This is a genomic window from Serratia sp. Res13-Sevr-LER1-36-b, assembly GCF_015673035.1.
GTDB classification, from domain to species: domain Bacteria; phylum Pseudomonadota; class Gammaproteobacteria; order Enterobacterales; family Enterobacteriaceae; genus Chania; species Chania fonticola_C.
Map to the genome: position 1 here is coordinate 1 of NZ_JADACK010000022.1, position 41,459 is coordinate 41,459.

General features: G+C 54.5%; 36 protein-coding genes and 1 riboswitch. Of the genes, 12 read left to right on the top strand and 24 right to left on the bottom strand.

Features of this window, described 5'->3' with window-relative positions; all coding sequences use genetic code 11:
* From IMQ33_RS17450 to nudF, 8 genes are all read right to left on the bottom strand, one after another.
* Positions 1-1,513, bottom strand: a 1,513-nt coding sequence (locus IMQ33_RS17450) for a ShlB/FhaC/HecB family hemolysin secretion/activation protein (protein WP_196067763.1), incomplete at its 3' end; no start/stop codon positions are given.
* Between the two features lie 132 nt (positions 1,514-1,645).
* Positions 1,646-3,784 carry a filamentous hemagglutinin N-terminal domain-containing protein gene (locus IMQ33_RS17455; protein WP_196062663.1) on the bottom strand — a complete coding sequence of 713 codons (2,139 nt, stop codon included), beginning with the start codon at positions 3,782-3,784 and terminating at the stop codon, positions 1,646-1,648.
* A gap of 480 nt (positions 3,785-4,264) precedes the next feature.
* Positions 4,265-5,164 (bottom strand): LysR family transcriptional regulator, encoded by a 900-nt coding sequence (locus IMQ33_RS17460; RefSeq protein ID WP_196061530.1) that lies wholly within the window; start codon positions 5,162-5,164, stop codon positions 4,265-4,267.
* 92 nt (positions 5,165-5,256) lie between these two features.
* Positions 5,257-7,152: a DNA topoisomerase IV subunit B gene (gene parE / locus IMQ33_RS17465; RefSeq protein WP_021179517.1), complete on the bottom strand. Its 1,896-nt coding sequence runs from the start codon at positions 7,150-7,152 to the stop codon at positions 5,257-5,259.
* A gap of 89 nt (positions 7,153-7,241) precedes the next feature.
* Positions 7,242-7,817: an esterase YqiA gene (gene yqiA / locus IMQ33_RS17470; protein WP_196061531.1), complete on the bottom strand. Its 576-nt coding sequence runs from the start codon at positions 7,815-7,817 to the stop codon at positions 7,242-7,244.
* Positions 7,817-8,644, bottom strand: coding sequence for a 3',5'-cyclic-AMP phosphodiesterase (gene cpdA, locus IMQ33_RS17475; protein ID WP_021806859.1), 828 nt, complete (start codon positions 8,642-8,644; stop codon positions 7,817-7,819). The genes yqiA and cpdA overlap by 1 nt, the downstream gene beginning before the upstream one ends.
* 27 nt (positions 8,645-8,671) lie before the next feature.
* A complete protein-coding gene (locus IMQ33_RS17480; RefSeq protein WP_021179514.1) occupies positions 8,672-9,097 on the bottom strand; it encodes a DUF1249 family protein in 426 nt (141 codons plus the stop codon).
* Positions 9,098-9,730: an ADP-ribose diphosphatase gene (gene nudF / locus IMQ33_RS17485; RefSeq protein WP_021179513.1), complete on the bottom strand. Its 633-nt coding sequence runs from the start codon at positions 9,728-9,730 to the stop codon at positions 9,098-9,100.
* A gap of 283 nt (positions 9,731-10,013) precedes the next feature.
* On the opposite strand from nudF, the gene tolC reads away from it, so the two are divergent.
* Together tolC and dhaR are read left to right on the top strand one after the other, a co-directional pair.
* Positions 10,014-11,423: an outer membrane channel protein TolC gene (tolC, locus tag IMQ33_RS17490; protein ID WP_098929769.1), complete on the top strand. Its 1,410-nt coding sequence runs from the start codon at positions 10,014-10,016 to the stop codon at positions 11,421-11,423.
* A 161-nt stretch (positions 11,424-11,584) separates the two neighbouring features.
* Complete coding sequence (dhaR, locus tag IMQ33_RS17495) at positions 11,585-13,534, top strand: dihydroxyacetone kinase operon transcriptional regulator DhaR (protein WP_196061532.1); 1,950 nt, start codon at positions 11,585-11,587, stop codon at positions 13,532-13,534.
* Here the strand turns inward: dhaR and dhaM are convergent.
* The 4 genes from dhaM to IMQ33_RS17515 are packed head-to-tail and all read right to left on the bottom strand — an operon-like array spanning position 13,531 to position 17,824.
* The gene (gene dhaM, locus IMQ33_RS17500) at positions 13,531-14,961 is read right to left on the bottom strand and encodes a dihydroxyacetone kinase phosphoryl donor subunit DhaM (RefSeq protein ID WP_065684674.1); all 1,431 of its coding nucleotides are present in this window, start codon (positions 14,959-14,961) and stop codon (positions 13,531-13,533) included. The two genes, dhaR and dhaM, sit on opposite strands and share 4 nt — an antisense overlap.
* Positions 14,958-15,596: a dihydroxyacetone kinase subunit DhaL gene (gene dhaL / locus IMQ33_RS17505; RefSeq protein ID WP_098929767.1), complete on the bottom strand. Its 639-nt coding sequence runs from the start codon at positions 15,594-15,596 to the stop codon at positions 14,958-14,960. Before dhaL ends, dhaM begins: the two co-directional genes overlap by 4 nt.
* A gap of 9 nt (positions 15,597-15,605) precedes the next feature.
* The gene (gene dhaK / locus IMQ33_RS17510) at positions 15,606-16,673 is read right to left on the bottom strand and encodes a dihydroxyacetone kinase subunit DhaK (protein WP_098929766.1); all 1,068 of its coding nucleotides are present in this window, start codon (positions 16,671-16,673) and stop codon (positions 15,606-15,608) included.
* 50 nt (positions 16,674-16,723) lie between these two features.
* Positions 16,724-17,824 carry a glycerol dehydrogenase gene (locus IMQ33_RS17515; RefSeq protein WP_065684677.1) on the bottom strand — a complete coding sequence of 367 codons (1,101 nt, stop codon included), beginning with the start codon at positions 17,822-17,824 and terminating at the stop codon, positions 16,724-16,726.
* A gap of 339 nt (positions 17,825-18,163) precedes the next feature.
* Between IMQ33_RS17515 and IMQ33_RS17520 the strand changes: the two genes are divergently transcribed.
* Positions 18,164-18,823, top strand: coding sequence for a DUF1190 family protein (locus IMQ33_RS17520; RefSeq protein ID WP_024483036.1), 660 nt, complete (start codon positions 18,164-18,166; stop codon positions 18,821-18,823).
* Positions 18,824-18,826: 3 nt separating this feature from the next.
* Positions 18,827-19,987, top strand: a complete 1,161-nt coding sequence (locus IMQ33_RS17525) for a glutathionylspermidine synthase family protein (protein ID WP_024483037.1) — start codon at positions 18,827-18,829, stop codon at positions 19,985-19,987.
* A gap of 95 nt (positions 19,988-20,082) precedes the next feature.
* Here IMQ33_RS17525 and ygiD read toward each other — a convergent pair whose 3' ends face one another.
* Complete coding sequence (gene ygiD, locus IMQ33_RS17530; protein WP_196061533.1) at positions 20,083-20,877, bottom strand: 4,5-DOPA dioxygenase extradiol; 795 nt, start codon at positions 20,875-20,877, stop codon at positions 20,083-20,085.
* 207 nt (positions 20,878-21,084) lie between these two features.
* On the opposite strand from ygiD, the gene zupT reads away from it, so the two are divergent.
* A complete protein-coding gene (gene zupT / locus IMQ33_RS17535) occupies positions 21,085-21,852 on the top strand; it encodes a zinc transporter ZupT (protein ID WP_065684684.1) in 768 nt (255 codons plus the stop codon).
* A 58-nt stretch (positions 21,853-21,910) separates the two neighbouring features.
* Here zupT and ribB read toward each other — a convergent pair whose 3' ends face one another.
* A complete protein-coding gene (gene ribB, locus IMQ33_RS17540) occupies positions 21,911-22,564 on the bottom strand; it encodes a 3,4-dihydroxy-2-butanone-4-phosphate synthase (RefSeq protein ID WP_021179502.1) in 654 nt (217 codons plus the stop codon).
* A gap of 111 nt (positions 22,565-22,675) precedes the next feature.
* A riboswitch (FMN riboswitch) is annotated at positions 22,676-22,837 on the bottom strand.
* A gap of 147 nt (positions 22,838-22,984) precedes the next feature.
* Between ribB and IMQ33_RS17545 the strand changes: the two genes are divergently transcribed.
* Positions 22,985-23,260 (top strand): accessory factor UbiK family protein, encoded by a 276-nt coding sequence (locus tag IMQ33_RS17545; RefSeq protein ID WP_024528278.1) that lies wholly within the window; start codon positions 22,985-22,987, stop codon positions 23,258-23,260.
* A gap of 29 nt (positions 23,261-23,289) precedes the next feature.
* On the opposite strand, the gene yjeH is transcribed toward IMQ33_RS17545, so the two are convergent.
* From yjeH to IMQ33_RS17565, 4 genes are all read right to left on the bottom strand, one after another.
* Entirely contained in the window at positions 23,290-24,543 is a 1,254-nt protein-coding gene (gene yjeH, locus IMQ33_RS17550; protein WP_098929756.1) for an L-methionine/branched-chain amino acid transporter, read from the bottom strand.
* Between the two features lie 100 nt (positions 24,544-24,643).
* Positions 24,644-26,074, bottom strand: coding sequence for a bifunctional D-glycero-beta-D-manno-heptose-7-phosphate kinase/D-glycero-beta-D-manno-heptose 1-phosphate adenylyltransferase HldE (hldE, locus tag IMQ33_RS17555; RefSeq protein ID WP_024528276.1), 1,431 nt, complete (start codon positions 26,072-26,074; stop codon positions 24,644-24,646).
* A gap of 220 nt (positions 26,075-26,294) precedes the next feature.
* Complete coding sequence (gene glnE, locus IMQ33_RS17560) at positions 26,295-29,132, bottom strand: bifunctional [glutamate--ammonia ligase]-adenylyl-L-tyrosine phosphorylase/[glutamate--ammonia-ligase] adenylyltransferase (RefSeq protein ID WP_196061534.1); 2,838 nt, start codon at positions 29,130-29,132, stop codon at positions 26,295-26,297.
* 47 nt (positions 29,133-29,179) lie between these two features.
* Positions 29,180-30,487, bottom strand: coding sequence for an inorganic triphosphatase (locus IMQ33_RS17565; RefSeq protein ID WP_196061535.1), 1,308 nt, complete (start codon positions 30,485-30,487; stop codon positions 29,180-29,182).
* Between the two features lie 278 nt (positions 30,488-30,765).
* On the opposite strand from IMQ33_RS17565, the gene IMQ33_RS17570 reads away from it, so the two are divergent.
* Both IMQ33_RS17570 and IMQ33_RS17575 read left to right on the top strand, forming a co-directional pair.
* Positions 30,766-31,383, top strand: coding sequence for a TIGR04211 family SH3 domain-containing protein (locus tag IMQ33_RS17570; RefSeq protein ID WP_021179496.1), 618 nt, complete (start codon positions 30,766-30,768; stop codon positions 31,381-31,383).
* Between the two features lie 108 nt (positions 31,384-31,491).
* Complete coding sequence (locus IMQ33_RS17575; protein ID WP_196061536.1) at positions 31,492-32,727, top strand: multifunctional CCA addition/repair protein; 1,236 nt, start codon at positions 31,492-31,494, stop codon at positions 32,725-32,727.
* Between the two features lie 28 nt (positions 32,728-32,755).
* Here the strand turns inward: IMQ33_RS17575 and lldD are convergent, their stop codons facing one another.
* The 3 genes from lldD to lldP are packed head-to-tail and all read right to left on the bottom strand — an operon-like array spanning position 32,756 to position 36,346.
* Positions 32,756-33,895 (bottom strand): FMN-dependent L-lactate dehydrogenase LldD, encoded by a 1,140-nt coding sequence (gene lldD / locus IMQ33_RS17580; protein WP_065684689.1) that lies wholly within the window; start codon positions 33,893-33,895, stop codon positions 32,756-32,758.
* A gap of 16 nt (positions 33,896-33,911) precedes the next feature.
* Positions 33,912-34,694: a transcriptional regulator LldR gene (gene lldR, locus IMQ33_RS17585; protein ID WP_065684690.1), complete on the bottom strand. Its 783-nt coding sequence runs from the start codon at positions 34,692-34,694 to the stop codon at positions 33,912-33,914.
* Entirely contained in the window at positions 34,691-36,346 is a 1,656-nt protein-coding gene (lldP, locus tag IMQ33_RS17590) for an L-lactate permease (protein ID WP_098929751.1), read from the bottom strand. Before lldP ends, lldR begins: the two co-directional genes overlap by 4 nt.
* A 314-nt stretch (positions 36,347-36,660) precedes the next feature.
* On the opposite strand from lldP, the gene IMQ33_RS17595 reads away from it, so the two are divergent.
* Complete coding sequence (locus tag IMQ33_RS17595; RefSeq protein WP_065684692.1) at positions 36,661-36,897, top strand: type II toxin-antitoxin system CcdA family antitoxin; 237 nt, start codon at positions 36,661-36,663, stop codon at positions 36,895-36,897.
* Between the two features lie 2 nt (positions 36,898-36,899).
* Positions 36,900-37,214 carry a CcdB family protein gene (locus IMQ33_RS17600; protein WP_021179490.1) on the top strand — a complete coding sequence of 105 codons (315 nt, stop codon included), beginning with the start codon at positions 36,900-36,902 and terminating at the stop codon, positions 37,212-37,214.
* Between the two features lie 105 nt (positions 37,215-37,319).
* On the opposite strand, the gene bacA is transcribed toward IMQ33_RS17600, so the two are convergent.
* Together bacA and folB are read right to left on the bottom strand one after the other, a co-directional pair.
* Entirely contained in the window at positions 37,320-38,147 is an 828-nt protein-coding gene (gene bacA / locus IMQ33_RS17605) for an undecaprenyl-diphosphate phosphatase (protein WP_065684693.1), read from the bottom strand.
* Positions 38,148-38,287: 140 nt separating this feature from the next.
* A complete protein-coding gene (gene folB, locus IMQ33_RS17610; RefSeq protein WP_024483059.1) occupies positions 38,288-38,647 on the bottom strand; it encodes a bifunctional dihydroneopterin aldolase/7,8-dihydroneopterin epimerase in 360 nt (119 codons plus the stop codon).
* 107 nt (positions 38,648-38,754) lie between these two features.
* On the opposite strand from folB, the gene plsY reads away from it, so the two are divergent.
* On the top strand, positions 38,755-39,393 hold the full coding sequence (gene plsY, locus IMQ33_RS17615) for a glycerol-3-phosphate 1-O-acyltransferase PlsY (RefSeq protein ID WP_196061537.1): 639 nt from the start codon (positions 38,755-38,757) through the stop codon (positions 39,391-39,393).
* 208 nt (positions 39,394-39,601) lie between these two features.
* Here the strand turns inward: plsY and IMQ33_RS17620 are convergent, their stop codons facing one another.
* The gene (locus IMQ33_RS17620; RefSeq protein WP_173408707.1) at positions 39,602-40,534 is read right to left on the bottom strand and encodes a winged helix-turn-helix domain-containing protein; all 933 of its coding nucleotides are present in this window, start codon (positions 40,532-40,534) and stop codon (positions 39,602-39,604) included.
* A gap of 724 nt (positions 40,535-41,258) precedes the next feature.
* Between IMQ33_RS17620 and IMQ33_RS26215 the strand changes: the two genes are divergently transcribed.
* The coding region (locus IMQ33_RS26215; RefSeq protein ID WP_230327532.1) for a hypothetical protein at positions 41,259-41,459 on the top strand (201 nt) is incomplete at its 3' end.

Here is a 41,459-nt window from a genome sequence, read left to right on the forward strand (position 1 = left end):
GATGGCCCTTGGTCAAGCTATTGCCAGTCACTTTGCCGTAATCAAGGCCGGTATAAAGCTGTTGCCTTAGTTTGGGCAGGTTCAGGTTGATATCATTACGCAAGAAATAACCCTTGTTAGCCGACAGATTGAATTCTCCGTCAAAGCCGCGCACCGTCCAGCGGTTGCCAATGCTGAACTGGTCCTGTGTCGCGAGCCGGTCCGGGCTGTATTGCAGCTGGTAGCGCGGTTGATAGCTCATCGATTGCCCAAACAGGCTAAAAGGGACCAATGCGCTTACATCCAGGCTGACAATACGGCTTTGCGAACTGGTGCCCGCCTGCTGTTGGGCACCCAGCCACGACGTGTTGCGCTGATACCCCACCATCGCGTCGATGATTGACTGGCCGACGTAACGCCGGTGATTCAGCCTGGCAATCAGGTTAGTGACATCGCGCTCCTGAATTTCAATTTCGGTATCGTTCAAATAGTAATGCGAATTGTTCTTCAGCAGTTGGATACTGCCAGTGATTTTCTGATTTTCATTACGATAGAGCAGGCGGTTCACTTTAAGGCTCAAGTTATTACTTTTACCCTGGTAGTGAAAATCGGTCCAGGTGCCGGAAATTCGCTGTAAATATTCGCTGTGGCTGGCATACATATCCACTGACCAGAAACCATAGGGTACGGAGTAATACAGCGAGCCATTCTTGGCATTACGCGACTTTTGAAAGTGCAAATCACGCCCGACGGACGCATAGAACAGATCGTTCATTGAGGTCGGGTTATCCAGATAGACCGCCACGCCACTTTGGTAGCGCCCGGTATACTTACTGCCAGAGTCATCAAACCACCCGCCGATGCGCCAGGACGAAGGCTGTGTACGCTGGATTTCAATGTCGGTTTCCCCGGCACGCTCTCCCGGCCGCAGGATCACGTTAGCGTCAGCCCCAGGAACGCGCTGGATATTCTCCAACCCTTGTTCAATGGCCCGCAGATCCAGAATATCGCCCTTATGCCCGGGGAAGGTGGCATGCAGATTGACGTATTTGTCGCTGTCATCGCTTAAAGAGACCTCGCCAATAGCCCCAGGCAAAACGACTAGCGTCAGCACGCCTTCGTTCAAATCCTGCCGAGGAATGACCACTCGCGTAGTGATGTAGCCGTGACCAATCAGCTTGTTTTGTATGGCGGTGGCTAACGCGCGAATACCTTCAATCCCCAGACAGCGATCTTCTGCCTGGGTGGTGAATTTGTGTAGCGGTAACCACTGAGGAATTCTACCGTCCTTTTCAAGGATCACCTGACGGATTTGAAAACAGTTGGGCTCATCGGGAAAAGCAATCTTTGAACTTTGTGGATCACTACCCGCAGCGCGGACCTCTTTACCCTGTGTTTCTAATTGTTGATAACGCGCTTTTTCCTGTTCCTGTTGATGGTTTACCTGTTGTTCTATCAGTTGAACATTCTCCGCCCCTTGAGCGCTAAAAATTACTAATGCCAATAATACGGAGCCGGAAAAACGAACGTGCATATTTCTATATCCTTATAGCGCGATTTATACCCGTCGTCTTTCAAGCCGCAACTTAAAATCCATAGGGTATATAACTCTGACAGGCGTCATAAAATCAGGCAGCCCCTGTAACCGAGGCTGCCGTTCTATTTACTACTTAACCGATTTGAGGGTGATTGGGCCTTCAATCGTCCCGCTATTGGTGAAAGCGCCTGGCGTGGCCAGTACTAAATGCAGGCCGGCAGGGCTATTAACAACCGCACCACGCTGGTTGTAGAAACTGCGGGTATTAACCATCGTCTGGCCATTGTTGGAAGTCAAAGTACCGTAGTTGTAGACGTAGCCTTTATCCGCGTTGATATTGACCCCTTGCTTACCGCTCAGGTTACCGTAATGGCTGTAGCTACCGGAAAGCATCAGGGTAGCCTGCGCGTCGGCGTCGATACTACCAACGCTGTTAGCGATCGAGTCGGCAGTGATGACAGTATCTTTAGCCGATTCAATCAAGCCATAGGTGTTATCCAGGCTTCTGGTCGTAATGACAATATTGCTATCGCTGTCAATCAGGCTGTAACTATTTTTCAACAGCGAAGAGGTATTGGTGACAATATCCCCCAGCGAAGCAATCTTGCCATAGCTGTTATTGATGGTGCTGGCGATCAAGGTCATACCACCCAAACCGCTGGACAACTCGGCATCATAGGCACCTTTGGTAAGGCCTGCGTTAGTGATGGTACCGCCATTGGTATTGATATCCAGGTAATTGTCTGCCAACAAGCGTCCGGCAGTGTTATTCAGGCTAGCGCTGTTAATGAACACGTTTTTGCTACCGCGAATCGCTCCTTTGGTGTTATTCAGAGTTTGTTTATTGGTGTTAATGGTTATATTATCTTGGGACTGCACCAGCCCGGAGCTATTGTTCAGAATACTGGTATTAAGCTTTAGATCTTTGCCTGCGTTAATCGTCCCGTTAAGGTTGGTCAACGTATATCCAGCCGTATTAATATCGACAGCGCCGTTGGCTGAGTTGATCATGCCACTGGTGTTATCAAGGGTGGAGGAGGACAACACTACGCCTTTTTTGCCGCTAATAACGCCACCGGAGTTGCTTAATGTCCGGACGTAGCCATAAGCGTAAGGGTCAAGGCGCGTATTGATAACACCAACGCCTTGAATATTGCCATACTTATTATCAATACCCGCACTGACAATATTAATATCACCCTGATCTTCACCATAGGTTAAAATATTGCCTCCACCATTGCTCAACTGGCTTTTTGCAATATCGATCTTGATATTACCCGCCGCTTTAATGGTACCGTTGGCCGAGTTATTTAACGCACGACCATAGGCATAGTAATAACCATTACCCGCATTTCTGCCACGGGTGGTATCGATATTGACGTCACGCGCGGCATCGATAGTCCCTTTATTCTCCAGGATACCATCAGTCGTGATGTTAACATCACTTACCGCAGCACCAATAGTGCCCGCGTTACGTACACCAATACCGCGATCGGTGCTCACCAAGGTAATTTTGTTGGCGTACATGCCGCCCAGCTTGGCAACATCTATCGCCAGCGTAGGGGCAACGCCAGAAGGCGTCAGTTCCCCAATCTGGGTGTTATCTGCATTCACGTTGTTACGCCCAGTAGTCACTTTTAGGTCTTTGGCGCGAATATCGGCGTTAATCTGTACAGCTCGGGAGATCACGTCGGTATAGTTGCTATCCCCGGTTTTCAGGCCATTGCCGTTAATAATGATGGTTCCTTTATCCACGGTATAGCCAAGCAGCGTGCCATTGGCAACCTGCGCTTTACCAGTGGTTAAGGTGGCACGTTCAGTGTTGATAAAACCACAGCCACTACAGGTGATCCCTGACGGGTTAGCCACGATGACCTGCGCCTTCTGACCAGTCACCTCAATCATACCGTTCAACTGACTTGCCTTGGTAGAGTTGACTTCGTTGAGGATGATGGATGCAGAGCCGCCAGCCAGATTAGCGTTCCCGGCGATATTACCGGCAAGTTGCGAGGTAGAATTAGCCACACTATTATTAAGGACAACACCACCTTTATCCACATCAAACTGCGTGTAAATATTGTGGGAAACTCCGCCGTTACCTGCCTTATTGATATTTATCACGGTGCTGCCATTAGATCCGACATTAACCGCTGGCCCACCTACGGCCGATGACGTGATTGTTGCTTGTGCTACACCACCCCAGGCTACAAGGCTAAAAAAACAAATAGGCTTGAGTTTGGCGATCAGTTGTGCTCTTTGTTTATTCATCAGAATAAATTCCTTTTTATTAATGGTTTGTTAGCCATGCAGAAACCGCACTTATAAAATAAATGCAGTTTATTTAAATGATATTAACTGATGGCTTGATTAACTATCCGTCATGCGGATTCAAGTACATTAGCATGTTAATTTTACGTTAATCAATGTTATTTTAATAATACGTTTAAGTTATGCTTTTATTGATAAAATGATAGTAAGTTGATTATCTTGCGATATTAAATATCGCAATTAATATAGGCTTTTCCTTATGCTCTATTTTAAATCAGTTATAATAATTAAATAACATCCATTTTTTTATTACTGTGCAGTATAAGAATAAAATCCGAATCTCATTTCTTTATCAGAATAATCGTTAAAAAGCTTGCTAATAGTAGAAAAAACAATAATTCAATACCCAATTAAAGTTGTTCGCAGAAGAGAGTAATAGGCGGGGATGAGGGTGTCAGATAACTACCCTCCCACACATTTCTACAGGCTCTGTGCATCGGTGATATGCGCGCTGACATAGTCCAGAAAACAGGTGATCCGTGCGGCCAACTGGGCATTGCGATAATACACCGCATTGATTGGCTGGCGGACATCCAACGTTTCGGCCGCCAGCAACTGAACCAGACGCCCTTCCCGCTGATCTTCCCGCGTCATAAAATCGGCCAATTGGGCAATCCCTTCCCCCCGTAGCGCCAATTGCCGCAGCGTTTCGCCGCTGGAGGCTGATAGCGTTGGGGTAATGGCAAAGCGCTCCGCCTGCCGATGGCGCAGCGGCCACAGATTAAGCGACTCGGGCTGCGTAAAACCTAGCAGGCTATGGTGGTTTAGCTCTTCGACACTCTGCGGTGCCCCAAAGCGGGCAATATAGTCCGGGCTGGCAAGGATGCGTAACCGGCTGGCCCCCAGCAAGCGCGCGTGGATGGTGGAGTCTCGCAATGCGCCAATACGAATGGCGACATCGGTGCGCTTCTCCAGCAGATCGATAATCAGGTTATCGGTGTTCAGCTCCAGCTCAATCTGTGGGAAACGTTGGCGGAAACCGGCGACCAGCGGCACGATCACATGCTCCATAAAGGGCGCGGCAGCGTTAACCCGCAGCCTGCCCGCCGGGTTCAGACGACGTAGCGCCATCTGCTCCTCGGCATGTTCCACCGAATTGATAATTTCCCGCGCATGGGCCAAAAAGCTCTGCCCCTCTTCGGTCAATTCCAGACGACGTGTGGTGCGGCGCAGTAACGTGGTATCGAGTTTTTTTTCCAGACGGCTCAGCGCCCGGCTGATGCCTGAGGTGGTTTGGCCAAGCTGCTCGGCGGCGGCGGTAATCGAACCGCTGTCGACCACGGAGGTATAAGCCAATAGTTCTTCGAGGGTGATTTTCATGCATTCCGCCCTGGGTTATCGGGCGCAGCACGCAGTGCGCCAGGGATGGCACAATGTAAAAACGTGGGGCCGCGGTTGCGGCCCCACAGGCATCAGACTGAAAGCTCGGCGGTATCGCCCTTGTCTTGCAGCCAGTTGCGGCGGTCTTCCGAGCGCTTCTTCGCCAACAGCATGTCCATAATGGCCATGGTCTGATCGGTATTCTCGTCATCGATGGTCAACTGCACCAGACGGCGAGTGTTGGGATCGAGCGTCGTTTCACGCAGTTGCAGCGGGTTCATCTCACCCAGCCCTTTAAAGCGCTGTACGTTCGGCTTGCCCTTCTTACGCTTCAACTGCTCCAGCACGCCGGCTTTCTCTTCCTCGTCGAGGGCGTAATAGACTTCTTTGCCCAGGTCGATACGGTATAGCGGTGGCATCGCAACGTGCACATGGCCACCCTTTACCAGCGAACGGAAGTGGCGCACGAACAGCGCACACAGCAGCGTGGCGATGTGCAGGCCATCGGAGTCCGCATCCGCCAGGATACAGATTTTGCCGTAGCGCAGTTGGCTGAGATCTTCGCTGTCGGGATCGATGCCGATCGCCACCGAGATATCATGGACTTCCTGCGAGGCCAACACTTCGTCTGAGGAAACTTCCCAGGTGTTGAGGATCTTGCCCTTCAGCGGCATGATCGCCTGATATTCGCGATCGCGCGCCTGCTTGGCCGAGCCGCCCGCCGAGTCCCCTTCCACCAGGAACAGTTCGGTCATGCTCAGATCCTGCGAGGTGCAGTCCGCCAGCTTGCCCGGTAACGCAGGCCCACTGGTCAGCTTCTTACGCACCACCTTCTTCGCCGCACGCAGGCGACGTTGAGCGCTGGAGATCGCCAGTTCGGCCAGTTGCTCGGCCGCCTGGACGTTCTGATTCAGCCACAGACTGAAGGCATCTTTCACCACGCCGGAAACAAACGCCGCGCACTGGCGAGAAGAGAGCCGCTCTTTAGTCTGGCCCGCGAATTGCGGATCCTGCATTTTCACCGACAGCACGTAGGCACAGCGATCCCAAATATCTTCCGCAGACAGCTTCACGCCGCGCGGCAGAATATTGCGGAATTCACAGAACTCGCGCATCGCATCCAGCAGCCCTTGGCGCAGGCCGTTGACGTGCGTGCCGCCCTGCATGGTGGGGATCAGGTTGACGTAGCTCTCCGTCAGCAGTTCCCCGCCCTCCGGTAGCCACAGCAACGCCCAGTCCACCGCTTCGGTATCACCGGCAAAATTGCCGACAAACGCCTTTTCCGGCAGGGTGATCAGGCCGTTCACCGCTTCCATCAGGTAGTCGGTCAGGCCGTCCTGATAGCACCAGCGCTGCTCGGTGTTGTTCAGCTTGTCAATAAAGTAGATTTCAACGCCGGGGCACAGCACCGCTTTGGCTTTAAGCAGGTGCGACAGGCGGGAAACCGAGAAGCGCGGGCTGTCGAAGAACTGCTCGTCAGGCCAGAAGTGAATGCTGGTGCCGGTGTTGCGCTTGCCGCAGCTACCGGTCACCGCCAAATCCTGCACCTTGTCGCCGTTCTCAAAAGCGATGCTATAGACGTTACCGTCGCGCTTGACGTTGACTTCCACCCGTTTGGACAGGGCGTTAACCACCGAAATCCCCACGCCGTGCAGGCCGCCGGAGAACTGGTAGTTCTTGTTGGAGAATTTACCGCCCGCGTGCAGACGACACATGATCAACTCAACCGCCGGTACGCCTTCTTCAGGGTGGATATCCACCGGCATGCCGCGGCCGTCGTCGATCACTTCCAGTGACTGATCGGCGTGCAGGATCACGTCGATACGCTTGGCATGGCCCGCCAACGCTTCATCGACGCTGTTATCTATCACCTCTTGACCGAGGTGGTTCGGACGCGTCGTGTCGGTATACATACCGGGACGACGGCGCACTGGTTCTAGACCGCTGAGTACTTCAATGGCATCAGCGTTATAGCTGGATTGAGTCATCGTTGATTATTTTTTCGTGGTTGAGGGAAGGTGCCGAAATCGCCCGCTGCCTGTTCAGTATATCTGTGATAGCTGAAGTTGCTGCGGCGTCATAGCCCTAAAAAATCCACAATCTGCGGGAAGTAGTGCTCGAAACCAACGAAAGCGTGGTTTCCGCCCGACTCCACCGTTTGCCGGCAGGCGGTGTAATAAGCCACTGCCTGACCGTAATCGAGAATTTCATCGCCCGTTTGCTGTAGCAACCAGATTAAATCCGGCGACTCCAAGGGATCGACCTGCATCACTTTCAGATCATAAACGTGGCGTGACTCTAACACATATCGCTGCCCGGTGTAGGGGTTCTCGTTGCTCCCCAGATAGTCGATCAGCAGCTCATACGGCTTCACCGCAGGGTTTACCACTACCGCTGGCAACGCAAAACACTGTGATAACCAGGTGGCATAATAACCGCCCAACGAGGAGCCTACGACGCCCATCGTCTGGCCTGCCCGCGCCATCACCATATCTTCCAGCATTTCCGCCGCCTCCGCCGGGTAGGGCGGCAACTGCGGTACCAGCATGTCGATATGGGGATGATTTTCCGCCAGCCAGGCTTTGAAAGCCGTGGCCTTGGCCGAAAGCGGCGAGCTGTTGAAACCGTGCAGGTAAAGTAAGGTTGAAGGCATCAGTAGCCGTCCGAATCCATGTCGGGGCGGAAGTCATCGTTTTCCAGCCGGAATACCTGGGTTTCCACCCGGCCATCCGGCAACAGGTCGAGATAGCGCCAACCTGGGGAAACGTCGTCGATCGTAAAATTGGTGCAGTGTGGCTTGAATTGCACGCAGGTGGACGGCGTGGCCAACAGCCGACGCCCGTGCCAACCCAGATCCAATTCCTGGTGGATATGCCCGCACAGCAAGGTATTCACTTTCGGATAGCGCCACAGCACGGCCGCCAGCGTATGCGGGTTACGCAAGCTGTGTTGATCAAGCCAGGTGCAGCCGGAAGGCAACGGATGGTGATGCAGTAACAGCAGCGTGTAGCGCTCTGGATGAGCCTCCAGACAACGTTCCATCCACTCGAGCTGGTATTCACTCAGCTCGCCGTGCGGCACGCCAAACACCTGGCTATCCAGCAATAGCACCTGCCAGTTGTCCCCCAGCAGCACCTGCTTTGAAGGTGAGATACCGGCTGCGGCCAGCGCATCTACCATCGCAGGCTGAAAATCGTGGTTCCCCGGCAGCCAGACACAGGGCGCGGGCAAACGGGTGATGCCATCGGCGAAGTGCCGGTATGCCGCCTGGGAATGATCCTGCGCCAGATCGCCGGTTGCCACGATCAGGTCGCACTCACGCTGCTGCGCGATCACCGCATCCAGCACCGCGTGATAGCTGGCATAGGTATTGATGCCGAGCAAGGTCTCACTCTTGCCAGCAAACAGGTGGGTATCTGTTATTTGTAAGATCCTGACCTTGGCCCCACTCGCCACGGGCAGTCTAAACAGGCTTTCCAAATGGTGTCCTTTGTTATCTCCGTCGACCTAACAAGCCGGAACCGCCATTGCTCCATGCGCTAAACAGTAGCGCAACCAATCAGCAAGAAACTGGTTAATTTGATGCTTTTCGTCACGTTGATGCAACTTTTTGTTCGGATAATCATAACGCGCTTTAAACCGATAGATCTGCTGACTGGAACACACTTCCGCAACCATCGCGTCATGGTACAGCCGCACCGTCATCGCAGGCAGGCTCCAGTAGCTGACCGCAGGCGCAGTCTGCTCGATCTGCACCAGCGTAGTGTAACGGGTAGATTCAACAATAGTCAGACGATAGTGGGCGCCATTCACCTGATAAGTGACGGTTTCATCGACTTCGTCGTTACGCGGCATCAAACGCCGCAATTGCGCGAAGTTGGTTTCACACAATCTCATCATTTCGGGGAAGTCAGGGGTATAGCGCTTTTGCATTTAGTTGGCCCATTCTGCTTTAAGCGATTCATGGTGCAACGCCAGCCACTGCAATGCAATCACTGATGCGGCATTATCAATCGCGCCTTCTTCAACCCAGCGGTAAGCCTGTTCGCGGCTGACCACGTGGACACGGATATCTTCATGCTCTTCGGGCAATCCGTGGATCCCTTCGGCCGTCAGGGCGTCAACCTCACCAACCATAATAGACAGACGTTCGCTGGTGCCACCAGGGCTGGCCAGATAGCTCAGCACCGGCTTGCAGCGCCCCACCACCACGCCAGCCTCTTCCAATGCTTCACGGCGGCATACGTCTTCAACGCTTTCTCCCGTTTCGATCATACCCGCAACCATTTCCAGCAGCCAGGGGGAAGCTGAGCTATCGATGGCCGGGATCCGCAGTTGTTCAACCAGCACCACTTCGTCCCTGATGGGATCATAGGGTAACAACACCGCCGCATGGCCGCGCTCAAAAACCTCGCGAGTGACCTCTCCGCTCATCTCACCGTTGAACAAACGATGGCGAAAGCGATATAAGTCGAGTGAAAAAAAACCACGGTATAGCGTCTCTCGTGCAATAATTTCTACATCGTTTTTGTCGAAAGTAACGGGTGAAGGTTGCGAGCGGTTCATCTACGGATTCTCCTGTATAATTATGCCGACAAAATAAAGGGATTTGATGACAGAAACGGCGGGATTATCTTCACCCGCTTTGTGTTAGATTGTGAACCATGATATCAGGTAGCGCCGATGCAAATAGCCCAGTGTCAGTAAACGTAGCGTACACCAAGGTAAAAGTTCTGTGAGATGGCACATTAAGCCACCCTCAGCGCTCGGCAGACTCTGCTAGAATTGGCAACTATTCGTCTATCGTCAGCGCTAACATAGCAATATTGCTGCACAACAAGGAATGCAAATGAAGAAACTGCTCCCCCTTCTTATTGGTCTGAGCCTCGCAGGCTTCAGCACCATGAGCCAGGCAGAGAACCTGTTGCAGGTTTACAAACAGGCCAGGGAAAGTAACCCGGATCTGCGTAAAACCGCTGCCGACCGTGATGCGGCGTTTGAAAAAATCAACGAAGCACGCAGCCCGTTGCTGCCGCAGCTTGGCTTATCTGCCGGTTATACCTATAACAACGGCTTCCGCGATGCTAGCAACTCCAACAGCAATGTTACCCAAGGCTCACTGGGGTTGACGCAGACCATCTTTGATATGTCCAAATGGCGCGCGTTGACGCTGCAGGAAAAGGCCGCCGGTATCACCGACGTCACTTTCCAGACGTCATCACAGAAATTAATCCTGGATACGGCCACCGCCTATTTCAACGTACTACAGGCGATCGATGCCCTGTCCTACACCCAGGCGAATAAACAAGCGGTCTACCGTACCTTGGATCAAACCACCCAGCGCTTTAACGTGGGCCTGGTTGCCATTACCGACGTGCAGAACGCCCGTGCCAACTACGATACCGTGCTGGCTAACGAAGTGACTGCCCGCAACAACCTGGATAACGCGGTCGAAGTGTTACGCCAGATCACCGGCACCTTCTACCCGGAACTGGCCTCGCTGGATACCAACAAGTTCAGCACCAAACGCCCGGATGCCGTCAACAGCCTGTTGAAGGAAGCGGAAAGCCGCAACCTGAGCCTGTTGTCTGCCCGCCTGAGCCAGGATCTGGCCCGTGAGCAGATCAAATCGGCACAAACCGGCTATATGCCGACCGTCGATCTGAACGCTTCCACCAGCGTTAGCAATAACAGGTACAGTGGTTCAGAGAACATTAATCAAAACAAAGATATCGGCCAGAACCAGGTCGGCATCAGCGTTAGCGTGCCACTGTACAACGGCGGCATAACCAACTCGCGGGTAGAACAGGCGCAGTACAACTTCGTCGGTGCCAGCGAGCAGTTGGAAAGCGCACACCGCAGCGTGGTGCAAACCGTGCGTTCCTCCTTCAACAACGTTTCTGCGTCCATCAGCAGCATCAGCGCTTATAAACAAGCGGTGGTTTCTGCCCAGAGCTCTCTGGATGCGACCGAAGCCGGTTACGAAGTGGGTACCCGTACCATCGTTGACGTGTTGGATGCGACAACCACGCTGTATAACGCCAAGCAGCAGCTTTCCAATGCGCGTTATTCTTACCTGATCAACCAGTTGAACATCAAATCCGCGCTCGGCACGCTGAACGAAAACGATCTGATGATGCTTAACGGAGCACTAGGCAAGCCAATCTCCACCGCGCCAGATGTGGTAGCGCCACCCACCGCGGCACAAGATGCTTATGTTGACGGTTCCAGCACCACCCGGCCAACGGCCAGCAGATAATCTGCGGCGGCTTTGAGCTACCGAATAACGGGGCCCGGTATTTACCGCGTCCCGTTTTTTTATCCAATAATCCCGCATCTGCCCATCGCCTCACAGCCTCTGTAAATGGGTTAATGTTATGATTAACTCCCTATTTGGGTTTACCTGCTGAACGGGATCTGATGGACAACGCTTCACTCTGGCAACGGTTGATCACCGAAGGCGCGTTACCGCCACAGCTGCGCCCCTCCCCGGCCATTTATGCCTCCTGGCTACGCTGCAGCCACCTGATGCAACCCGCCGTGTGGAAAGCCCCACATCGTGCTCTGGGCACCACCTTCGACTCGATCTGCCGGCGTAAGGATGATTTCATTACGCTTGGCCAGGCAGCGTTGGAGGATGCCTGGGAATATATGGAGCAGCGTCACTGCGTGTTGCTGATCCTCGACGAAAGCGGCTGTACGCTGTGGCAATGCGGCGACAAGACGACCGGCGAACAGCTGCTCGAACTGGGTTTTGCGCCTGGTGCTTATTGGGCAGAAGGCGACATCGGCACCAATGCCCCTTCTCTGGCCGCATCCGAGGGGCATCCGGTACAGATCCATAGCGATGAACACGTGCGCCAGGCGCTGCATGGCTGGTCATTCTGCGCCGCACCGGTGCATGACAATAGCGGCCGCCAGCGGGGTATGTTGGCTTTGGGTTGCCAGTTGGCCGATTGTAATGCAGGCGATCTTTCCCTGATCCTGGCGATCGCCCGGGAGATCGGCAATGCCCTGAACGCCGACGGCCTGCTGGCCGAATCCAACCGCCATCTCAATCAGCTCAACGGGCTACTGGACAGCGTAGACGACGGTGTCATGGCCTGGGATCACCGGGGTTATCTGCAATATATCAACCCGCGCGCCGCCGCTATGCTGAAGCTGCACGAACAGCAGAGCCAGGGCAAGCCGCTGGCACAGTTATTGACGCTACCGGCCTTGCTTAACCGCGCCATCAGCCAACGCCAGCCGTTACAGCATGTGGAAGTCACCTTTGAAAGCCAGGGCCAGTTTATCGCCGCGCTACTCACCCTCAAACCGATCCTGGACGGTGAGCACTGTAGCTTTATCGCCTTGCTGCATCCCTTGGAAAGGCTGCATCAGTACGTCAGCAGCCAGATCGGCCGGGTCAGCCACACCTTCGAACAGATGCCTTCAGGCACCCAGGAAATGCGCCGTCTGATCCGCTATGGTCAGCAGGCGGCGAAGGGCCATCACCCGATTTTGCTTTGCGGTGAAGAAGGGGTGGGGAAAGAACTGGTCAGCCAGGCCATCCACAATGCCAGTGAACGTGCCGTCGGGCCTTATATCGCCTTAAACTGCCAGTTGCTGCCCGAGGCGCAAGGGTTGAAGGAGCTGTTGGGCAGTGATGCCAATGAAGAAGAAGCGGGCCAACTCAGTAAGTTCGAACTGGCCAACGGCGGCACGCTGCATCTTGAACAGGTCGAATACCTGCCGCTGGCCATGCAGTCCGCCCTGTTGCAGGTGCTAAAAACCGGCGTGGTGATGCGTATGAATTCCAGCCGCGTGATCCCGGTGAACGTGCGGGTGATCGCCACCAGCGCCGCCAACCTGGCAGTGTTGGTGCAACAGAACCGCTTCCGCCGTCAGCTGTTTTATAGTCTGCAAGCCTTTGAGATCCAAATTCCGCCGTTACGCCAGCGCCTAAGTGACATCCCTTTGCTGGTTCAGCACCATCTGCGCGCCCTGGAGCAACACTTCCAATGTCGTTTCCGGGTGGACGACGACGTTATGACCCAACTTGGTCTGTACCTGTGGCCGGGTAACGATCTGGAACTGAAAGGGGTGATAGAGCGCGCCGCGATGATTTGCCACGGCCATCATATTCAACTGGCCGACCTACCCGCTCATTTGCTCAGCCATCAGCCGCTAGTGGAAAGCGACTCTCAACCGGCTATGCCACTGATGACGCTGGCGGAAATGGAGTTGCAGGCTATTATCCGCGTGGCCAACGTCAGCCACGGGCAGCTTAACGAAATGGCGCAGCTGCTGGGCATCAGCCGCACCACTTTGTGGCGTAAAGTCAAACAGTTGAATATCGATATCAGCCAGTTCAAGCAGCGGGGTTAATGGCTGAGCTGTAAGGTACCGCGCGCCGCGTCCAGCATCGCTTTCTGGCCGCTGCGGGTCTTGCTCATACATTCGCTCATGCCGACCACCATCGGTATCCCCATCGCTTTGGCCAGGATCGCGGTGTGTGACAAGGCGTTGCCGCCGCTCAGGCAAATCCCGAGAACCATGCGCCGATCGAGCATCACGACGTCGGAAGGCATCAGCTCATCCATCACCAGGATCGCTGGCTCATTGAGCACGATCGCCGGGATAGGCTGCCGTGACAGATGGCTCAGCGTACGGCGCAGCATGTCACGCACGTCCAGTTCCCGCGCCTGCAAATACTCATCATCCAGCGCCCGATAATCGGCGGCAATCTGCTCCAACTCCTGCCGCCACGCCAGTTCCGCGCTGCACTGCTGTTGGGCGATACGGGTAAAGGCAGCCTGTTGCAGATCGGGATCGTCTAACAGCATGCTGTGCGCCCCAAAGATCGCCGCCTGCGGTTTGCCGATCAGGTTGCCAGTGCGATCGGCCAGCCTGTTCAAATCGTCTAACGTCTGCTGCAATGCGATACGCAGGCGCTGCTGTTCATTGAGCACGTCATCGGCCCCTAGCTGGCGTTCTTCCGTTTGTGGCCAGAAGCTCGACACCTGGAATATCGGACCACTGCTGACGCTTTCCTCCACGGGGATACCGTGCAGCGAAGGCAGTTGCTGCTCAGATACGGTTTCGCCAAAATGCTGCTCTGCCAACGCCTTGAAAGCCGCCAGCGCTTCATCAGCCTGTGCGCCATCGGCAATCAGACGGATAGTGTCGCCGTGGCGAACCTGCAACAAAGCCAGCTGATTCAGGCTACGCGGGTTGGCACATTGGCCATGCTTTTCCAGCACCAGTTCCGCTGCAAAAGGAGCCAGAGCCTCTGCCAGACGTGCCGCCGGGCGAGCGTGCAACCCGTGTGGATTCTGTACCGTCCAACTCAGGCTTTTTCCCTGACTCAGCGGTAAATTCAGTGGCTTGCTGGCGGGTATCTCCTCACCGAGCTGTGCCTGCTTGGCCTGCAAGGCTCCTTGCGCCTCTGCCAGCACCTGCTCCAGGCTACCGCCCGCGTTAGCCGCTACGACCGCGGCCAGCGTGCCTTCCACCAGCGGTGCCGCACACAGTACCACCTTGGCCGCTACCTCTGGGTCGAGCAGCTCAAGCGCGGTTTCCGCACTCAATAATGCGCTGCCGAGATCCATCAGCACCACGATCCCCTCTCCGTCAGCCACGGATTCAATCGCTTCCATCACTTTCACCGCATCGGTGCCGATCGGGTGTAGCTCATCATCGACCCCCGCCGCCAGCACCAGTTTGCAACCCTCGCCGCGCATCATCTGGCGGGCGAGTTGCTCAACACCCTGCGCCAGTTGTGCACTATGCGAAACTACGACGATATTGATCATCCTGCCTCCTCGACCACCTGGGCCAGCGTTTTTATCATCAGCATGACTGAGGTTGCGCCCGGATCCTGATGGCCGATGCTGCGTTCGCCCAAATAGCTGGCGCGCCCTTTACGGGCCTGCATGACGATAGTGGCCTGTGCTGCCTGCTCAGCCCGAACGGCGGCCTGTTGTAGCGCCTGGGTCACGCTGAGCTGCTGCTGTAACGACTCACCCAGGCTTGCAACGACCGGCCCCCAGACATCACACATGGTTTTATCGCCCGGCTCTGCCTTGCCACGCATCGCTACGCCTTCCGCGCCTTCCTGGATCACCTGCTTCAACTCCGCCAGATCCAGGCTCTGCTTGGCGTTGGCTGCCTGAGCCGCACGGATGAAGAAGGTGCCGAACAGCGGACCACTGGCACCACCAACGCTGGAGAGCAGCGTCATGCCGGTGTTTTTGAGAATAAAGCCGATGTCCTTGTCCGCTACCGAAGGCAGCTTTTCTACCACCTTGCTAAAGCCACGGTTCATATTCAGGCCGTGGTCGCCATCGCCGATATCGCTATCCAACTGAGTCAAGAAATCGCGTTCGCGGGTAAAGACCTCACCACAACGCATCAACCACTCAACGACCTGCTGTTTGCTTAATGTCATGTTTCCTCCTCAGCCCCAGCGTAGCGCTGGCGTGTTCACCGGCGCATCCCACAGCGATAACAGCTCGTCATCCACTTGCAGCAAGGTAATGGAAACCCCCTGCATATCCAATGCGGTGCAGTATGACCCCACCAGATTGCGTTCAATGACGATCCCGGCCGCAGCGCAACGCTGCGCCAAACGGTGGTAAACTCCGTACAGTTCGGAAAGCGGCGTAGCCCCCAGGTTATTGACCAACGCAATCACCCGGTCCCCCTGCGTCAAAGCTCGTTTGCTCTGGCTCTCTTCACGCCATTCTCCCTGCTGACGATCCCAAACGCGGATCGAGCGCTGGTAATCACCGTGATCGATCAGGGTATGGAACATGTCATCTACCGTTTGATCGAGGGTGGTGAACGTCCGCCGTTCGATCCCCGGTTCGCCGTGGATGCCAACGCCGAACTCCATCTCGTTATCCGCCAAAGTAAACGACGGCTTACCTGCCGCAGGCACGGTGCAAGCGCCCAGAGCAATCCCTAGCGAGTGGCCTTGGTTGTTGATTTTGTGCCCCAGTGTGACCAGCGCGTCCAGATCATCACCCCGGACCGCTGCCGCGCCGAGCAGTTTCTCCATCAGCACCGTATTGGCAACGCCACGTCGGCCTGCGGTGAACAGGCTATCTTTGACCGCTACGTCGTCATCCACCAGCACCGTTGCCACTGGCACGCCACTGTCATGCAGCAATTCGGTCGCCGTTTCAAAGTTGAGGATGTCACCGGTGTAGTTCTTGATGATCAGCAACACCCCGGCGCCGCCGTCAATAGCTTGGCCGCAGTCGTACATTTTATCCGGCGTCGGTGAGGTGAAAATCTCCCCTGGGCAAGCACCGTCCAGCATTCCCTCACCCACGAAGCCGCAGTGCATCGGCTCATGGCCACTACCACCGCCAGACAGGATCGCCACTTTGCCTGGGATCGGCCCCGCCGTGCGGGTCACAAACACAGGATCCTGATGCACCTGCAACTCCGGGTGAGCGGCAGCCATGCCGAGTAACTGTTCGTTAAGTACTGAATCGACCTGATTGATTAGCTTTTTCACGGTTAATTCCTCTGTAGGGAACAGCGGGCGCGTTGAGCGCGCCCGATGATTTATGCGCGTTGTAACCAAGCGCTGCCCAGTTTGTCTGCTGTCAGAATAGCCGCCAGTACGCTTTCCGGCGTCACGCTAAACGGCATGTTGTGAATGGTTTCACCCTTGGCACAGCTGGCCTCTGCCACCTTGCCGATTTTTTCTGTCAGTTCACCGGTGACGCCCATTTGTGCCAGGGTGATCGGCAGCCCGACCTGCTGGCAGAAGTTCAGCACCGTTTCTATCTGTGCCATTGGGCTGTTTTGCAGCACCAGTTGCGACAGGGTGCCGAACGCCACTTTTTCCCCGTGATACAGATGATGACACTCTTCCAACACGGTAAAACCGTTGTGGATGGCATGCGCCGCCGCCAGGCCGCTGCTTTCAAAACCAATACCGCTGAGATAGGTGTTGGCTTCAATGATGCGCTCCACCGCTTCGGTGACCACACCAGACTCCGCAGCCAGCTTGGCCTTAACCCCTTCAGCCAACAGCGTTTCATAACATAGACGCGCCAGATTGAGCGCCGCCAGCGTTGACTTGCCGCCCGCCATGCTGGTGGCCTGGGCATCGAAACAGGCCTGAGCTTCAAAATAGGTAGAGAGCGCGTCACCCATGCCCGCCACCAGCAGGCGTACCGGCGCTTTGGCGATAATGGCGCTGTCCATCACCACCATATTCGGGTTGGCGGGGTAGATCAGGTATTCTTCAAACTCGCCGCTTTCGCTGTAGATCACCGACAACGCGCTGGTAGGCGCATCCGTCGAAGCAATGGTTGGCATCAGAACCACTGGCACATGCTGGTAATAGGCAATCGCCTTGGCGGTATCCAACGTTTTGCCGCCACCGATGCCGATCACCCCTTTGCAGCCGTGGTTTTTCAGCTCCTGGCCAAGGCGGTCGATTTCCTTGCGGCAGCATTCGCCATTAAACGTACCAGCGTGATACTTCACCCCGTGCTGATGCAGGCTGCCCATCACAGTATCGCCCGCCAGTTTCATGACGAAATCGTCGGCGATCACAAAGTAATGATCGGCAAGGGCTTTGGCATATTGGCCAACGGAGGCCAACGCATTGGCTCCCTGGATGTATTTGCTCGGGGATTGAATGATTCTCAACATAACTGACTCCTTGTAGAGACGTTAACCAAGTAACGTTCAGATTTCAGAGGGTGATATCGACGTATTGTTCTGTTGCTGACTATACGACCTGCCGGCCGCTTGGCGAGTAAGGAAAAAAACGTTACATAATGGAACGTAGCTTCGGGCAAAACGTTCCATTATGTAACGCTTTTGCTGCAGTTATGCGCAGTAAAGCGAACTGGCGCACACCGTAACGTATAAGTGCGTAAAGAGTGGATCCTGCGGGTGTTTCAGCTTTAATTTTGAGCATCTTTCACCTATCCTATCGACCACTACTGGGCAAGGGCGAATACAGCCCGCATGATGGGATAAATATCGATGAAACGGACCAAAAACATCAACAAAGACACCTTCCGCAAATCCTGGCGCAGCTACCGTGTTGCCCCCGTGGCTTTGGCGATCAGCGCAGTGTTTATGCTGGCCGGCTGCGAACAGGCGGATGAGACGGTTTCCCTGTATAAAAATGCTGACGATTGTTCAACTTCCAACCCGTCGATGAGCGAGCAGTGCACCACCGCGTATAACAACGCGCTGAAAGAAGCGGAAAAAACCGCACCTAAATATGCTACTCGTGAAGACTGCGTAGCCGAATTCGGTGAAGCGCAATGTACTCAGGCTCCAGCACAGGCTGGCATGGCCGCAGAATCACAAAGCAGTGGCAGCATGTGGATGCCGCTGATGGCGGGCTACATGATGGGCCGCATGATGGGTGGCGGGGGCTACGCTCAACAGCCGCTGTTTTCCTCTAAAAACGCCGCCAGCCCGGCAAACGGCAAGTTTGTTGACGCCAGCGGTAAAAGCTATGGCCCGGCAACCGCAGGCGGCCGCTCCATGACGGTACCTAAAACCGCAATGGCCCCTAAACCCGCGGTGACCAATACCGTTACCCGTGGTGGCTTCGGTGAGTCCGTGGCCAAACAAACCAGCATGCAACGCAGCAGCGCTACCTCCAGCAGCTCACGCAGCATGGGCGGTTAAGACATGAAACGCGTTGCGATTAGCGAGCGCCCAGACTGGCGCGAAAAAGCCACCGAGTTTGGTTTCGCCTTTCACACCATGTACGGCGAACCCTACTGGTGTGAAGATGCCTATTACCAATTCACGTTGGCACAGATCGAAGAGATTGAAGATGCCACCGCCGAACTGCACCAAATGTGCCTGAAGGTGGTGGATAAGGTGGTCAACAGCGATCAACTGATGACCAAATTCTGCATCCCCAAGCACACCTGGGAATTCGTTCGCAGCTCCTGGCGCACTAATCAGCCTTCGCTGTATTCACGCCTCGACCTGGCCTATGACGGCATCAATCCACCCAAGCTGTTGGAAAATAACGCCGATACGCCAACCTCACTGTATGAGGCAGCGTTCTTCCAATGGCTGTGGCTGGAAGATCAGATCAACGCCGGCAAGCTGGATCCCGCCGCTGATCAGTACAACAGCCTGCAAGAAAAACTGATCGAACGTTTTGCCGATCTGCAAGCCAATCACGGCTTTAGCCTGCTGCATCTGGCCTGCTGCCAAGACAGCGAGGAAGATCGCGGTACGGTGCAATATCTGCAAGACTGCGCGCTGGAAGCAGGCCTGCCGACCGAATTCCTGTTTATGGAAGAGATTGGCCTGGGCGAGAAAGGCCAGTTCACCGATCTGCAAAATCAGGTTATCAGTAACCTGTTCAAGCTCTATCCGTGGGAATTTATGCTGCGCGAGATGTTCTCCACCAAGCTGGAAGATGCTGGCGTACGCTGGCTGGAACCGGCTTGGAAGAGCATTATCTCCAACAAGGCTCTGCTGCCACTGTTATGGGAAATGTTCCCGGATCATCCAAACCTGCTGCCAGCCTACTTTGCCGAGGACGATCATCCGCAGATGGATCATTACGTCACCAAGCCGCTGTTCTCACGCGAGGGTGCCAACATCCAGATCGTCCAGAACGGTCAGGAAGTGGCGCGCGTCGATGGGCCATACGGCGAAGAAGGCATGATTGTGCAGCAGTTCCATCAATTGCCCCAGTTTGAAGGCAGCTATACGCTGATCGGCAGTTGGTTGGTCAACGATCAGCCTTGCGGTATTGGCCTGCGTGAAGATCGCGAGTTGATCACCCAGGATCTGTCGCGCTTCTACCCGCATATTATTCTTGGTTAATCCGTAGGGTCGAACATAGTCAAACATAGGGGCGCCGCATGTGCAGCCCCCCTACATAGTGAGTCGATTGAGTTTTATCTGCAGTCTCCCACCAATCAACCAATCTGCACCGAAAGCATGCTCAGCGCGGCCATTTCGATCCCATCGATCGGTACCGAGATCGGCTCTTTACCATCCCAACCGCCCAATACATACAGCAACGGCAGATAATGCTCTGGCGTCGGGTTCGACAACGCTGCGCCTTCATGCTGCATATAATTCACCAGCGGGTGATGTTCGCCCTGATAATCCAGGTTATCACGTACGTACTGGTTGAATGACTCCGCCCAAGGATACGGGCTGGTGTCACCCTGCCATTTCACCATGCGCAGGTTATGCACCACGTTGCCGCTGGCCACGATCATTATCCCCCGATCGCGCAGCGCCGCCAGCTTACGGCCCAGCTCAAAATGGTATTCCGCTGGTTGAGTCCCATCGATGCTCAGCTGCACCACCGGGATATCGGCTTGCGGGTACATCTTGATCAGCACGCCCCAACTGCCGTGATCCAAACCCCATTCACTGGTATCGGCAATCACCTGCGCCGGGGCCAACAGGCTTTGCAGCTCTGCCGCCAGCTCTGCCGCCAGCTCTGGTGAACCCGGTGCCGGATACTGTGTATCAAACAGCGCCTGCGGGAAGCCGCCAAAATCGTGAATGGTTTTTGGATGTTCCATCGCCGTCACTGCCGTCCCACGAGTGTACCAGTGGGCAGACACAGCAACGATCGCCTTTGGCCGTGGCAATTGCTCACCCAACGCACGCCAGGCCTGGGTATAGCGGTTTTCTTCCAGCACGTTCATCGGGCTTCCGTGGCCAAGAAAGAGTGCAGGCATACGAGAGGTGGTCATAAAATATCCTTGGTTAGCATGACAAGTGTTCTGCTGACTACATTACGCTGTTTGCCTTACCGAGGCAGCCGGATAACCCTGATGGTGATCTTCAAGAAATTTGAATGGCTGGAACGATTGAAACCATCAGCCAAATCCACTCGATTTATGACTTGGCTCTGTTAGTATCAGAAACTGATAAATATTATTAGCATACAAGGAGAATGCATGTCTGTACCGCTGATCCTGACCTTGTTAGCCGGAGGCGCTACCTTTGTCGGTGCCCTGCTCGGCATTATTGGCCAGAAGCCCTCCAACCGCCTGCTGGCGTTTGCGCTCGGCTTTGCCGCAGGGATTATGCTGTTGATCTCGCTGATGGAAATGCTGCCCGCTGCGCTGCACACCGTCGGCATGTCACCCATGCTTGGCTACGGCATGTTTATGCTCGGGCTGTTAGGCTACTTTGCGCTGGATCGCATGCTGCCACACCAACACCCTCAAGACCTGGTGCAAAAGCCCATCAAGCCCCATAACCTGAAGCGCACCGCCATGCTGCTGACGCTCGGCATCAGCCTGCACAACTTCCCGGAAGGGATTGCCACCTTTGTCACCGCCAGCGCCGATCTGGAACTGGGGATGGGCATTGCGCTCGCGGTCGCCATCCACAATATTCCAGAAGGGTTGGCAGTCGCCGGGCCGGTGTATGCGGCAACCGGCTCTAAAACCAAAGCGCTACTGTGGTCTGGGATCTCCGGAATGGCAGAAATTCTGGGTGGCGTAATGGCCTTCCTGGTGCTCGGCCCGATGGTTTCACCGGTGGTGATGGCGTCGATTATGGCTGCGGTGGCCGGGATTATGGTGGCGCTGTCGGTAGATGAATTAATGCCATTGGCCAAAGAGATCGATCCACACAATAATCCAAGCTATGGCGTGCTGTGCGGTATGGCGGTGATGGGGTTTAGCCTGACGCTGTTGCAAAGCAGCGGCATCGGCTAAAGAATTTTAAGCACAAAAAAGCCGCTTCATCAGCGGCTTTTTCATATCAGTCAGCGACTCAGCTGGCTTTCTTTTCGTGCGACTGGCGGTAAGCCACCAGATCTTCGATAGTCAGCACCACCATGTCATGCTGCTTGGCAAAGGTGATCACTTCTGGCGCATGCGCCATGCTGCCGTCATCGTTAGTCAACTCGCACAGTACGCCAGCGGGTTTGAAACCGGCCATTGAGACCAGATCGATGGTCGCTTCAGTGTGGCCGCGGCGGTTCAATACGCCACCAGGTTGAGCACGCAGCGGGAACACATGGCCTGGGCGGTTCAAATCGCTTGGCTTGGCACCGTCTGCAATGGCTGCACGGATAGTCGTCAGGCGATCGCTAGCCGATACGCCAGTGGTCACGCCCTGCGCCGCTTCAATCGTCACGGTAAAGGCGGTCTGGAACTGACTGGAGTTGTTGGTGACCATCATCGGCAGCTCGAGCTGCTGGCGACGATCTTCAGTGATACACAGGCAAACAATGCCGCTACCGTGGCGAATGGTCAGCGCCATCTGTTCAACGGTCATGGTTTCTGCGGCGAAGATCATGTCACCTTCGTTTTCACGGTTTTCATCATCAAGCACCATCACACCGCGCCCGTTGCGCAATGCATCAAGAGCGCGTTCAACGCGTTCTTCCGGCGTGCCGAAATCTGAAAGTAGAGTCTGATTCATGGTAAAAAACCTCATTAAAATTATGGATTACCAGAACCAGGGCGATCTTGAGGAGTGGCTATGCCAATAGCCAAAAAAATAACGCAAGCGGGGCATACGCCCGACAGGTGTCGTTACTCTCTCCCATCCGGACTATAACCGTCGGCCCCGGAATTACACCGGATCTGCTGACCTCTAACCGACTCCTGAGAGATAGGTTGAGCGCTCGCGGGCTTTCACCGTGAATGGTGATTTACCGCCGGTGGGGACTTGCACCCCGCCCTGAGAATAAGCATCTCGACTATAACCCCATCGCTTTAGTGTTTCAAGCCATCCGGTCGCGTAATGAGGGATCGCGCAGCAAACACGGTAATAGTTTATCCGGCGAGCAACTCGCATTACACTAAGCGTCAGCCACCAAATATCAGAAAGGGAAACGCCATGATTGACCCGAAAAAAATTGAACAGATCGCACGCCAGGTCCAAGAGTCGATGCCTAAAGGCGTACGTGAATTCGGGGAAGACGTTGAGAAAAAAATCCGTCAGGTACTGCAAGCGCAGTTGACCCGTCTGGATCTGGTTAACCGCGAAGAATTTGACGTGCAGACCCAGGTACTGTTGCGCACCCGTGAAAAGCTGGCATTGCTGGAACAGCGTCTGACCGAACTGGAAGGCAAGCTGAATACCGCGCCGGTAGCCAAGCCAGCAGACGAATAAGTTGTTCTAAGGGGCGCACCAGTGCGCCCTTATCGCTTGGAGACCGCCGCCTGCGTTTTACGCGGCAGCACCAACCAGATCAGCACCAACATCGCCAACGCATACAGACTTTTCCAGCCGATAATCACCAGCAATAACAAGCACAACGCGGAGCCAACGATCGCCATCAACCGCGAACGCCCCTGCAAGATCCGCCAACCCGCCAACATACACAGCAGATAAATCAGCACGAAAATGCCATTGGCGTATACCAGCAGCGTATCCAGCGGCAGCTTCAGGGTATAGATCAGTAAAGTGAACAACAGGCAGCAACCGACCACCGCGCTCAGTGCATTGACCGGCACCTGGCCCGCGGAGAGTTTGGCTAAACCGCTAGCAGGCTTTTCCTGGGCCTGAGACCAGACCAGGCGGGCAAAGCTCTGGGTGTAGATATTCACGCTGGCAAAACAGGCCAGATAGCCGATGATGCAGGCAATCCACAGCGCATGTTCGCCAAACAGTTGCACCACGATCCCCGGCAACGAAGCGGCCGCCGCCTGATGTTCGCCGTAAGCATGGAAGTGCAGCACCGCTACGGTACATCCCCAATAGACCGCCCCCGCCACCAACAGCCCAAGCATTAACGCACGCGGAAAGTCCCGCTCTGGATGGCGAAACTCGGTCGCCAGATGAGCAAAAGCCTCCAGCCCGACAAAGCACCAGAACATCACCGCCAACGCGTGGAACATATTAGGAGGAGAAATATCGCTGACCGCAGGCCATGGGATTTGGGATGGAGTAATGCCGCCTTGCCACCAGATAGCCCCCACCAGAGCTATCACCAGAAGGGCAATCAAGGTCTGAATATTAGCACTGGAACCGGCGCTGCGTGTGCCAAGCAGCCAAATCACCACCAGCGTGACAATTTGCACCAGCAACAGGCCGTTGGCATCCCAACCCAAAGTAGCCTGCCAGAACCCTGCGGCGATTTGTAATGCGGCGGGCAAGCCAACGGGGATCACAGACAGGAACAGCCAAGCGGTTACCTTTGCCATGCGTGGCCCAAAAGCCAGGCCGACAAAATGCGCGGCGCCACCGGCGCTGGGGAAATGGCGGCCCAACGCCGCAAAAGCGATGGCGATCGGGAATACCAGCACAATCAGTATTGGCCAGGCCCACAGGCTGTCGCCGCCCGCCACCTGCGCCGCCAATGCCGGAACGGCAAAGACCCCGGTACCCAGCAGTGAAGTGGACAATAGCCCAACGCCCTGCGCTAAACTCAGCTCCTGCTTAAGTCCACTCACTGCAAACCACCCTGTTTACCCGTCGTCTTTCAAGCTGCAGCGTTGTTACCTGCGCTTACCCACAGTTTGAAATCCATAGGGTATAGATATATAGATAAAGTTAACCACGACCATCCTTGATAGCCTTGATGATATTGGTGGTGGATAACCCATCTTCAAAGTTCAGTACCCGCACATCGCCACCGTTGGCCCAGACTTCAGCACTGCCAGCAATCTCATGCGGCTGGTAGTCGCCGCCCTTCACCAGTAAATCTGGCAGCACTTCGGCGATCAGGCGTTGCGGCGTATCTTCTTCAAACGGCACTACCCAGTCCACGGCACCCAGCGCGCCCAATACCACCATACGGTTTTCCAGCAGGTTAACCGGGCGGGTTTCCCCTTTCAGGCGCTTGGTTGACGCATCGCTGTTCACCGCCACGATCAGGCGATCGCCCAATTTGCGCGCATTTGCCAGGTATGAGACATGGCCAGCGTGCAGAATGTCGAAGATGCCGTTGGTCATCACCACTTTCTCGCCGCGTTGGCGCGCCTGCGCTACCGCTTTTTTCAACTCGGCCTCGGTCATTACGCCAAAGCCGGTTTCGGCGCGGCCACGAATGGCGTTTTCCAGTTCGACTGGCGAGACGGTCGAGGTACCCAACTTACCCACCACCACACCGGCGGCGGCGTTAGCCAGGAAGCAGGACTCTTCCAGCGTATTACCCGCAGCCAGAGCGGCAGCCAGTACACCGATCACCGTATCACCGGCACCGGTCACGTCGAACACTTCCTGCGCCTGAGTTGGCAGATGCAACGGCTCACGGCCCGGCTGCAGCAAGGTCATCCCCTGCTCGGAACGGGTGATCAGCAATGCGGACAGTTCAAAGTCCGCCACCAGTTTCATCCCACGCGTCACCAGCTCTTCTTCGCTCTGACAATGACCGACCACGGCTTCAAATTCTGACAGGTTTGGGGTCAGCAGCGTGGCGCCACGGTAACGTTCAAAATCGGTGCCTTTCGGGTCGATCAGTACCGGAACCTTCGCAGCACGTGCCAGTGCGATCATGCCCTGCACCTTGCTCAAAGCGCCCTTGGCGTAATCCGACAGTACCAGTGCGCCAATCTGCGGCAATGCCTGCTGGATACGCTCCATAATCGGCTGCGGATCGACGTTGGAAAAACCTTCCTCGAAGTCCAGGCGGATCAGCTGTTGGTTACGGGAAAGTACGCGCAGCTTGGTGATGGTCGGGTGCGTCGGCACCGAGACAAAGTCACAACGCACGTTAACTTCGTTGAGCTTGGCGCTCAACGCACGCGCCGCGTCGTCGATCCCCGTCAGGCCCACCAGGCGTGAATTGGCACCCAACGAGGCGATGTTCATCGCGACGTTAGCTGCACCACCGGGACGCTCTTCGATGGTTTCAACCTTGACCACCGGCACTGGTGCTTCCGGTGAAATACGGCTGGTCGGCCCATACCAATAGCGATCCAACATGACGTCACCAACCACCAACACTCCGGCGCGGCGAAAATCAGGTAGTGTAACTTTCATCCGATAACTCCAAACAAGTCATAAAAATAAATTCGGCAGATATTAGCATAATAGCCTGCAATACCCGTAAAAACTGCCCCCTCACCCCAACCCTCTCCCACAGGGAGAGGGAGTTGATAGCCCCTGCTCGTTTGGCAGTAAAGCGATAATCTCAACAAACTCGATCGCCTCCTAAGCCAAGGTGAGTCACTATAATTTCAAACACACTCGATCGGTCCCCTCAGCCCAGCCATTTACTCCAACTGACACGCACCTGCTCACGCTCGGTAGCAAACAGCTCACTGCTGACTTTGCTGGAGTGCTCCTGCAACGCCAAATGGTGGATCTCATCACGCATGGTGACATAGGCCTGGGTCAACGCCTGGGCCTCGTCTTCCGGCATGATGTCGTAATTGGCCATCAGCTCAAAGATACGCACGTTATCCGACCAACGCGTCAGGCGCGGTTCGCCCGCTGCATAACCTAAGACCAGGTATTGGGCAATAAATTCGATATCGGTGATCCCGCCTTCGTCCGCTTTGATATCAAACAGATCGCGCTGTTTGCTGCCCAGATGGTTGCGCATTTTCTCACGCATTTCACGCACCTCCTGCTGCAGCTTGTTCACTTCACGCGGTTTGCACAAGATTTCGCGGCGGATCGCATCGAACTGCTGGTGCAGCGCCGGATCGCCATACACGATGCGCGCCCGCACCAGGGCCTGATGCTCCCAGGTCCAGGCTTCGTTACGCTGATAGTCGGCAAAGGCTTCGACGGTACTGACCAGCATCCCGGCAGCACCGGAAGGACGCAGACGGGCATCCACCTCATAGAGAATGCCTGAAGAGGTGCGGGTGCTGAACAGATGCATCACCCGCTGTGCCAGACGCAGATAGAACTGGCGACCATCGATGCAACGATCGCCATCCGTCATGACGTCTGGTGGACAATCCAGCAGGAACACCAGGTCTAGATCCGAGCTATAGCCCAGTTCCCAGCCCCCTAGCTTACCGTAGCCGATCACCGCAAACCCTAACCCCTCTCGTTCATGCAGATGGGTTGGTTGGCCGTAGCGCGCAACCATGTCTTTCCACGCCTGCTGCACCACCGCATCAATGATCGCCTCGGCCAGATAGGTTAAGTGATCGCTCACTTTCATCACCGGCAACGCCTCGGCGATATCCGCAGCGGCAATGCGCAAGTGCTGTGCCTGCTTGAACTGCCGCAACGCTTCCAACTGCTGTTCTTCATCGTCTTCCGGCACCCGCAGGCGGTATTGGCGCAGTTCGCTACGATAGGCATCAGGGGCCACCGGTTGGTACAACGTGGCAGTATCCAACAGCTCATCGAGCAACAGCGGATAACGCGCCAGTTGGCTGGCCACCATCGGTGATGCGGCACAAAGGCGGATCAGGTGGCTGAGGGCGGCATGGTATTCCACCAGCAGCTCAAGGTAGGTAGTTCGGGTCACGATGCTCAGTAACAACTGGGTCAGGCGCGTCAGAGCCGTAGCCGCGTCCACGCGCGAACACACTTCAGCCAGCAAGCGTGGCATCAGTTGATCCAGCACGTCGCGGCCACGCGGGCCAATGGTGCGTTTGTCCACGTCGTGGCGGAAGTCGGCGATGGAGCGCAACATCTGCCGCCGCGCCTCTTCGTCCAGATGGAGCGTCAGTGGTGCCAGCTCGTTCTCGTCCAGCGCATCCTGCCACAGGCTGTGATAATGCTGGTAGTTGGGATCTTCGCCTACGTCTGGGCTGTCGTCGCCGATCAGGTCATCAAATACCGCACGGACCTGGCGCATATGCGCTTCCAGCACCGCCATCAACGACGGCCAGTCTGGCTGATCCATTCCCCAGGCCAGACGCGCCTGATCCAACTCGTCCTGCGGTAGGGTTTGCGTTTGCTGGTCGGCAATCGCCTGCAACAGATTCTCCAGCCGCCGCAGGAACAGGTAGCCGTTACTCAGCTCAGCGACCTGCTGTGCAGTCAACAGCCCCAGTTCACCAACCGCCTGCAACGTCGGCAGCAGTGAGCGCCCCTGCAAACTGGGTTCACGCCCGCCACGGATCAGTTGGAACACCTGGGTGATAAATTCGATTTCGCGGATGCCACCAGCACCCAGTTTAATGTTGTCCTTCAGCCCCCGCCGCCGCACTTCGCGGGCAATCATGCCCTTCATATTACGCAGCGACTGGATCACGCTGAAATCGATATAGCGACGGAACACGAATGGCCGCAATGTCTTGCGCAGTTCCTGGCTGTAGGCATCTTCATGCCCCCCCATCAGGCGCGCCTTGACCATCGCGTAGCGTTCCCAGTCGCGCCCCTGCTCCTGGTAATAATCTTCCAGCGCCGCAAAGCTCATCACCAGCGGGCCGCTATCGCCAAACGGCCGCAGACGCATATCGACGCGGTAGACAAAGCCGTCGATGGTTTGCTGATCCAACGCTTTGATCAGCCGTTGCCCCAGGCGGGTAAAGAATTGGGCATTATCCAGCTCACGCCGCCCACCCTGCGTATGGCCGTTTTCCGGATAGGCAAAGATCAGATCGATATCAGAGGAGAAATTCAGTTCGCCACCGCCGAGTTTGCCCATCCCCAGGATCAGCAAAGGCTGCGGCACGCCATCGGCATTGCAAGGCGTGCCCCACTCGCGGCAACAGGTTTGATAGAGCCAGTCACGGGCGCTAACGATCAGCGTTTCTGCCAGGGCACTCAGCTGTTGTAACGTTTCTTGCGTGGTACATAGCTGCTGAGCCTGCGCCCAGGCAATGCGCACCAGGCTCTCACGGCGAAACAGACGGAGCACACGCATCAGCTGCGCTTCGTCCTGCACCTCTTCAAGCTCATCCTGCAACCAGGCGGCATAGTGCTGCCACTCATCGGCCACCGGTGGCTGCTGGCGTAACGTTACCAACCATTCAGGATGGCCGAGCAACATGTCGCTGACAAAATCACTCGACGCCAGAACGCTTTGTTCCGCGGCGCTGAGCATCAACTCCGCGCCCTGAGTTTCCTGAAATCGCTGCACGATGTTCTGTGCCTGAAGCTGTAACGCAGCAGAGAGTGGCAACATAGTGAATGACCCGTTCTGTGGCCTGCAGCCCGGCAGGCCCGCTGGAGTTAACGAACCGCGCCGTTTAACCAGAATGGCGCATGGGATAATGCCTGTTTGCGGCTGGCTTCATACCAACCCTGCCGACGTTCGGCAATGGCTGATTGCAGCTCGCGCCAGCTGTCGATATACGGCCCGGTTTCGCTATCTGGATAGGCACCAGAAAGCAGAATAAATGCCAACACCTGGCGCGTCAGACGGGGCAGTTGCTCTTGATATTCATCTTCATTCAGGGTGCGTGTAAAGGCTTCTTTCAGCTCTGCGGCGCTACGGCCCAGCATGATGTCGCTAAAACGCTTGAATGAACCATCCAGCTTAGCCTGCGATTTGGCATCGATAAACGGCCGCCATGCACCGGTGATCAACCACGATGTGAGTGCCAACTTACATTGCAGATACTCCGTGCCGTAGCACAGCTCCTGCGGCTGGGTGGTTTTATCCACCAGCAAAGGCTCCAAAGCCGTCAACCGAGCGCGCAGATCGGTGCTTGCCTTGCGCGGAACCAATCCGCCAAAGATCACCAGCGCCTGGCGGATCAGACCGATCGCTTCCATTACCGCGCGGCGTGCCTGCCTGTCGCCACGCAGCCACAGTTCTTCGTGATACTGCCAATGGCTCAGCGCCAGCTCGAAAGCGGCCACCATGCCCTGTTCTACCGTGGATTTAGGAGCTGGCTTCAACACGCTTAATGGGCGTAACTCACGTTCGACATTGCCCTGCGCCAGATGATAGCCCCGAGCCGCTTTGCTGAGGCTGCCCTGGCGTAAACCACCCTGTTCCGCCAATGCGGCTGCCAATGCCAGCAAATCAGCAGTCTCACCGCTTTTCAGCTCCAGCTCCAGCTCGCATAACGGTTCGGCCAGTTCACCCGCGCGCACTTCCCCCTGGTCGAGGCCAATCTCGATCTCGCTTGTGCCGTAAGTGACCACCCACTTTTCACGTACAAAGTCGGTGCGGAACAGCGGCTGCAATGCCTTTTGCAGCGGAGCCAATTTGCAGCCCTCTGGCCAGATATCCGCCGGGAATTTTTTCAGCGCCAGCGCGGGTTTGGCGATGGCGACGTTATATTCTGGCCGCTGGTGCAGCCCACCCACCACCGAACCGGCGGTTTTGATGGTCATTTCATAGCTATCGTCAAAACCGCGGATACGCAGGCCCATATCATGGTTGCGCAGGAAGTTGTCGGCGGTTTCATAGTAGATATTGGTCAGCTTCTGTGGCGCAGAAAGCTGATTGGGCCAGGCGGCAATCCGCTCCGGCAGGCTGGCAATCGCTGCGGGGGAAACAATAAACTTCAGTTCTATTTCAACGCTCATAGTTCTTTTACACCAATAGGTTAGGCATTCGCGTGAGTCTTCACGGCGGCGGAGTCTGCCGGCCGCTCTCAGCCCGACGACGCACAGTGAGAGTATCTTACCGCGATTCCCCCTGACTTGACTCTGCCAACTGCAGAAAAAACCTGTTACGTTATAGAATGCTGCGCAACTGACGGGATTTAGCATAGTAAGATAGTTCCCATTCCGGTTTTGGCGTTGCGCCGTCAGACTGAACGCTCTACTATCGTTCCATAAATCCACGCAGAAACGATGACATAATGCAGAAATTACGCCTGATTTGCCTTGCCGTGCTAAGTTTTAGCATCACTTGGGGCGCACATGCCGAAGATAAACGCTATATCTCCGATGAATTAAATACTTATGTCCATAGCGGCCCAGGTAACCAATACCGTATCGTCGGCACCTTGAATGCCGGTGAAGAAGTCACGCTGTTGAGCGTCAATGACAGCACCAGCTACGGCCAGATCCGCGATTCCAAAGGACGCAGCGTCTGGATCCCGCTGGATCAGTTGAGCCAGACGCCAAGCCTGCGCACCCAGGTGCCTGAGCTGGAACAGCAGGTGAAAACCCTGACCGACAAACTGGCCAATATTGATAATAGCTGGAACCAGCGCACCGCCGAAATGCAACAGAAGGTGGCCGCCAGCGATAGCACCATCAGCGGCCTGCAGCAGGAAAACCAGGATCTGAAAAATCAGCTGGTTGTGGCTCAGAAGAAGGTGAATGCGGTGAATCTGCAACTTGATGACAAACAGCGCACCATTATCCTGCAATGGTTTATGTACGGCGGCGGCGTTGCCGGCGTTGGTTTGCTGCTCGGTCTGCTGTTACCGCACCTAATCCCGCGCCGCAAGAATAATCGCTGGATGAACTGATTGCTGTTCCGCCAGCTTAAGCGCCTACGGGCGCTTTTTTATTGCCTGACGCATCCGCTGCCCAATTGATGTAATCTGATCAAAAGAGCTATTGATAGGAGTTAAACCGTGAAAATTTACCTGGTCGGCGGTGCCGTCCGTGACGCCCTGCTCAACTTACCGGTAGTGGATCACGACTGGGTGGTGGTCGGCGCAACGCCTGCCGATCTGTTGGCTCTTGGCTATCAGCAGGTGGGTAAAGACTTCCCGGTATTTCTCAACCCGCAAACTCATGAGGAGTATGCGCTGGCCCGCACCGAACGTAAATCCGGCCAGGGTTACACCGGATTTACCTGCTACGCGGCCCCGGACGTGACGCTGGAAGAGGATCTGCTGCGGCGCGATCTCACCATCAACGCCATGGCGCGGGGTGATGATGGAGTACTGGTTGATCCCTATAACGGCAAGGCCGATCTCAACGCCCGCCTGTTGCGCCATGTCTCCGACGCGTTTGGCGAAGATCCGCTGCGAGTATTACGCGTGGCGCGTTTTGCCGCCCGCTTTGCTTCCCTGGGCTTTACCGTCGCCCCTGAAACCAGCGCGCTGATGCAGCAGATGGCCGAAAGCGGCGAACTGGCCTCCCTGACGGCGGAACGCGTGTGGAAAGAGACCGAGAAGGCGTTACAAAGCCAGAGCCCGCAGGTGTATTTCCAGGTACTACGCGACTGCGGAGCGTTGAAAGTGCTGTTCCCGGAAATCGACGCCCTGTTTGGCGTGCCAGCCCCAGAGAAATGGCACCCGGAAATTGATACCGGCGTACACACGCTGATGACGCTGGCGATTGCCGCCCAGCTCAGCCCAGAGGTAGATATCCGCTTCTCAGCGCTATGCCACGATCTCGGTAAAGGCATCACGCCACAAGAACTCTGGCCACATCACTATGGCCATGGCCCTGCGGGCGTCAGGCTGGTTGAAAAGCTTTGCCAACGGCTGCGAGTGCCTAATCCAGTACGTGAACTGGCGAAGCTGGTGGCGGAGTATCACGACCTGATCCACACGGTCAATAAACTGCGGCCAGAAACGCTGTTAAAACTGTTTGATGCCATCGACGTGTGGCGTAAACCGCAGCGGCTAGAGCAGATGATCCTCACCAGCGAAGCCGATGCCCGTGGACGCACCGGTTTTGAAAACAACCCTTATCCGCAGGGCGATTACCTGCGCCAGGCTTATCAGGTCGCCAACGCGGTTTCGGTCAAAGAGGTGGTGGAAAGTGGCCTGCAAGGGCTAGCGATCCGCGACGAGGTCAAACGCCGCCGCCAGCAGGCATTGGCGGACTGGAAGAAGCAGCAAGAACCTCATCCTTAAGTAAAACGGGCGCAGTATGCGCCCCTACCTACCCCTCCAGCACCAACGAATCACGGCTGATTTCGGCAATACTTTTCGCCCCCGTGAGCGTCATCGCTACGCACATCTCTTTTTTGATCAAAGCGAGCAGGTTTTCCACCCCCGCCTGGCCTGCGGTTGCCAAGGCATAAACATAGGCTCGCCCCAGCAATACGCTATCCGCCCCGAGCGCAATCATGCGCACCACATCTAATCCGCTGCGTATCCCACTGTCTGCCAGGATGGTGATATCACCCTTCACCGCATCGGCAATCATTGGCAACGCACGAGCAGAAGAGAGTACCCCATCCAGTTGGCGACCACCGTGGTTAGAAACCACAATGCCGTCGGCACCAAAGCGTACGGCATCACGCGCATCGTCGGCGTCGAGAATGCCCTTTATCACCATCGGCCCCTGCCAGAAATCACGGATCCATTCCAAATCACTCCATGAAATCGAAGGGTCAAAGTTGGCCCCCAGCCACCCGATATAATCTGCTAATCCGGTGGGCTTTCCGAGGTAAGCGGAAATATTGCCCAGATCGTGCGGACGCCCATTCAGGCCAACATCCCACGCCCAGGCAGGATGGGTCACGGCTTGCCAATAGCGCCGCTGGGCGGCATAGGGGCCACTCATTGCCGAATGCGCATCGCGGTAACGAGCGCCTGGTGTCGGCATATCCACGGTGAATACCAAGGTGGTACAGCCCGCGGCTTTCGCCCGCTCCAAGGCATTACGCATGAATCCACGATCTTTCAACACATACAGCTGAAACCACATGGGCCGCTTGATGGCCGGCGCCACCTCTTCGATTGGGCACACCGAGACGGTGGAAAGCGTAAACGGAATGCCTTGTTGTTCTGCGGCGCGCGCGGCCTGCACCTCACCACGGCGGGCATACATGCCACACAACCCTACCGGGCCAAGGACGACGGGCATGGCCAAAGTTTCGTTAAACAGTTTGGTTTCCAGGCTGAGCGCCGACATGTTCTTAAGAACACGCTGTCTCAATGCGACCTGAGCCAGATCTTCCACGTTACGCCGTAAAGTGTGTTCGGCATAAGCGCCGCCATCGATGTAGTGAAACAGAAACGGTGGCAGTTTACGTTGTGCCGCAGCGCGATAGTCCGTGGCTGCTGAGATAATCATCAAGCGATCTCCCTTGTTACGGTGAATTGTCATCAGGAAGGCGGGTAATACGCGCCTGCCTGGCCTCGTCTTCATGCAGATTTTTAATGGTGGAATGCACGAATCCCAGGTGAGATTTTGCCGCTTTACCCGCCCGTTCAGGATCGCCTGCCAAGATCGCCAGCAGCAGTTCCTCGTGCTGTTCAGTCAGCCGGGTGAAGATCGTCGGCTGGGTGTACATACGCTGGCGGCTATGCATGACGGAGGAGCGCATCAAATCGAAAAAGCCGCGCATGGTTTGCAGTAACACCACGTTGTGTGAAGCCTCGGCAATCGCCAAATGGAAGCGCACATCCGCCTGAGCGGCAAGTTCAGGATGATCGCTTTCCTGAAGCGCCAACATGGCGTCAAAGCAAGCCTGTAGCTTCTCTTTGTCTGCGGCGGTGGCGCGCATTGCCGCGTGCCAGGCGGTGCTGGCCTCAATGGCGTGGCGAGCTTCCAGAATGTCGTAACGATAGTCAGGATCGTCGGCAACCAAGGGTCTCAGCGGCTCCACGATGCATTGCTCCGACCAGGGGGAAAGCTCGTCGCAGACATAGGTTCCGCCGCCACGTCGGCTAATGAGCGCTTTTTCACCAATCAGCTTTTGAATCGCCTCACGTAAAGAGGAACGCGAGACGCCCAACTCGTTGGCCAACTGGCGCTCGGCGGGCAAGCGCATCCCCATCTCCAGTTGGCGTTCGCGGATCATTACCTTGATACGCTCAACCAAACGATCGGCCGAGCGAAGTGGATAAGTGGGTTGAAGATTTACAGTCATGGGATCATCCATGTTAGCCAGTAAGCCTGAAGCGTAGTAATAACCCCCACCATACAGGTGAAAATCAGGCTGTGTTTTACCGTAAAGCGGAACAGGTCAGACTCTTTCCCTACCAACCCCACGGCGGCACAGGCAATCGCGATAGACTGTGGTGAAATCATTTTGCCTGTGACTCCGCCGGTGGTGTTAGCCGCAACCAACAGCACATCCGAAACGCCAATTTGCTGGGCGGTGGTGGCCTGCAGAGCGGCGAATAACGCGTTAGACGAAGTGTCTGAGCCGGTCAGGAACACGCCCAACCAGCCAAGGAACGGTGAGAAAAAGGTGAACGCGCTGCCGGTATGCGCCAATGCCAGTGCCAAAGTTGCCGACAGGCCGGAATAGTTGGAAATAAAGGCAAAGGCTAACACCATGCCAATGGAATAGATGGGCAGCATCAACGCCTTTAGCGTTTCAGCAAGTGTGGTGAGCGCATCTTTGGGCTTCATGCGCAGGTAAATCACCGAGGCGATCGCAGCAACCATAATGGCGGTACCGGTGGCAGAGAACCAGTCAAGTTTGAAAACGGCGACATAAGGCGTGATGTTTGCCACCACCGGCGGCATTTTGGCGACCAGCTTATCCAGAAAAGGCACCGGAATAGAGAGCACCCAATCGTACAGCGCACCACCTTGAGCGAACAACGCTTTAAACGGCGGGATGCTCCACAAGGTGACCGTAGCAGTCAGGAAAATAAACGGCATCCAGGCGCGAATAATCTGCCCTAAACCATAGCGCTGCTGCACCAGCGTTTGGTCGACGACGGCACCTTCGGCATTATCAAAGCGGAACAGGCGTTTTGGCTGCCAGACGCGCAGAAACAGCGTCAGGCATACCAGTGAAACCAGCGAGGAGATGATGTCTGGCAACTCTGGCCCAAGAAAGTTGGAGCTGAGATACTGCGCCAAGGCAAAGCTTCCCCCCGCCACAACCACCGCAGGCCAGGTTTCTTTAATGCCGCGCCAACCGTCCATAATCGCCATGATCCAGAACAGTACGATAATCGTCAGGAACGGCAATTGTCGCCCGACCATCTGGCCGATTTCAAAGCTGTCCAACCCGGTCACCTGGCCCGCGACGATAATCGGGATGCCCATAGCACCGAAAGCCACCGGTGCGGTGTTGACGATCAGACAAAGCCCTGCGGCATACAACGGATTGAATCCCAGCCCAACCAACAAGGCGGCGGTAATGGCTACCGGTGCGCCAAACCCGGCGGCCCCTTCCAGAAAGGCACCAAAACAGAAGCCGACGATCAGCATCTGTAAACGTTGGTCGGGGGTGATAGAGAGAATGGAAGAGCGAATGATGTCAAACTGCCCGGTCTTCACCGAAATCTGGTAGACAAATACCGCGGCAATAATGATCCAGGCTATCGGCCACAGCCCATAGAAAAAACCATAAACCACCGCAGCGAGCGCTCGGTCAATGGGCATCCGATAGAGGAATAACGCCACCAGCAAAGCTATCCCAACGGTTAACGTTGCTGCAATATGCCCCTTGAGCTTCAGTTTAATCAGCGCCAAGAAAAAAAACGCGATAGGCAGTGCCGCAATCGCACTTGATAGCCAGATATTGCCAATGGGATCATAAACTTGTTGCCAGACTTCCATGTAGATAACTCCCGCGATTATTCACATACTCCTCCGCTTAATGGGTCGTACCAACAGGGCGAAGTCATATAATTGATAACCGATAGTTAACTTATTGTTAAAAACATGCAATGTGCCTGTTTGGTTTTTTGCCGTTTATGTGCCAGAGGTTCACATTTTTCCGGCATTGGTCGGACCAAAAGGGGGGAGAAGGGGGGGCTAAATGAGCAAGATTAAGCAGCACCATTATTTGGGGATCCCTCGCGCTATAGCCTGCTATAATGCATGCATGATGCCGTGTAGATAACACGTAACCCATCACAGGAGAGCACACCATGACAGTAAAAGTACGCAATACACAAAGCGTCACAATGACTGTAGAACGAGGCCTGCTTAACCGGGCACGTGATGCAGGAATTAACCTTAGTGCCACTTTGACTGCCGCCCTAGATGCCGAACTACGTCATCACGCAGCGAAAAAATGGCAGGAAGAAAACAGAGGGGCTCTTGAGGCGTTAAATCGTTTCCATGATGAACACGGCTGCTTTAGCGATGAGTACAGGACTTTTTAACGATGCAATTCACCGTCTACTACAATCCCGGAAAAAGCGTCGTTTATCCCCTGCTACTTGATGTAACGAGCGATATTATCGGCCAGTTAAACCGTCGCATTGTGATCCCACTGTTGCCTGTTGAAAAATATCCGGGCAGCAGTCGCCCAGACCGGATGAATCCGGTAATCATGCTGACGGACGGCAAAGAATACGCCGTAATGGCTCATGAACTTGCAAGTATTCCTGTTCGTGCTTTGGGTGCTGAGTTCTGCAATGCGGCGCAATACCGCCCGCAGATAAAAGCGGCAATAGATTTTCTCATTGATGGAATTTGAAGCCACTGGTAGCGACCAATCGAATGCGCCAATACAAGTAATATGAAAATAGTGGGCCAAGAGCCCACTATTGGAGAGGAGAAAACGTTCGAGCTGGTGCCAGAATTAATGAATAAACACCATGTAGACCGCCGCCGCGACGATAAAGCGGTAGATGGCGAACGGCACAAACGAGATACGCTTGATAAGCTGCAGGAAGGTCTTGATGGCGATTAGCGCTACCACAAACGCAGTGGCAAACCCGACGGCAAACATCGGCAAATCACTGAGCGTCAGGAAGTGCAGGCTCTTGTACAGATCCAGACCGCTGGCCCCGAGCATCATCGGCACCGCCAGAATAAAGGAGAATTCAGAGGCCGCATAGCGGCTCACGCCAACCAGCATACCGCCCGAAATGGTGGAACCGGAACGGGAAAAACCAGGCCACAGCGCCAGACACTGGAAACAGCCGATCATAAATGCCTGCCGATAGGTAATATCATCCAACCCGACCGCGCGCGGCTTTTTCGGTTTCAGCCATTCGGCGGCCAGCAGCAACAGCCCCCCAACGACCAAGGCATACATCACGTTTCTCGGTTCAAACAGGGATTTGATCACATCGTGGAAGATCAGCCCCAGGACAACCGCCGGGATCATCGCCAGCAGGATATGGCCCAGCTTCAGCCGCCCTGCCGTGTGCCCTTCATGAGGCACCGGTTTGCCACCAAAGTGAATGCCGATCAGGCCAAACAGACGGCGCCAGAACACCACCACCACCGCCAGGATCGAACCCAGTTGGATAATGACTTCGAAGGTTTTTGCCTTATCGCCGGTAAAACCCAGCAATTCGCCAACGATAATCATGTGCCCTGTCGAGGAAACCGGCAGGAACTCTGTCAGCCCTTCAACTACCCCAAGCACAAATGCCACAAACAATGAATGCATGTCCGCCATCAGACCACTACCCCATTTCAAATTTAACGCTATTAAAGGTACAAGCACAAAAAAGCGGCAATGTTCAATACCTTGCCGCTTAAACAATTCTAGTTACAGACCAGCATATCGGTCTTTAGTTGCATATTGGTGACAACTTGTCAGGCTGGGCGCTGGCCGCGCTCGATGATCACCCCAACCCGGCTGGCGTGCGCGACTGCACCCGGCTTGCTGACCTTAATACGGACCCAGGGAGATTTAAAGCGCCGTAGCAAAATTTCGGATACCTCCTCTGCGACACGCTCCACCAACGCAAAACGATTGGGCTGCACATGTTGGATGACCGCATCGCTGATATCGGCATAGCTCAGACAATCATTCACATCATCGCTGGCGGCCGCCTGGCGGTTGTCCCACGCCATTTCGATATCGAACACCAGCTTTTGCTGAATGGTTTGTTCCCAATCATAAACGCCAATGGTGGTGATCACGGTAAGCTCTTCAATAAATACGATATCCATCACGTCATTCTCAGTTTTTGGCCTTGCCGGATACCACTTCCGACGGAATATGCGTATTATCCATAGATGTTGCGAGTAAAACGACCATTATTAGACGGAACCGCGTTATGAGTGCTACCGCGCTTGGCATGATTATCTTCGCGTATCTGTGTGGCTCAATTTCCAGCGCGATCCTGGTTTGCCGGATCGCCAGGCTACCGGATCCGCGTAAACATGGATCGGGAAACCCAGGAGCGACCAACGTCCTGCGTATCGGTGGCCGCCTGGCGGCGGCTACGGTGCTGGTGTTTGATATTCTAAAAGGGATGCTGCCAGTCTGGTTGGCCTATGCATTCAACGTTCCACCGCTGTATCTGGGCCTGACGGCGATCGCCGCCTGTCTTGGGCATATCTACCCGGTGTTCTTCCACTTCCGTGGGGGCAAAGGCGTGGCGACGGCGTTCGGCGCCATTGCACCGATCGGCTGGGATCTCACCGGCCTGATGACCGGCACCTGGCTGCTGACCGTGCTGCTGAGCGGCTATTCTTCGCTCGGGGCGATCGTCAGCGCGCTGATTGCGCCGTTCTACGTCTGGTGGTTCAAACCGCAGTTTACTTTCCCGGTGGCGATGCTCTCCTGCCTGATCCTGATGCGCCATCACGACAATATCCAGCGCCTGTGGCGCGGCCAGGAAGGGAAGATCTGGGGTAAGTTCCGCAAGAAGAAAGACGGTGCTGTGGAACAGGAAGAAAAACCGGAAGAGTGATCAAGAAAGGCTGGAAACTTCAGCCTTCTAAAACCCCCAAGCCTCTAAACATATTGTGACCGAGCGTTTCTCCACATTTGAGGGTTTCGCATGGAAAAACACAGGGTCGTAAGCCGCTCCTTTGGCTGGCTCCCACGATGACGGATCTCGCTTCCCCTGTGCACTGACGCCACTAACCAAATTTTGCCATCTCGTTTGCAACGGAAATTTACGGTTTATGATCAAGAGTCAGTCTAGGGTTTGGCACAATGCCTCTCGTTGAACGGCTTGAATTCATAGACTGTATTGAATTCGAAGCAACAGTAAAGCGAGTGGAACAATCAATGTCTCCATCTGACTCCGTTCTGCAAAAGAAGAAGCGGATATTTCCGCCTCTTGGTGCTCGGGTAATATATAAGAACTCACCAGAGCTACACTTCAGATTTCTGTCTGCCATGAAACTTTTAATTTCATCAGGATTAACACTCTTATCCCCCCGCACTACATAAACAGAGCATTGCTCTAACTCAGCAATTTTATCATGCGTATCATAAAAAAGGACGCTTTCGGCCGGACCAATGGTAAACAGGCTGGCAAGCATTATGAAACATGCAGCCGGCAAGAAGAAACGGATCCCCTTATTTTCTTTAAGATAACCAATCAAAGAGCGTCGACTAATATTTTCTAATACTCTCTCATCATTAGATACACTTTCTACCGGCACGTCGCTGTTTATTGTGGCAGCTTCAGGTTTCACATCCCTGTTAACAGGAACCTCTTCAGTGGCAATATTAGGCTTACTTTTTGCGTGTGTATTGTCGTCTTCCTCAACCAACTGAACCTTGCCCGTAAACTTTACCCCGACCTTAGGAATGGTTTTGATCGCCGAGATGATAACTCCTGCCTCTCTCATACCTCTTCTCAGTAACAAGATGTTTTGGTAAAGGGTATTCATGGTGACGTATTGGCCGTGTTTTTCCCAAACTTCAGCAAGAAGGGTCTCTTGACGAACGACATCACCAGGATTTTGCAGCAATAACAGCAAACAACGGTTAACAGGGGTATTCAATAGCGTTTCTTTGCCCCGTCTTCCAAGAGGGGTTAACCGATGCTCATCAGGTGTATACAAAACCGTGTCATTGATTAAATATTTTTCTTTCATTTTCAATCACCTGGACGTTATCGCCATAAGAAATTATATATGCTCACCATGAAGTATAATACTTCACATAAGAATCACCTTTACAAACAATTCCTTCAATATCAACTGGTTAAAACACATTTCTTATTCATGGCTTTATGAGCTTGATTTAGCTAAAGAAAGCCCCTCCAACGCATAAAAAATCACCATAACAAATTGAAAAACAACACCTTTCAACTTGATAATAACAATTAAAATGACTTCATTAAGAATATTCTCTCAATTAGGTTACTATTTTCTCATCAACAGGACGGGATGATTAAGTTAAGTCTATTCATCACGTTGCAGCAAATGGCGATAGTCCGTCATCACTATGTTGGTAAATCTAGCCCATGAAGACAGATAAATCCTAGATACGAAGGGAGGAATTTATCAATATGATATATATGAATTATTTTGGTAAAAATGAATTTTTATCCTTCATAATGAACATATAAAGTTTTTTTGACTGATGAAATTCCCGGAGTAATGACCCACCACAATCGCTAGGAGTGACTGAAGAACATGGTGAAAAAAGTCAAAATTTGCCATCACTGCAGAATTTAATTCCGTAATGCAGGCCAAAGTGACATCAACCTTACTCGTTTCCAATACGTTGCTATGAAAGCAATCGCTTCTATAATACGTGCATCAAGGGAGGCTTGTTATTTTGAGATACAACAGCGAAATAATGAACCAAGTGTATATGGAAAATAGACTTTATGGATTTCTGCTTAATGATAATGTTCTCTTTAACATTGCGACTCGCAGGCTCGTGCATTACACCGAAGAGCTTTCCGAGCACAACATGTCTTTTAAAGTGGTCTCTTTAAACGAGACTCAATCACGACTGTTAACATGTTTACTAATGAATCGCACCAGCGCTGTTATCTATAAGGATGACATA

What these genes read in the sequence shown, in the direction of transcription:
- IMQ33_RS17570 (WP_021179496.1), top strand. Translation starts at nt 30,766, where the DNA reads ATGCAGAAATTACGCCTGATTTGCCTTGCCGTGCTAAGTTTTAGCATC.
- IMQ33_RS17620 (WP_173408707.1), bottom strand. Translation starts at nt 40,534, where the DNA reads ATGAAAGAAAAATATTTAATCAATGACACGGTTTTGTATACACCTGAT.
- ribB (WP_021179502.1), bottom strand. Translation starts at nt 22,564, where the DNA reads ATGAATCAGACTCTACTTTCAGATTTCGGCACGCCGGAAGAACGCGTT.
- IMQ33_RS17545 (WP_024528278.1), top strand. Translation starts at nt 22,985, where the DNA reads ATGATTGACCCGAAAAAAATTGAACAGATCGCACGCCAGGTCCAAGAG.
- lldR (WP_065684690.1), bottom strand. Translation starts at nt 34,694, where the DNA reads ATGACTGTAAATCTTCAACCCACTTATCCACTTCGCTCGGCCGATCGT.
- lldP (WP_098929751.1), bottom strand. Translation starts at nt 36,346, where the DNA reads ATGGAAGTCTGGCAACAAGTTTATGATCCCATTGGCAATATCTGGCTA.
- IMQ33_RS17600 (WP_021179490.1), top strand. Translation starts at nt 36,900, where the DNA reads ATGCAATTCACCGTCTACTACAATCCCGGAAAAAGCGTCGTTTATCCC.
- plsY (WP_196061537.1), top strand. Translation starts at nt 38,755, where the DNA reads ATGAGTGCTACCGCGCTTGGCATGATTATCTTCGCGTATCTGTGTGGC.
- IMQ33_RS17515 (WP_065684677.1), bottom strand. Translation starts at nt 17,824, where the DNA reads ATGTTGAGAATCATTCAATCCCCGAGCAAATACATCCAGGGAGCCAAT.
- IMQ33_RS17565 (WP_196061535.1), bottom strand. Translation starts at nt 30,487, where the DNA reads ATGAGCGTTGAAATAGAACTGAAGTTTATTGTTTCCCCCGCAGCGATT.
- tolC (WP_098929769.1), top strand. Translation starts at nt 10,014, where the DNA reads ATGAAGAAACTGCTCCCCCTTCTTATTGGTCTGAGCCTCGCAGGCTTC.
- IMQ33_RS17455 (WP_196062663.1), bottom strand. Translation starts at nt 3,784, where the DNA reads ATGAATAAACAAAGAGCACAACTGATCGCCAAACTCAAGCCTATTTGT.
- lldD (WP_065684689.1), bottom strand. Translation starts at nt 33,895, where the DNA reads ATGATTATCTCAGCAGCCACGGACTATCGCGCTGCGGCACAACGTAAA.
- IMQ33_RS17595 (WP_065684692.1), top strand. Translation starts at nt 36,661, where the DNA reads ATGACAGTAAAAGTACGCAATACACAAAGCGTCACAATGACTGTAGAA.
- nudF (WP_021179513.1), bottom strand. Translation starts at nt 9,730, where the DNA reads ATGAACCGCTCGCAACCTTCACCCGTTACTTTCGACAAAAACGATGTA.
- folB (WP_024483059.1), bottom strand. Translation starts at nt 38,647, where the DNA reads ATGGATATCGTATTTATTGAAGAGCTTACCGTGATCACCACCATTGGC.
- glnE (WP_196061534.1), bottom strand. Translation starts at nt 29,132, where the DNA reads ATGTTGCCACTCTCTGCTGCGTTACAGCTTCAGGCACAGAACATCGTG.
- IMQ33_RS17525 (WP_024483037.1), top strand. Translation starts at nt 18,827, where the DNA reads ATGAAACGCGTTGCGATTAGCGAGCGCCCAGACTGGCGCGAAAAAGCC.
- zupT (WP_065684684.1), top strand. Translation starts at nt 21,085, where the DNA reads ATGTCTGTACCGCTGATCCTGACCTTGTTAGCCGGAGGCGCTACCTTT.
- dhaM (WP_065684674.1), bottom strand. Translation starts at nt 14,961, where the DNA reads ATGATCAATATCGTCGTAGTTTCGCATAGTGCACAACTGGCGCAGGGT.
- IMQ33_RS17460 (WP_196061530.1), bottom strand. Translation starts at nt 5,164, where the DNA reads ATGAAAATCACCCTCGAAGAACTATTGGCTTATACCTCCGTGGTCGAC.
- IMQ33_RS17480 (WP_021179514.1), bottom strand. Translation starts at nt 9,097, where the DNA reads ATGCAAAAGCGCTATACCCCTGACTTCCCCGAAATGATGAGATTGTGT.
- IMQ33_RS17520 (WP_024483036.1), top strand. Translation starts at nt 18,164, where the DNA reads ATGAAACGGACCAAAAACATCAACAAAGACACCTTCCGCAAATCCTGG.
- bacA (WP_065684693.1), bottom strand. Translation starts at nt 38,147, where the DNA reads ATGGCGGACATGCATTCATTGTTTGTGGCATTTGTGCTTGGGGTAGTT.
- dhaL (WP_098929767.1), bottom strand. Translation starts at nt 15,596, where the DNA reads ATGACATTAAGCAAACAGCAGGTCGTTGAGTGGTTGATGCGTTGTGGT.
- parE (WP_021179517.1), bottom strand. Translation starts at nt 7,152, where the DNA reads ATGACTCAATCCAGCTATAACGCTGATGCCATTGAAGTACTCAGCGGT.
- dhaR (WP_196061532.1), top strand. Translation starts at nt 11,585, where the DNA reads ATGGACAACGCTTCACTCTGGCAACGGTTGATCACCGAAGGCGCGTTA.
- hldE (WP_024528276.1), bottom strand. Translation starts at nt 26,074, where the DNA reads ATGAAAGTTACACTACCTGATTTTCGCCGCGCCGGAGTGTTGGTGGTT.
- yqiA (WP_196061531.1), bottom strand. Translation starts at nt 7,817, where the DNA reads ATGCCTTCAACCTTACTTTACCTGCACGGTTTCAACAGCTCGCCGCTT.
- ygiD (WP_196061533.1), bottom strand. Translation starts at nt 20,877, where the DNA reads ATGACCACCTCTCGTATGCCTGCACTCTTTCTTGGCCACGGAAGCCCG.